General features: G+C 64.3%; 55 protein-coding genes and 2 pseudogenes (2 of these 57 only partly in view). 28 read left to right on the top strand and 29 right to left on the bottom strand.

Annotated features, from left to right (window positions below; translation table 11 throughout):
• Positions 1-1,291, bottom strand: partial view of a translation elongation factor 4 gene (gene lepA / locus ACM9ME_RS07445; RefSeq protein ID WP_415642820.1) — the 5' portion only. The gene continues 515 nt to the left of window position 1, outside the view; only the first 1,291 of its 1,806 coding nucleotides appear in the window; it begins with the start codon at positions 1,289-1,291; the stop codon falls past the left edge of the window.
• A gap of 578 nt (positions 1,292-1,869) precedes the next feature.
• On the opposite strand from lepA, the gene ACM9ME_RS07440 reads away from it, so the two are divergent.
• From ACM9ME_RS07440 to typA, 3 genes are all read left to right on the top strand, one after another.
• The gene (locus ACM9ME_RS07440; protein ID WP_415642819.1) at positions 1,870-2,769 is read left to right on the top strand and encodes a CsgG/HfaB family protein; all 900 of its coding nucleotides are present in this window, start codon (positions 1,870-1,872) and stop codon (positions 2,767-2,769) included.
• Positions 2,766-3,668 (top strand): hypothetical protein, encoded by a 903-nt coding sequence (locus ACM9ME_RS07435; RefSeq protein ID WP_415642818.1) that lies wholly within the window; start codon positions 2,766-2,768, stop codon positions 3,666-3,668. The genes ACM9ME_RS07440 and ACM9ME_RS07435 overlap by 4 nt, the downstream gene beginning before the upstream one ends.
• 136 nt (positions 3,669-3,804) lie before the next feature.
• The gene (typA, locus tag ACM9ME_RS07430) at positions 3,805-5,643 is read left to right on the top strand and encodes a translational GTPase TypA (protein ID WP_415642817.1); all 1,839 of its coding nucleotides are present in this window, start codon (positions 3,805-3,807) and stop codon (positions 5,641-5,643) included.
• A 51-nt stretch (positions 5,644-5,694) separates the two neighbouring features.
• On the opposite strand, the gene ACM9ME_RS07425 is transcribed toward typA, so the two are convergent.
• Complete coding sequence (locus ACM9ME_RS07425) at positions 5,695-8,286, bottom strand: TonB-dependent receptor (RefSeq protein WP_415642816.1); 2,592 nt, start codon at positions 8,284-8,286, stop codon at positions 5,695-5,697.
• A gap of 232 nt (positions 8,287-8,518) precedes the next feature.
• Between ACM9ME_RS07425 and ACM9ME_RS07420 the strand changes: the two genes are divergently transcribed.
• Both ACM9ME_RS07420 and ACM9ME_RS07415 read left to right on the top strand, forming a co-directional pair.
• Positions 8,519-10,321, top strand: coding sequence for a PEPxxWA-CTERM sorting domain-containing protein (locus ACM9ME_RS07420; RefSeq protein ID WP_415642815.1), 1,803 nt, complete (start codon positions 8,519-8,521; stop codon positions 10,319-10,321).
• A gap of 82 nt (positions 10,322-10,403) precedes the next feature.
• Positions 10,404-11,234 (top strand): AraC family transcriptional regulator, encoded by an 831-nt coding sequence (locus ACM9ME_RS07415; RefSeq protein WP_415642814.1) that lies wholly within the window; start codon positions 10,404-10,406, stop codon positions 11,232-11,234.
• Positions 11,235-11,247: 13 nt separating this feature from the next.
• Here the strand turns inward: ACM9ME_RS07415 and ACM9ME_RS07410 are convergent, their stop codons facing one another.
• Both ACM9ME_RS07410 and ACM9ME_RS07405 read right to left on the bottom strand, forming a co-directional pair.
• Positions 11,248-12,936: a DEAD/DEAH box helicase gene (locus tag ACM9ME_RS07410; protein ID WP_415642813.1), complete on the bottom strand. Its 1,689-nt coding sequence runs from the start codon at positions 12,934-12,936 to the stop codon at positions 11,248-11,250.
• A gap of 137 nt (positions 12,937-13,073) precedes the next feature.
• Positions 13,074-13,322: a hypothetical protein gene (locus tag ACM9ME_RS07405; RefSeq protein WP_415642812.1), complete on the bottom strand. Its 249-nt coding sequence runs from the start codon at positions 13,320-13,322 to the stop codon at positions 13,074-13,076.
• Between the two features lie 102 nt (positions 13,323-13,424).
• Here ACM9ME_RS07405 and tgt point away from each other — a divergent pair, with 102 nt between their 5' ends.
• Together tgt and ACM9ME_RS07395 are read left to right on the top strand one after the other, a co-directional pair.
• A complete protein-coding gene (gene tgt, locus ACM9ME_RS07400; protein WP_415642811.1) occupies positions 13,425-14,561 on the top strand; it encodes a tRNA guanosine(34) transglycosylase Tgt in 1,137 nt (378 codons plus the stop codon).
• Positions 14,558-14,770 (top strand): hypervirulence associated TUDOR domain-containing protein, encoded by a 213-nt coding sequence (locus tag ACM9ME_RS07395; protein WP_415642810.1) that lies wholly within the window; start codon positions 14,558-14,560, stop codon positions 14,768-14,770. Before tgt ends, ACM9ME_RS07395 begins: the two co-directional genes overlap by 4 nt.
• Here the strand turns inward: ACM9ME_RS07395 and ACM9ME_RS07390 are convergent.
• Both ACM9ME_RS07390 and ACM9ME_RS07385 read right to left on the bottom strand, forming a co-directional pair.
• Positions 14,767-15,681 (bottom strand): class I SAM-dependent methyltransferase, encoded by a 915-nt coding sequence (locus tag ACM9ME_RS07390; protein WP_415642809.1) that lies wholly within the window; start codon positions 15,679-15,681, stop codon positions 14,767-14,769. The genes ACM9ME_RS07395 and ACM9ME_RS07390 overlap by 4 nt on opposite strands.
• Positions 15,671-16,633 carry a fatty acid desaturase family protein gene (locus tag ACM9ME_RS07385; RefSeq protein WP_415642808.1) on the bottom strand — a complete coding sequence of 321 codons (963 nt, stop codon included), beginning with the start codon at positions 16,631-16,633 and terminating at the stop codon, positions 15,671-15,673. Before ACM9ME_RS07385 ends, ACM9ME_RS07390 begins: the two co-directional genes overlap by 11 nt.
• Before the next feature lie 220 nt (positions 16,634-16,853).
• On the opposite strand from ACM9ME_RS07385, the gene rpsM reads away from it, so the two are divergent.
• From rpsM to rplQ, 5 genes are all read left to right on the top strand, one after another.
• On the top strand, positions 16,854-17,222 hold the full coding sequence (rpsM, locus tag ACM9ME_RS07380) for a 30S ribosomal protein S13 (protein ID WP_415642807.1): 369 nt from the start codon (positions 16,854-16,856) through the stop codon (positions 17,220-17,222).
• Between the two features lie 54 nt (positions 17,223-17,276).
• Entirely contained in the window at positions 17,277-17,666 is a 390-nt protein-coding gene (gene rpsK, locus ACM9ME_RS07375) for a 30S ribosomal protein S11 (protein ID WP_415642806.1), read from the top strand.
• 90 nt (positions 17,667-17,756) lie between these two features.
• Positions 17,757-18,821 carry a DNA-directed RNA polymerase subunit alpha gene (locus ACM9ME_RS07370; RefSeq protein ID WP_415642805.1) on the top strand — a complete coding sequence of 355 codons (1,065 nt, stop codon included), beginning with the start codon at positions 17,757-17,759 and terminating at the stop codon, positions 18,819-18,821.
• A gap of 131 nt (positions 18,822-18,952) precedes the next feature.
• Positions 18,953-20,917, top strand: coding sequence for a hybrid sensor histidine kinase/response regulator (locus ACM9ME_RS07365; RefSeq protein WP_415642804.1), 1,965 nt, complete (start codon positions 18,953-18,955; stop codon positions 20,915-20,917).
• A 103-nt stretch (positions 20,918-21,020) separates the two neighbouring features.
• Positions 21,021-21,449, top strand: coding sequence for a 50S ribosomal protein L17 (rplQ, locus tag ACM9ME_RS07360; protein WP_415642803.1), 429 nt, complete (start codon positions 21,021-21,023; stop codon positions 21,447-21,449).
• Positions 21,450-21,516: 67 nt separating this feature from the next.
• Here rplQ and ACM9ME_RS07355 read toward each other — a convergent pair whose 3' ends face one another.
• Together ACM9ME_RS07355 and ACM9ME_RS07350 are read right to left on the bottom strand one after the other, a co-directional pair.
• Positions 21,517-22,629 carry an NAD(P) transhydrogenase subunit alpha gene (locus ACM9ME_RS07355; RefSeq protein WP_415642802.1) on the bottom strand — a complete coding sequence of 371 codons (1,113 nt, stop codon included), beginning with the start codon at positions 22,627-22,629 and terminating at the stop codon, positions 21,517-21,519.
• Positions 22,626-22,769, bottom strand: a complete 144-nt coding sequence (locus ACM9ME_RS07350; protein WP_415642801.1) for a hypothetical protein — start codon at positions 22,767-22,769, stop codon at positions 22,626-22,628. The genes ACM9ME_RS07355 and ACM9ME_RS07350 overlap by 4 nt, the downstream gene beginning before the upstream one ends.
• A gap of 151 nt (positions 22,770-22,920) precedes the next feature.
• On the opposite strand from ACM9ME_RS07350, the gene ACM9ME_RS07345 reads away from it, so the two are divergent.
• On the top strand, positions 22,921-24,330 hold the full coding sequence (locus ACM9ME_RS07345; RefSeq protein ID WP_415642800.1) for a sigma-54-dependent transcriptional regulator: 1,410 nt from the start codon (positions 22,921-22,923) through the stop codon (positions 24,328-24,330).
• 169 nt (positions 24,331-24,499) lie between these two features.
• Here the strand turns inward: ACM9ME_RS07345 and ACM9ME_RS07340 are convergent, their stop codons facing one another.
• The 4 genes from ACM9ME_RS07340 to ACM9ME_RS07325 all read right to left on the bottom strand — a co-directional run bounded on the left by ACM9ME_RS07340 (position 24,500) and on the right by ACM9ME_RS07325 (position 27,520).
• Positions 24,500-25,039 (bottom strand): fasciclin domain-containing protein, encoded by a 540-nt coding sequence (locus tag ACM9ME_RS07340; RefSeq protein WP_415642799.1) that lies wholly within the window; start codon positions 25,037-25,039, stop codon positions 24,500-24,502.
• A 62-nt stretch (positions 25,040-25,101) separates the two neighbouring features.
• Entirely contained in the window at positions 25,102-25,782 is a 681-nt protein-coding gene (locus ACM9ME_RS07335; protein ID WP_415642798.1) for an anti-sigma factor, read from the bottom strand.
• On the bottom strand, positions 25,779-26,318 hold the full coding sequence (locus tag ACM9ME_RS07330; protein ID WP_415642797.1) for a sigma-70 family RNA polymerase sigma factor: 540 nt from the start codon (positions 26,316-26,318) through the stop codon (positions 25,779-25,781). Before ACM9ME_RS07330 ends, ACM9ME_RS07335 begins: the two co-directional genes overlap by 4 nt.
• Before the next feature lie 17 nt (positions 26,319-26,335).
• Positions 26,336-27,520, bottom strand: a complete 1,185-nt coding sequence (locus tag ACM9ME_RS07325; protein ID WP_415642796.1) for a thiolase family protein — start codon at positions 27,518-27,520, stop codon at positions 26,336-26,338.
• 80 nt (positions 27,521-27,600) lie between these two features.
• Here ACM9ME_RS07325 and ACM9ME_RS07320 point away from each other — a divergent pair, with 80 nt between their 5' ends.
• Genes ACM9ME_RS07320 through ACM9ME_RS07305 form a run of 4 tightly spaced genes read left to right on the top strand, consistent with a single transcriptional unit; the run spans position 27,601 to position 30,115 of the window.
• Complete coding sequence (locus ACM9ME_RS07320) at positions 27,601-28,308, top strand: CoA transferase subunit A (protein WP_415642795.1); 708 nt, start codon at positions 27,601-27,603, stop codon at positions 28,306-28,308.
• On the top strand, positions 28,305-28,943 hold the full coding sequence (locus ACM9ME_RS07315) for a hypothetical protein (RefSeq protein WP_415642794.1): 639 nt from the start codon (positions 28,305-28,307) through the stop codon (positions 28,941-28,943). The genes ACM9ME_RS07320 and ACM9ME_RS07315 overlap by 4 nt, the downstream gene beginning before the upstream one ends.
• Complete coding sequence (locus tag ACM9ME_RS07310; protein ID WP_415642793.1) at positions 28,943-29,578, top strand: 3-oxoacid CoA-transferase subunit B; 636 nt, start codon at positions 28,943-28,945, stop codon at positions 29,576-29,578. The genes ACM9ME_RS07315 and ACM9ME_RS07310 overlap by 1 nt, the downstream gene beginning before the upstream one ends.
• 45 nt (positions 29,579-29,623) lie before the next feature.
• Positions 29,624-30,115, top strand: a complete 492-nt coding sequence (locus tag ACM9ME_RS07305) for a nucleoside-triphosphatase (protein WP_415642792.1) — start codon at positions 29,624-29,626, stop codon at positions 30,113-30,115.
• Here the strand turns inward: ACM9ME_RS07305 and ACM9ME_RS07300 are convergent.
• The 6 genes and pseudogenes from ACM9ME_RS07300 to ACM9ME_RS07275 form a co-directional block, all read right to left on the bottom strand.
• A complete protein-coding gene (locus tag ACM9ME_RS07300; protein WP_415642791.1) occupies positions 30,025-30,765 on the bottom strand; it encodes a metal ABC transporter ATP-binding protein in 741 nt (246 codons plus the stop codon). The genes ACM9ME_RS07305 and ACM9ME_RS07300 overlap by 91 nt on opposite strands.
• A complete protein-coding gene (locus ACM9ME_RS07295) occupies positions 30,762-31,730 on the bottom strand; it encodes a FecCD family ABC transporter permease (RefSeq protein ID WP_415642790.1) in 969 nt (322 codons plus the stop codon). Before ACM9ME_RS07295 ends, ACM9ME_RS07300 begins: the two co-directional genes overlap by 4 nt.
• Positions 31,727-32,653, bottom strand: coding sequence for a TroA family protein (locus tag ACM9ME_RS07290; RefSeq protein WP_415642789.1), 927 nt, complete (start codon positions 32,651-32,653; stop codon positions 31,727-31,729). The genes ACM9ME_RS07295 and ACM9ME_RS07290 overlap by 4 nt, the downstream gene beginning before the upstream one ends.
• 148 nt (positions 32,654-32,801) lie before the next feature.
• Entirely contained in the window at positions 32,802-33,509 is a 708-nt protein-coding gene (ctrA, locus tag ACM9ME_RS07285; protein WP_415642788.1) for a response regulator transcription factor CtrA, read from the bottom strand.
• Between the two features lie 88 nt (positions 33,510-33,597).
• Complete coding sequence (locus ACM9ME_RS07280; RefSeq protein ID WP_415642787.1) at positions 33,598-33,816, bottom strand: LysR substrate-binding domain-containing protein; 219 nt, start codon at positions 33,814-33,816, stop codon at positions 33,598-33,600.
• 124 nt (positions 33,817-33,940) lie between these two features.
• Positions 33,941-34,498, bottom strand: a pseudogene (locus tag ACM9ME_RS07275) (LysR family transcriptional regulator); the annotation flags it as partial.
• 83 nt (positions 34,499-34,581) lie between these two features.
• Between ACM9ME_RS07275 and ACM9ME_RS07270 the strand changes: the two are divergent.
• From ACM9ME_RS07270 to ACM9ME_RS07250, 5 genes are read left to right on the top strand one after another with little or no spacing between them, the layout of a single operon-like run.
• Entirely contained in the window at positions 34,582-35,271 is a 690-nt protein-coding gene (locus ACM9ME_RS07270) for a pirin family protein (RefSeq protein ID WP_462933485.1), read from the top strand.
• A gap of 10 nt (positions 35,272-35,281) precedes the next feature.
• A complete protein-coding gene (wrbA, locus tag ACM9ME_RS07265; RefSeq protein ID WP_415642786.1) occupies positions 35,282-35,860 on the top strand; it encodes an NAD(P)H:quinone oxidoreductase in 579 nt (192 codons plus the stop codon).
• 40 nt (positions 35,861-35,900) lie between these two features.
• The gene (locus ACM9ME_RS07260) at positions 35,901-36,560 is read left to right on the top strand and encodes an RluA family pseudouridine synthase (protein WP_415642785.1); all 660 of its coding nucleotides are present in this window, start codon (positions 35,901-35,903) and stop codon (positions 36,558-36,560) included.
• Positions 36,547-36,960, top strand: a complete 414-nt coding sequence (gene arfB, locus ACM9ME_RS07255; protein WP_415642784.1) for an alternative ribosome rescue aminoacyl-tRNA hydrolase ArfB — start codon at positions 36,547-36,549, stop codon at positions 36,958-36,960. The genes ACM9ME_RS07260 and arfB overlap by 14 nt, the downstream gene beginning before the upstream one ends.
• Positions 36,957-37,439 (top strand): GAF domain-containing protein, encoded by a 483-nt coding sequence (locus ACM9ME_RS07250; protein WP_415642783.1) that lies wholly within the window; start codon positions 36,957-36,959, stop codon positions 37,437-37,439. The genes arfB and ACM9ME_RS07250 overlap by 4 nt, the downstream gene beginning before the upstream one ends.
• 82 nt (positions 37,440-37,521) lie before the next feature.
• Here the strand turns inward: ACM9ME_RS07250 and ACM9ME_RS07245 are convergent.
• The 5 genes and pseudogenes from ACM9ME_RS07245 to ACM9ME_RS07225 all read right to left on the bottom strand — a co-directional run bounded on the left by ACM9ME_RS07245 (position 37,522) and on the right by ACM9ME_RS07225 (position 45,191).
• A pseudogene (locus tag ACM9ME_RS07245) lies at positions 37,522-38,829 on the bottom strand (M20/M25/M40 family metallo-hydrolase).
• A 123-nt stretch (positions 38,830-38,952) separates the two neighbouring features.
• A complete protein-coding gene (locus tag ACM9ME_RS07240) occupies positions 38,953-39,408 on the bottom strand; it encodes a universal stress protein (protein ID WP_415642782.1) in 456 nt (151 codons plus the stop codon).
• A 173-nt stretch (positions 39,409-39,581) separates the two neighbouring features.
• Positions 39,582-40,787 (bottom strand): DUF445 domain-containing protein, encoded by a 1,206-nt coding sequence (locus ACM9ME_RS07235; RefSeq protein WP_415642781.1) that lies wholly within the window; start codon positions 40,785-40,787, stop codon positions 39,582-39,584.
• Between the two features lie 34 nt (positions 40,788-40,821).
• Positions 40,822-43,971 (bottom strand): efflux RND transporter permease subunit, encoded by a 3,150-nt coding sequence (locus tag ACM9ME_RS07230; RefSeq protein WP_415642780.1) that lies wholly within the window; start codon positions 43,969-43,971, stop codon positions 40,822-40,824.
• A 47-nt stretch (positions 43,972-44,018) separates the two neighbouring features.
• The gene (locus tag ACM9ME_RS07225) at positions 44,019-45,191 is read right to left on the bottom strand and encodes an efflux RND transporter periplasmic adaptor subunit (protein WP_415642779.1); all 1,173 of its coding nucleotides are present in this window, start codon (positions 45,189-45,191) and stop codon (positions 44,019-44,021) included.
• Positions 45,192-45,396: 205 nt separating this feature from the next.
• On the opposite strand from ACM9ME_RS07225, the gene ACM9ME_RS07220 reads away from it, so the two are divergent.
• From ACM9ME_RS07220 to ACM9ME_RS07205, 4 genes are read left to right on the top strand one after another with little or no spacing between them, the layout of a single operon-like run.
• Positions 45,397-46,107: an SIMPL domain-containing protein gene (locus tag ACM9ME_RS07220; RefSeq protein ID WP_415642778.1), complete on the top strand. Its 711-nt coding sequence runs from the start codon at positions 45,397-45,399 to the stop codon at positions 46,105-46,107.
• Positions 46,108-46,146: 39 nt separating this feature from the next.
• Complete coding sequence (locus tag ACM9ME_RS07215; protein ID WP_415642777.1) at positions 46,147-47,301, top strand: N-acetyltransferase; 1,155 nt, start codon at positions 46,147-46,149, stop codon at positions 47,299-47,301.
• Between the two features lie 14 nt (positions 47,302-47,315).
• Positions 47,316-47,672, top strand: coding sequence for a hypothetical protein (locus tag ACM9ME_RS07210; RefSeq protein ID WP_415642776.1), 357 nt, complete (start codon positions 47,316-47,318; stop codon positions 47,670-47,672).
• A 47-nt stretch (positions 47,673-47,719) separates the two neighbouring features.
• The gene (locus ACM9ME_RS07205) at positions 47,720-49,960 is read left to right on the top strand and encodes a TonB-dependent receptor (RefSeq protein WP_415642775.1); all 2,241 of its coding nucleotides are present in this window, start codon (positions 47,720-47,722) and stop codon (positions 49,958-49,960) included.
• Here the strand turns inward: ACM9ME_RS07205 and xth are convergent.
• Entirely contained in the window at positions 49,957-50,727 is a 771-nt protein-coding gene (gene xth, locus ACM9ME_RS07200; protein WP_415642774.1) for an exodeoxyribonuclease III, read from the bottom strand. The genes ACM9ME_RS07205 and xth overlap by 4 nt on opposite strands.
• A gap of 37 nt (positions 50,728-50,764) precedes the next feature.
• Here xth and ACM9ME_RS07195 point away from each other — a divergent pair, with 37 nt between their 5' ends.
• Positions 50,765-51,631 carry a hypothetical protein gene (locus tag ACM9ME_RS07195; RefSeq protein WP_415642773.1) on the top strand — a complete coding sequence of 289 codons (867 nt, stop codon included), beginning with the start codon at positions 50,765-50,767 and terminating at the stop codon, positions 51,629-51,631.
• Between the two features lie 7 nt (positions 51,632-51,638).
• Here ACM9ME_RS07195 and erpA read toward each other — a convergent pair whose 3' ends face one another.
• The 4 genes from erpA to glnE form a co-directional block, all read right to left on the bottom strand.
• Positions 51,639-51,965: an iron-sulfur cluster insertion protein ErpA gene (erpA, locus tag ACM9ME_RS07190; protein ID WP_415642772.1), complete on the bottom strand. Its 327-nt coding sequence runs from the start codon at positions 51,963-51,965 to the stop codon at positions 51,639-51,641.
• Positions 51,966-52,011: 46 nt separating this feature from the next.
• The gene (locus ACM9ME_RS07185; RefSeq protein WP_415642771.1) at positions 52,012-52,680 is read right to left on the bottom strand and encodes a M23 family metallopeptidase; all 669 of its coding nucleotides are present in this window, start codon (positions 52,678-52,680) and stop codon (positions 52,012-52,014) included.
• A gap of 205 nt (positions 52,681-52,885) precedes the next feature.
• Positions 52,886-53,344, bottom strand: coding sequence for a peroxiredoxin (locus ACM9ME_RS07180; protein ID WP_415642770.1), 459 nt, complete (start codon positions 53,342-53,344; stop codon positions 52,886-52,888).
• A complete protein-coding gene (glnE, locus tag ACM9ME_RS07175) occupies positions 53,337-55,958 on the bottom strand; it encodes a bifunctional [glutamate--ammonia ligase]-adenylyl-L-tyrosine phosphorylase/[glutamate--ammonia-ligase] adenylyltransferase (protein ID WP_415642769.1) in 2,622 nt (873 codons plus the stop codon). The genes ACM9ME_RS07180 and glnE overlap by 8 nt, the downstream gene beginning before the upstream one ends.
• Before the next feature lie 51 nt (positions 55,959-56,009).
• Here glnE and ACM9ME_RS07170 point away from each other — a divergent pair, with 51 nt between their 5' ends.
• Complete coding sequence (locus ACM9ME_RS07170) at positions 56,010-56,174, top strand: hypothetical protein (protein WP_415642768.1); 165 nt, start codon at positions 56,010-56,012, stop codon at positions 56,172-56,174.
• 9 nt (positions 56,175-56,183) lie between these two features.
• On the opposite strand, the gene ACM9ME_RS07165 is transcribed toward ACM9ME_RS07170, so the two are convergent.
• Positions 56,184-56,243, bottom strand: partial view of a sigma-70 family RNA polymerase sigma factor gene (locus tag ACM9ME_RS07165; RefSeq protein WP_415642767.1) — the end only. It continues 588 nt past the right edge of the window; only the last 60 of its 648 coding nucleotides appear in the window; its start codon lies beyond the right edge, outside the window — the gene reads right to left on this strand; its stop codon occupies positions 56,184-56,186.

The raw sequence follows: 56,243 nt of genomic DNA, 5'->3' as shown, positions 1-56,243 counted from the left end.
TGCCGCGCCGGTCCTGGCACAGCTTCAGGATGGGGCCGAGATACTCGTCGGGGGCATAGATCGTCGCCTCGATCCACGGCTCCTCGATGCTCTGGATGCGGTTGATGTCGGGCATGTCGGCCGGATTGTGCAGCTCGATCGTCTTGGCGTCCTCATTCTTGGTGTGGGACAGCACCAATTTGTACACCACGCTCGGCGCGGTGGTGATCAGGTCGAGGTCGTATTCGCGGATCAGCCGTTCCTGGATGATTTCCAGATGCAGCAGGCCGAGGAAGCCGCAGCGGAAGCCGAAGCCGAGCGCCGCGCTGGACTCCATCTCGAACGAAAATGACGCATCGTTCAGCCGCAGCTTGCTGATGCTCTCGCGCAATTTGTCGAAGTCCGCGGCATCGACCGGGAACAGCCCGCAGAACACCACCGGCTGGACTTCCTTGAAGCCCGGCAGCGCTTCGGCGGTCGGCTTCTTGCTGTCGGTAATCGTGTCGCCGACGCGCGCCTGCGCCACGTCCTTGATCTGCGCGGTGATGAAGCCGATTTCGCCGGGGCCGAGGTCGGCCAGCGTTTCGATCTTGGGCGTGAACGCGCCAACGCGGTCGATGAGGTGCGTCGTGCCCGCGGCCATGAACTTGATCGACTGGCCCTTGACGATCTTGCCGTCGATCACGCGGACGAGGATGACGACGCCCAGATACGGGTCGTACCAGCTGTCGACCAGCATCGCCTTGAGCGGCGCGCCCAGATCGCCCTTCGGCGCGGGGATGCGCTCGATCACCGCGTCGAGCACTTCCTCGATGCCGATGCCGGATTTGGCGCTGGTCATCACCGCATTGCTCGCGTCGAGGCCGATGACGTCCTCGATTTCCTTCCGCACCATTTCGGGCTCGGCGGCGGGCAGGTCGATCTTGTTGATCACCGGGATGATCTCGTGATCGTGCTCGATCGATTGATAGACATTGGCGAGCGTCTGCGCCTCGACCCCCTGGGCGGCGTCGACCACCAGCAGCGCGCCTTCGCACGCGGCGAGGCTGCGGCTGACTTCGTAGGCGAAATCGACATGCCCCGGCGTGTCCATCAAATTGAGGACGTGGCCCTTCCAGTTCAGGCGCACCGTCTGCGCCTTGATGGTGATCCCGCGTTCCTTCTCAATGTCCATGTTATCAAGGACTTGGCTCGACATTTCGCGCTCGGTCAGCCCGCCGGTGGTCTGGATCAGCCGGTCGGCCAGCGTCGACTTGCCATGGTCGATATGCGCGATGATGGAGAAGTTACGGATCTTGTCGAGGGGCGTCATCGCCGCGCGCCTAGCCGAGGAGTCGCGCACGCTCAATCGCCCGTGCGTTGGCCAACTGTGATTCGCCCGCGCTGTCCACGCGCCGATAATTCACGTGCCACAGCGGCGGTCACCGCTCTTCACGAGTGCCACTCGGTCATCCGCAAAGATTCCGCGATATCGGAGGAAGTTGGCTAGCCGTGTTCCGGGTCGTTCGTTAGGAGGCAAGCCGGGATCGCGATCAGTGATTCGCGACGGCGAGGCGCCGCGCGATCTGCCGCATTGATGGGGGACGAAACCGTGAGAAACCGTGCAACGTTTATGCTGATCGCAATGGCGGTATCAGGCACTGCTTCGGCGCAATATAATAGCGTCAGCAATGCCAACGAACGGTGTGAGCTACGCTATCGGCAGACTATGGAACGACTTTCCTTATTGGGCGGCTCGGCTTCCTATCAACGCCGAAACGGCGATTATGCCGAGCACGAACGGCAGCGGTGCTTGATGGTCGTCCGGCAGAATGCCGAGCGGGCGGAGCAGTATCAGCGTCAGCGATCACGCTAGCCCTAGCCGGTAAACGCAATTCAGGGGGAATTACGATGAACTTCTCGCGGTTTTTTACGTTGCTGATGTTGCTCGCACCCGTTCAGGCATGGGCCCAAAAGGTGCCGGTGGTGACAGTGCGGCAAATGCAGGATCTGGCGAATACGGGCCAAGCCAAGGCATTTTCGCAAATGATCCAGTCGGCGATCGCAGCGACGGGCAAGTTCCGCGTGATTGAAAGCAATTTTGGTAATCTGCGCGATCAGCAGGAACTCGGCAACAGCGGCATGGTAACGACCAACCGGCCCGGCAAGCGTGGGGGGTTCGAGGGGTCGGACTTTATCATCGATGGCACCATCACATCGGGTTCTGCGGGCAAACAGTCCGATGAGGGCGCCAATGTGGGACGCAAGGTGTTTGGGCAGTTTCTTAAGGTGGACATGGGGGGCGGTAATTGTGCGAAGGTGATCGCGACGCTCGCAGTCGACGTGAAGGTCACTGATGCAGCCACCGGCGAAATCCGCTTTACCAAGAACATCAATCAGACGACCACGGGAAAGACGAGTTGCTCGGGTGACCCGCAGCTCGACCTGACCAACATGTTGCGCGGGGCCGCAAACCAGATTGCATCAGGCCTCCTGACTACGATCTATCCGATGAAGGTCGCGGCGGTGCAGTCCGACGGCTCGTTGCTGCTCAACTATGGGGAGGGTACTGTTGCGCCAGACACTCTGCTGGCTATCTTTGCCAAAGGGCAGGTGGTGATTGATCCCGACACGGGCCGGCCCCTGACCAGCGAAGGCGCGCAGATTGGTCTGGCACGGGTTACCGAGGTGCAGACGCGATTTTCAAAGGCGACCCCCGAGGGACCGTTTAGCCAACCACCGCAGGTCGGCTACATCGTCCGCGTTGCCCCGCCCACGCTGCTCAGGGGAAAGAAGGGCGGGCGCAAGTGAAGCCGCTCCTTATCGTGCTTGCGGCGGCGCTGACGTCGCCGGCCTTGGCGCAAGATCATCCCGTCATCGTTTCGATCGGCAGCGTGACCAGCGAAAAGACCTGCACGACCTACCAGCTCGCCTGGGGACGCGAAGCGATGGTCTCGAGCGGGCGCAGCGTCGGTGTTGCGGCTGGCGACTATGCCGTGGGGGCTTCGCGCAGTGCCACCGCTTATGCGGCCGCCTGGGGCACCGATCTGGTCAAGGATTGCGTGGCCAATTTTCCGCGGCTGCGCGCGTCAATGCGTGATGCGCTTGCATCATCCGGGAAAGTGCGGGTGGGCACCGGGGGCCTCGTCCTCAACGCGAGCCTGTCGGCGACGGGTGAAGCTGGCATGGCAATCGAACGTGACGGCATCAGCGACAATCGTCAGGATGCCCTTGTCAACGTACGTTGGTCGTTGAACGACCGCGCCGGACGGACGGTCGCCGGTGGCCTGCTGACAAAGCGGGTTTCCTTGTCCAGCGACCTGTCAACTGACAATGGGTCATTCTCGCAAAGCGAACAATCGGGCAGTGCCTATGGCCGATTGCAGAGCGACGCAGCACTCGCCGTGGCGCGGGCCATCAGCTTTCATTACGCACCGTTGCGCGTCACCGACGTCGATGATCGGCGCGTGCGGCTGAATTACGGCACACCCTTTTTGACGCAGGGCGCGACGGTGTTGATACCCAACCGACGCGGCATGGGCACGATCAAGGCGTATATCGAGACTGCGGCCGACGGTTATGCGCTGGCCGAAGTCGATGGCAGCGGCACCATGGATGACGTCGCGATCGGCACCACCGTCCAGTTCGTTGAAGCCGACGACCCCGCAGCGAACAAAAATCGGCACGAACGGGTCGATCTGCCCTTATAACCTCTCAGTCGCGGGAGCAGCGGTCGGGGATTTGGTGCATGGGGCGGGGCGATACAGTCGCTCCCCCCGCACTTGCTGCAACGCGGCATTTGCGCTATGGGCGCGGCCAACTCCTCACTGACAATTCGAGACCCCCATGCCCCTTCGTAATGTGGCCATCATCGCGCACGTCGATCATGGCAAGACGACCCTGGTCGATCAGCTGTTCCGCCAATCCGGCACCTTCCGCGACAACCAGCGCATCGAAGAACGTGCGATGGATTCGAACGATCTCGAAAAAGAACGCGGCATCACCATCCTCGCCAAGGCGACGTCGGTCGAATGGGACGATCATCAGGGGCACAAGACCCGCATCAACATCGTCGATACGCCCGGCCACGCCGATTTCGGCGGCGAGGTGGAGCGCATCCTGTCGATGGTCGACGGCGTCATCCTGCTGGTCGACGCCGCCGAAGGCGCGATGCCGCAGACCAAGTTCGTCACCGGCAAGGCGTTGAAACTCGGCCTCAAGCCCATCGTCGTCGTCAACAAGGTCGATCGCCCGGACGAGCGCATCCAGGAAGTTCTCGACGAAGTGTTCGACCTGTTCGTCAGCCTCGAGGCGAGCGACGAACAGCTCGACTTTCCCGTCCTCTACGCCTCGGGCCGCAACGGTTACGCCAACGAAAATCCGGACCTGCGCGAAGGCACGCTGGCGCCGTTGTTCGAAAAGATCATCAGCCACGTCCCCGAACCTTCGGCCGATCCCCACGGCCCGTTCAAGTTCCTCGTCACCCTGCTCGATCGCGACAATTTCGTCGGCCGCATCCTCACCGGCCTGGTGTTCTCGGGCTCGATCAAGACCAACGCACCGATCCACGCGCTCGATCCCGACGGCAAGATCGTCGAGACCGGCCGCGCGTCAAAGATCATGGCGTTTCGTGGGCTGGAGCGCGTCGCGGTGGACGAAGCCAATGCCGGCGACATCATCTCGATCGCCGGGCTGACCGTCGCGACCGTCGCCAACACCATCTGCGATCCCAGCGTCACCGAACCGCTCCACGCGCAACCGATCGACCCCCCGACGCTCTCCATGCGCTTCGCGGTCAACGACTCACCGATGGCCGGCCGCGAAGGCACCAAGGTAACCAGCCGCATGCTCCGCGACCGCCTCGAACGCGAATCCGAAAGCAACGTCGCGATCAAGATCACCGAAGCCGCCGACAAGGACAGTTTCGAAGTCGCCGGCCGTGGCGAGCTTCAGCTCGGCGTGCTGATCGAAACCATGCGCCGCGAAGGCTTCGAACTGGGCATCAGCCGCCCGCGCGTGCTGTTCGGCGAGGATGAGCACGGCAACAAAACCGAACCCTATGAAACCGTCATCATCGACGTCGACGAAGAGCATAGCGGCACCGTCGTCGAGAAGATGAACCTGCGCAAAGCCGAGATGACCGACATGCGCCCCAGCGGCGGCGGCAAGACGCGCATCACCTTCTCCGCGCCCAGCCGCGGCATGATCGGCTATCACGGCGAATTCCTGTCCGACACGCGCGGCACCGGCATCATGAACCGGCTGTTCGAACGCTATGGCCCGCACAAGGGCAAGATCGAAGGCCGCAAGAACGGCGTGCTGATCTCCAACGGCGCGGGCGAGGCGAACAATTACGCGCTCGGCCCGCTCGAGGATCGCGGCATCCTGTTCGTGGGGCATCAGGAAGTGCTGTACGAAGGCATGATCGTCGGCGAAAACGCCAAGCCGGACGACCTCGAAGTCAATCCGATGAAGGCCAAACAGCTCACCAACTTCCGTGCCTCGGGGGGCAAGGACGACGCCATCCGCCTGACCCCGCCGAAGCGCATGACGCTGGAACAGGCCATCGCGTACATCGACGACGACGAAATGGTCGAAGTCACGCCAAAGAGCATCCGGTTGCGCAAGCGCTATCTCGATCCTCATGAGCGGAAGAGGGCGAGTCGGGCGAAGGTCGCGGCCTGAAGCCAAGGCCGCTAGCTCGATAAGCTGGCGGCCCGGTATCGCTGACTGCGCTCAATACGCCGCCGACAGCGTCACGAAAAACTGCCGCGGCGGGATCGGGTAGGCGGAATAACCGTTGACCGCCGACCCGATCGACAGCGTCGATTTGCCGCGCTCCTGCGTCAGGTTCGTCACGTTGAGCGCCAGTTCCGCCTTGCGCAGCGGCGCGACGTCGTCGGTCAGCTTCACCGCCACGCGCAGCGACGTCAGGAAATAGGATTTGACGCTGACATCGTTGCTGAACGTCGCGAACCGCCGCCCGACATAATCGCCGATCAGCTGCGTCTCGAATGGGCCGACCGACACCGTCGCCACCGTCTTGTTCAACCATTTCGGAATGCCGGGCAACAACTTGCCGCACGTCGGCACGACCCCGCCGACGACCAGATAGCCGCCGATGCACGTCCCCGTCGCCGCGCCGATGCCGGTGGCGGTCGAGGTATAGTCGCTCTGATATTTGGAGAGGTTGTAAGACGCCGCATTGTACAGCGAGACATTGCGCCCCAACCGCAACGTCAGCGCCGCATCGACGCCATCGGTCTTCACGTTGCCGACATTGACCAGGATCGACGTGCCGCCGGTGATCCCGCCGCCGGCAATGCCGCCCGGGTTGGTCGATATGGCGAGCAGGCGGTTGCTGAAATCGACATGATAGTAATTGATCTGCGCGTTCAGCGACACGTCGCCGCCGAAATTGCGGTTGGTCCTGAAGCCCGCCTCATAAGTCCAACTGCTCTCCGGCTTGCCCTGCGTGGCGAACAGGTCGAACGCCGCCTGGCTGCCGGTGAACCATGGACCGCCACCGCCCGCCAGATACGCCTGATATTGCCGCAGGTTCTTCTGCACGTTGAAGTAAATCTGCTCGTGGCCGTTGAAGTCGTACTTGGCACCGACCGCGGGCAGGAACCACTTCTTGGTGTCGATCTTGCCCTGCGGCAGGCCACCGGTCAGGCCCGACAGCGAGCCCGCTTTGGGCTGAACCGGGAAGCGCCCGTCGGCCCATTGCGCGCTGGTCTTGAACCCGGCCTGGACCAACAATTTGTCGCTGGCCTGCCAGCTGTCCTGCAGGTGCAGTTGCAGCTGCTCGATGCGCGCCTCGCCCTGATATTGCGTGAACAGCGGCGCCATCACGTCGAGCGGACGGATATACGGCGTGCTGAGCCCGGCATTGCCGACCGGCACGGCATACCAGCGGCGCCACTGGGTCGTGCGGTTATGTTCGTACCACCCGCCGAACTCGATCTTGTGATTGCCCAGCGTGACGTCGAGCGCCGAGATCACCCCGACGCGGTCGATGCGATATTCGGTGGTGCGCGTGATCAGCCCCGACCCGCCGGTCGCCGCGACCAGCGCTTGCCCCGCCGCCGCCGCCTGCGCATCGGTCAGCGCGACGCACGCCGCCGGGCGGACGCCGTTGTTGTTGGCGGTAAAGCGGCAATTGGCGGGCAGCGCGGCATAACCCGGATCGAGATAGGGCTGCGCCGTGGTGATCGACTGGCCCAGCGGACCGGCGACGACCCCCACGCCGTCATTATGGTGAAGATAGCCGGTGTTGGACCAGCTGACATTGTCCGACAGACGCGCATCGTACCGCGCATAAGCCAGATAATCGGTGCGCTGCGCATCCGAATAATAGTTGCGGTAATTGCTGCCCTCGGCGGCCGGCGAATTGCCGAACGGGTTCAGATACGCGCTGCGATACGTGTTGAACGCCGGATAGAAAAACGGCTTGGTGTAGGGCGTGTAAAGCTGGTCCGGCCACGCGGTCTGGCCAGCTGCGGTGTTAGGGACGAAAAACACCGTCGCGTCTTCGTTCGGCTGGGTGAAATCATTATAGTCGAAATACAGCGTCAGCTTGTTCGGCCCGGCGTCGTGGACGAACTTGGCATTGGCTTGCCATCCGCCCTGCGTGCCGTTGAAATCCCACGCCCGCGCATGCTGGCGAGCACCGGAGATATACGCCGAATTGGCACCGTCGGGTCCGAACGCACCCGTGTCGAAGCGCCCATAAGTGCGTGAGGTATCGTAACTGCCGAGCGTCTGGGTGACTTGCACGCCGAGATGGTCGAGCGGCGCGGACGAATAGGTCTCGACCGTACCGCCCAGATTGCTGTTCGACGCGGTGGCCAGATCGCCCGCGCCGGTCGACACGACGACGCGCCCGACATTCTCCGAAATCACCGCGCGCTGCGGCGACAGGCCGTTGTAATTGCCATAGCTCTGATCGCCCAACGGGATGCCGTCCATCGTATAGCCGAGCTGGTTGGCCGCGAACCCGTGGATGAAGATCTGGGCGTTCTGCTCGTTATAACCCCACGGATCGGCGGTGATGTACAGCACGCCGGGCAACGTCTGGATCGCCTTCAACGGACTGATCCCGGGCAGGATCTTCTGGATTTCGGTGCCGGGCAGCTCGACCGAGGTGCGCGCCTGGGTGCCCGTCACGATGATCGTGCTGACGTCGTCGGCCACGTCCGCAGGGGCAGCCGCAGGCGCCGCTGCAGCCTCGCTCTCCGGTGCGGCACCCGCGTCGCGCGCCACTGCCAAGGCCGGAAAGGCCAGCGAGATCGCCAAAGCGGTAAGCGACGCCGAAATACGGATCATGTTCTGTCCCCCGTGCCGCCCGGATGATCGCGGCTTGAGGGGGCGGGTAGAGCCGTTTCTTACCGATTCCGTGACACTATGGCTGCAATTGCATGACAGTCGTATCCGGCTGTGGGCAATTGCCGGCCTGCGCGATGACCATATCGCTAAGCATCTGCGTCCGTGTCGATTTCATTCTATATCGTGCCAACCCAAAGCTTTACGCGCTCTTCATCTTTCCAGGGGGTCAGGCATGAAGACGACAATCTTGGTCGCGGCAGCGATGCTCGCGAGCACCGCCACTTCGGCGATCGCAGCGCAATTTATCGATACCACGACGGGCTATGCCACCACCGGCACGGCCAATCTGTATAACGGCGCCAGCTTCTCCTATTACGCCATCGATAAGACCAAAACCAAGACGTATGGCGCGATCACAGGCAGTTCGTGGACCGGCCATTACGGCGCGAAGGTTTCGGCAACGCTCAAGGCCAAGTTCGGTTTTTCGGCGAGCGCGTCGTTCGCGAACACCGTCAATACCGCGCTGACCGGCAATGTGCGCACGATCGCCGGTGGCCAGACCACCCAAGGCTCGACGTTCGTGCTCTCGACCGACTTCACCAACGCTCACACCACGTCGAACATCGGCAAGGGCCAGGTCGATGCAGCACTGACGGCGTCCGCTTATGCCGGCGCGAATTTGCACGCCAAGGCCTGCGTCGTGTTCTGCAAGGAGGGCGATCTCGTCAACGTCGGCGTCGGCGTGCCGAAGGACATCAACGTCCTCGGCTATCACTCGGCGACCAACAGCGTCACGTTCCTCGACAAGACCTACACCAATCAACTGCCGCAATATTTCTCGTCGGATACGCTGCCGCTGACCGCAAAGCTTGAAGCGATCGACGTGTCGGGCACGCGCAAGGGCCTGTCGTCAAACTATTACCATACCGAACAGCAATTTGCCGGCGCGTATGTCGATGTCGCAAAGGTGCTGGTCCAAGCGCTCGGCATCCCCAGCGAAGTCGTTTCGGGCAGCGCGCTCGGCTTCGACTATACGACGATCAGCGCGAAGGTCGGCATCGGCATCAACGCGATTTACGACGTCGCCACGACGGTGTTGACCAAGGTCACCAATTACGCATTTTCGGCGCCGGTGCAGGTGTTCAACAACACCACCAACAAATGGAACGCGCCGATTACTTCGCTGTCGGTCTCGGACGGAAAGGCTTTTGCCTTGCGCACCGCCACGCCGCTGAGTTCGCTAAGCGTCCTGCCGACGGTCTATACTTACGGGCAGTCCGAGGCGACGTTGAAGCTCAACGTGACGGCGGAGGATCACATCGCACTCCTGCAAATCTCCGGCTACGGGATCAGCGCGGGGCCATTGTACACGCATGACGACGTGGTCGAACTCGGCACGTTGGGGACGTTCACTGCAAAGAACACGTTCTTCTTCAAGGACACGACCCTCGCGCCGTTCTCGCTCGATTTCAGCGGCGCGGCCAAGGCGCTGGCGGGTGGCGACGAGAGCGCAGCAACGATGCTGTCGAACCTCTCGCGCGTGACCCGTGCCGGCGACATCGCCTTCGTCTTCGTCCCGACCCCCGGTGCCGCGGCGCCCGGCGACACGATCTCGGGAACGATCGAGAAAGTGACCAATTACAACACCGACAATTGCAATGCCGACACGCTCGACGGTTGCCAGTTCGACCGCAGCTTCACCGCCATCGGCACCCAGCAACGCCTGGTGCGTGGCGCGACCGGTGCGCCGAGCTTCAGCTATGCCGTCGATTTTGACACGGTAGACCGTCTGGAGGAACTGCCCGAGGGGACCAGCGGCGTACAGGCCACGCCCGAATCGCTCCGCGCGCTGCTCGCCAGCCTGCCGCCGCCGGGATCGAACGGCTATGATCTCGACCCCTATATCTCGGACAACAGCACGCCGTTCGCGGCGACGGTGCCCGAACCTGCCGAATGGACGATGTTGATCGGCGGCTTCGGTCTGCTCGGTTCGGTCGCACGCCGGCGCCGGGCGCAGGCAAAATTCGCCTATTGACCGACCCTATCGACCACCCGCCGCTTGACGCTTTCGAAAACCCAACCTTATGAACGGGATAGGGCGTTGAGCTGCGGGGGTCATGGCGTTTTCATATTCGTTCTGGCCGGTGGCGCCGCAATTGGCGCCGCTGATCGACCAGATTTACGTCTTTCGCTGCAACGAAGATCGCTTCGAGGCGCCGGCCGGAGCGCTTTTGCCCCAGCTGATGTGGCAGCTGAGCGGGCAACTTGGCTGGATCGCCGGCGACAAACGCGAGCAGCCGTGTTTTCCCGCGACGCTGCTCGGCCCCAGCAGGGGGGCACTGCGACTGACCAGTGAAGGCGTCACGACCATTGTCGGTGTCGGCCTGTTCCCGGAAGGCTGGCATGCCCTGATCGAACCCGATGCGGATACCCTGGTCGGGCAGCTGATCGACCTGACGACCTTATGGGGCGACGACGCACTCGAACCGCTGGCGGGGACGCCCGACGAGCCTGATCGGGCGCTTGCCGCGCGCCTCGAAGGCCATTTGCTCACGCGACTGCAGCATGCGCCGCCGCAAGACGCGCGGGTCGCCGCGATCAGCCGCTGGATCAACGGCCCGACCGGCGACATCGACCAACTGACGACCGAGCTGGCGGTGTCTCGACGACAGCTCGAACGGATCGCACGGCGCGCGCACGGCCTGCCCCCTCGCCTTCTCGCCAACAAGCACCGCACGTTGAAACTGGCGGCGATGCTGGCGGCGGGGATCGATCTCAAGACCGCGTGGCTCGACGACTTCGCCGACCAGTCGCATTTCACGCGCGAATTCCGCCGCTTCATGGGCGTAACGCCGACGGCATTCCTCCGCAGCGAAGGCGTCCTGGTCCGCGAAATCATGCGCGTCCGTCGCGAAATCGCCTCGCACCATCCGCTGGGTCTCGGGTGAGGCGTTCCCGCCCCTAACGCGTGCGGTGCTGCCGTGGCCCGCGCGGGGGTGCCGGGCGGTTGGCACCATTGCCTTGCGCGCTTTTGTGCTGCGCCGATGGCGGGTTGGGTGAGGCTTCGATCAGGACGTCGTCCTCGCCCGCGCCCGCCGTCCGGGCGATCGCCGCCTGAAACTTGGCGGCGAGCATGCGCGGGACCTGGAACGCGGTCTCATTGGCCTGGATGCGGATCGCGCCGACTTCGTTCTTGGTGATGTGCCCGCGACGACAGATCAGCGGCAGGATCCAGCGCGGATCGGCATTCTGCCGCCGTCCGATATTCATGCGGAACCACACGATGTCCTCGAAGCCGGGGCGGTGGCGTTCCTGCTGCGCGGCGCGGCGGGCTTCGGGGGTCGCCTCGATGATTTCCTCGGGTGCGGGCATCGACGCGCGGTGCGCACGAACCAAGGCAGCGGCGAGTTCGGCGGGGGTCTTCTTGGCGAGCAGTTCCTCGGCCACCGCCGCATCTTCCTCGTCCAGCTCGACCGGCTCGAGGAGTGCGGCGATCAGGCGTTCGCGGTCCTTGGCCCGAATCTCCTCCGCCGTCGGCGCGGCCATCAATTCTGCAGTAATCCGCGCCCCGCGCAGCATGTTCTCGACCTGCCGCTTACGCGTAAACGGGACGATTAATATCGCCGTCCCCTTATTCCCCGCACGCCCCGTCCGGCCCGAGCGGTGCTGCAGCGTCTCTGCGTCGCGCGGCAAATCGACATGGATGACCAGGCTGACGCTCGGCAGATCGAGTCCGCGTGCCGCCACATCGGTGGCTACGCACACGCGGGCACGTCCATCGCGCAACGCCTGCATCGCCGCGTTGCGTTCGTTCTGGCTATGCTCGCCCGAAAGCGCGACTGCGGAAAAGCCGCGCTCCACCAGGCTGGCATGAAGGCGGCGCACAGCATCGCGCGTGGCGCAGAACAGGATCGCCGTCTCTGCGTCGTGCAGGCGCAGCAGGTTGATGACGGCGTGCTCGATATCCGCGGGCGAAACAGCAACCGCTTGATAGCTGATATCGCCATGGCCGCGGTCTTCACCGACGGTCGAGATGCGCATCGCATCGCGCTGATACCGCTTGGCGAGCGCGACGATCGGCTTGGGCAGAGTCGCCGAGAACATGAGCGTACGGCGCTCAGCGGGCGAGGCGTCGAGGATTTCCTCGAGCTCTTCGCGGAAGCCCATGTCGAGCATCTCGTCGGCTTCGTCGAGCACGGCCACGCGGAGGTCGGACAGATCGAGCGCGCCGCGTTCGAGGTGATCGCGCAGGCGGCCCGGCGTCCCAACGACGATGTGCGCGCCGTGATTGAGCGCGCGCCGCTCCTTCATCGCGTCCATCCCGCCGACGCAAGTGATCACGCGCCCGCCGGTCTTGGCATAAAGCCATTCGAGCTCGCGACTGACCTGCAGCGCCAGTTCGCGCGTCGGCGCGATGACCAGCGCCAGCGGCGTGCGCGACGGGAAAATCATCCCCTCGGGCGTCAGCATCTGCTTGGCCATCGCCAGCCCGAACGCGACGGTCTTGCCCGACCCGGTCTGGGCCGAGACGAGCAAGTCGCGGCTCGCCGTTTCGGGCTCAAGCACCGCCGCCTGCACCGGCGTGGCGGTTTCATAGGAGCGCGCGGAGAGGGCTTCGGCGAGCAGCGCCGGGATATTCTGAAAGTGCATGGGCCTAACGGGGATGCGCGACCTCAGCCGCTGTAATCCCGCTATATAGCCGATTTTCCGACCGCGGTCGATGACCGCAAGTTGCGACGCAAAAACAGGTGGCGCGNCCGNCCGGTCGCGCCACCTGGTTACACGACTTAGCGATAACGCCAGCCGCCGTGATGACGGTAGCGATTCTGATACCAGCGATGGCCGTCCCAATAGCCGCGGCCGGTGTAGAAGCGTCCGACAACCCAAGCGTTGTTGCCCGCCCAGCGTCCGATGGCGTGACAATGCCCGCGCGGACCGCGCTCCATGCCACGGCCGCAGCCATCGCGCGCCATCGCCGGGCTCGATGCCAGCGCAGCGCCAGCGACAGAGATCAAAATTGCCAAGGGTAGTTTCATGACCAAATGTCCTCTCTCTTCCCCGAAGACGAACTAAACGCGTATTGGCGGCGTCGCGTTCCGCCGCTGGACGCCGCATCGCACGCACCATAAGCGCGCCACGTGACACGCTTCAGTTTCGACATTTCCGCCCGCGATGGTGCGGCGCGCACCGGCACTATCACGATGTCGCGGGGTGAGATTCGCACCCCGGCGTTCATGCCCGTGGGTACCGCCGCGACGGTCAAGGGAATGAAGCCCGCCGACGTCCGAACGACCGGCGCTGACATCATCCTCGGCAACACCTATCACCTCATGCTGCGTCCCGGTGCGGAGCGGATGGCCAAGCTCGGCGGACTGCACGCATTCATGGGCTGGGACCGCCCGATCCTGACCGACAGCGGCGGGTATCAGGTGATGAGCCTGTCCGACCTGACCAAGAAGACCGAGACTGGCGTGACATTTGCCAGCCACCTCGACGGCAGCCGCCATTTGATCACGCCCGAACGATCGATGGAGATTCAGGCGCTGCTCGGGTCGGACATCCACATGGCGTTCGACGAATGCACCGGCTTTCCCGCGACGCATGAAGCGGCGAAAGCGTCGATGGAGCGCTCGATGCGCTGGGCGCAACGCTCGCGCGATGCATTCAGCGGCACGGGCGCGCTGTTCGGAATTCAGCAGGGCTCGATGTTCGAGGATTTGCGCGCGCAGTCGTCGAAGGATCTGACGAGCATCGGGTTCGATGGCTATGCGGTCGGCGGCCTGGCGGTCGGCGAAGGCCAGGCGGAGATGTTCCGCGTGCTCGACTTCGCGGTGGACATGCTGCCCGCCGACCGCCCGCGTTACCTGATGGGCGTGGGCAAGCCCGACGATCTGGTCGGCGCGGTGATGCGCGGGATCGACATGTTCGATTGCGTCCTGCCGACGCGCAGCGGGCGCAACGGACAGGCGTTCACCTGGGACGGCGCGATCAACCTGCGCAATGCCAAATTCGCCGAGGATTTGACTCCGATTGATGAACAGTCACCGGTCGGGCAATGGTCGAAGGCGTATATCCACCACCTCGTCCGCTCGAACGAAATGCTCGGCGCGATGCTGCTGACCGAACATAATCTATGGTTCTACCAACAGGTCATGGCGGGGATGCGCGCGGCGATCGGCGCGGGCGCATTTGGAGACTGGGCCGACGCTTTTCTGACGCGCTACCGGAGCCGCTGCGCCGGTCGCTCGTTCTGCCGTCGAGGAGACGCGGAATGACGGAAAAGACGTTCAAAGCAGGCGATAAGGTCGGCTGGAATAGCTCGGGCGGGCATTCGACAGGGAAGATCGTCAAAAAAGTCACCAGCCCGACCAAGATCAAGGATCACAAGGTCGCGGCGTCAAAGGACAATCCCGAATATATCGTCAAGTCGGACAAGTCCGGCGGCATCGCTGCGCACAAGCCGGGCGCGCTGAAAAAAGCCTAAGCGGTCAGCGTCACGAACATCTGGCTGGTCCGCCCGAACGGTCGGCGCAGGATGTCGAGCGCGGCGAAGGCGGCGGTGAGCGGGCCGAATAGCGGGTGTGCGACCATCGGGCGCTGACGGCTGGTTTTCACCAGGCCCAGCCGCCCGAGGGCTTCGAGCGCGCTGACCGTCCAGAACGGTGCGCCTTGCGTGAGTTTGAGCGATGTGACGCGTAGGTCCGCTTTGGCGGCGGCCTTGCCGAAACTTTCGGGCGAAAAGATCACCCAGTGGCGCGGGGCGTGGAGCCCGCCCCAGCTGCGGTGACGAAACAGGCGCGCGTCGAGGCTGTCATGATTGGGCGTCTTGACGAAGATCACCCCGCCCGGCGCGAGGAGCCCACGCATCCGCGTCAGCACCGCCACCGGATCGGCGACATGTTCGATCAGGTTGAGCAGGAAAATCACGTCGAAGCGTTTTGCGGTTTCGTACGTCTCGACCGGTCCAAGGAAGAAGTCGTGTCCCGCCGCCTTGGCCAAGGTTTCTGCCGCCGGATCGAGATCGACCACAGTGGTGTCCATCAATCGCGGTTCGACCGCCTTGGCGGTGGTCAGCAACCACCCCGCCCCGCCGCCGACGTCGAGCGCCGACAGCCGGTCACCCTTTACCCCGGCAAAGATCTTGCGGAATTGTCGCCGGTCGAGCCACGCCTTGACGCGCTCGACGCGTGATGCGCCGGTTTCGCTGAACGAATAATAGGTGTCGGGATAAATCTCGCCGAGCCGATCGCGCGGCGGATCGACGATCGACAGCGTGCAGCAATCGCCGCAGCGGACATAATCGAAGCTTTCGGGCACAGCGGCATATTCGACGTCGCGCGCAGTCGCCCAGTGGCTGACGTGACGGCTGCCACAGGCGAGGCATTCAGCGGCCACGGTCGTTCGCCAATATGTCGCGGAACGCCTGCACATAGGTCGTGCGGCGCGCGTCGAGGATCGGAGCGAGGCTCGTCCGCGCCAGATAGGCGTCGAGCTCGGCGAGGCGAGTATAGCTCACTTGCGGTTCCCAGTGATGGAGGAGGTGGCGGCTGAACCCTGCACCACCGAAGATTTTGGCCAGCGGACCGTCAGCGAACAAGCGGGTTACTGCCCCGCTTTGGGCGGGTCGCAACGCATCGGCGCGAACCGGACGATGTTCGAGTAGCGGGCGCAGTGTCGCGAGAAACGGATAGACGATCGTCATGCCCCCACCCCAGGCGAGCACGGCGGGCCATGCACCGAACGCCAGCATCGTACCCAGGATCGCAACATGGATCGCCGCGCCACGGATCAGCGGCAATTTGGACCGCGCGGACCTGGGCTGCGGCGACTGTGCGCGACTGAGAAAGATACGGACCGCGTGAACACCCGTCAGCATCTCGACGATCAGGCGCGGGGTCAGCGGGTGAACGTACGACCGCTCGCCGTCGCGCGCGTGGCCCAAATGGCGGTGATGATCGAAATGCACCGCGCGATACGCGGCGATGCTCGTCCCCACCTGCCACGCGATAAAACTGTTGGCGATCCAGTCGCTGGTTCGGCGGCGTGGGGCAAGATTGGCGTGCGCGGCTTCGTGGATGAACAGCTGGAGGTACGCGATGGAGGTGCCGATGCCCACCGCGCCAAGCGTCGCCGCGACGAGGCTGGCCACGATGCCGCCGACGCTGCCAACCGCTACAACAATCGCTGCCAACACTGCGTAACCCAGCGCAATATCGCGCCATACGGTCTCGAATCGCGGAGTCAGTGTCTTGCGGTATTTGCTGTATCCGCCCAGCGTTTCGGCCTCCACACGTGTGCGCAATGGCGGCCAAGCGTCGGCATCGACCTCGAAGTCACGGGGGAACATCGGCTGCACACCAGCATTTGTGAACACTCTTGGTTGGCAACCCGTTAACGGGGGCGAGCCGGTTGACTCGTGCCAAAGCCGCGACTATCTGCAATCGCACTCCAGCAACACGCACACGGCGGGCGCTTTCGCGCGCGCCGCGTTTTTCGTATTGCCGGAATCAAAGCGTAGAGATGGGCCGTCTGCCATGACGGGCTGTGGAGCCGGGAGAAAGTTTTAGATGGCACGTATTGCGGGGGTCAATATCCCCACCAACAAGCGCGTTCAGATTGCGCTGACTTATATTCACGGGATTGGCCCGGCGAAAGCCAAGGAAATCACCACGAAGCTCGGCATCGCCGATGCGACGCGCGTGCAGGACCTGACCGATCAGGAAGTTTTGCAGATCCGCGAAACGATCGACGCCGACCATCAGGTCGAAGGCGATCTGCGCCGTCAGGTGTCGATGAACATCAAGCGTCTGATGGATCTGGCCTGCTATCGTGGTCTCCGCCATCGCAAGGGCCTGCCGGTCCGCGGCCAGCGCACTCATACCAATGCGCGCACTCGCAAGGGCAAGGCCAAGCCGATCGCCGGTAAGAAGAAATAAGCTCGACGGCTGCCCTGTGGCAGTCTCGCTTTATATTAAGTCAGGACGACAAAAATGGCTCGTGAACCGGGGCGCATCAAGCGCCGTGAACGCAAGAACATCACCAGCGGCGTCGCGCATGTGAACGCCAGCTTCAACAATACCATGATCACGATCACGGATGCCCAGGGCAACGCGATTTCGTGGTCGTCGGCCGGCACCATGGGCTTCAAGGGGTCGCGCAAATCGACTCCCTACGCCGCGCAGGTCGCCGCCGAAGACGCGGGCAAAAAGGCCGCCGAACACGGCGTCCGGACGCTCGAAGTCGAGGTCAAGGGCCCGGGTTCGGGTCGTGAATCGGCGCTTCGTGCGCTGCAGGCGGTTGGTTTCAACATCACGTCGATCCGCGACGTGACGTCGATCCCGCATAACGGGGTTCGCCCCGCCAAGCGCCGCCGCGTCTGACGCTCTGGCCGGGGGGTGCTCCGGTCGGATTAGAATATTCAAAAGCAGAGGGCAGGCGGGACGCCGTCGCCCCACGGGCAAGGAAGCAACATGGCTGTCAACGCAAAGAACTGGCAGGAACTCAAGAAGCCGACGGCGCTGGAGCGCAAGTCGGGTGACGGCAAGCGCAAGGCGACCTTCGTCGCCGAGCCGCTGGAGCGGGGCTTCGGCCTTACGCTCGGCAACGCGCTGCGTCGCGTGCTGCTGTCGAGCCTGCAGGGTGCAGCCGTCACCAGCATCAAGATCGAAAACGTGCTGCATGAATTCAGCAGCCTGGCGGGCGTCCGCGAAGACGTCACCGACATGGTGCTGAACGTGAAGCAGATCGCGCTGAAAATGCAGGGCGAAGGCCCGAAGCGTCTTCAGCTGTCGATGACCGGTCCGGCCGAAGTCAAGGCGGGCGACATCGCCGTCACCGGTGACATCGTGGTGATGAACCCCGAACTGGTGATCTGTCACCTCGATCAGGGTGCGACGCTCAACATGGAACTGACCGCTGACGTCGGTAAGGGCTATGTCGCCGCCGCCGCGAACCGGCCCGCCGACGCGCCGATCGGCCTGATCCCGGTCGATGCGCTTTACTCGCCGGTCAAGCAGGTCGCCTACAAGGTCGAGAACACCCGCGTCGGGCAGGAGCTCGATTACGACAAGTTGACCCTGACCATCGAGACCGACGGCACCGTGCTTCCTGACGAAGCGGTCGGCTATGCCGCGCGCATCCTGCAGGACCAACTCGCGTTGTTCGTCGGCTTCGAAGATGCCGGCGTGTCGCAGGCGTCGCCGATGATCGGCATGGCCGTGGCTCAGCCGCTGTCGGGCGTCGAAGCCGACACCAATCAGCTCAACCGCTACCTTCTCAAGAAGGTCGACGAACTGGAGCTATCGGTGCGTTCGGCCAATTGCCTCAAGAACGACAACATCATCTATATCGGCGATCTGGTTGGCAAGACCGAAGCCGAGATGCTGCGCACGCCGAACTTCGGTCGCAAGTCGCTCAACGAGATCAAGGAAGTCCTGTCGTCGATGGGTCTGCGCCTGGGGATGGACATCCCCAACTGGCCGCCGGAAAACATCGAAGACATGGCCAAGAAGCTCGAAGCAGAGTTGCTGGGCTGAACCTTTCGCAAGCGCCATTGGCACTTGTGAACCGTGTGAATCAAACCGGCGGCGCGCCTTGGCATGCTGCCGGTTTTTCATGTCGAACGGGCGTTCACATCGCCGCGATGACCCACTAAGCCACTAACCTCATGGAGAGGGATGCGACATCGGCGGGCGGCGCGCTGGATGCGACGGCACTGATCGACCGCATTGCCGAAGGCTTCGCGACCGTACGCATGATTGGCGACCCGCCGACGGATTTCTCCTGGGTCACGTGCAACCCTGCTTTTGCCGCCATGCTCAACCGCCCGCGCGCGCAGATCGTCGGCGCGAAGGGCAGCGATCTCGTCACTGGCAATCTCTTGCGGCTCGTCGGCAAATTCGCAGGCGTAGCGGCGAGTGGCAATCCGGCGCGGTTCGAGCATCGTTTCGGCACGCCCGAACATGCTTGGGCGGTACACGCCTTCCCGCTTGGCGACGGGACGCTGGGGGTGCTGCACACCGATGTGACCGACGAACGCCGCGCGCAGGCCGCGTTGCAGGACAGTGAAGCCGCACTGCGCGAAAGCGAGGCGCGATTTCGCGAGATCGCCGATCAGGCGCCGGTGCCGATGTGGGTCACCGCACTCGATCGCACCCGCGCCTTCGTCAACAAAGCCTATATGGCGTTTCTTGGAACCGGCGAGGATGAGGCTAGGCAATTCGACTGGCGCACCATCATCCACCCCGATGATGGTGCGCGGCTGCTCGCGGAATCGGCGGCGGGCGAAGCATCGCTCAAGCCGTTCACGCTCGAGGGCCGCTATCGCGGCGCGAACGGGCAGTGGACTTGGCTCCGCTCCGAATCCAATCCGCGTTTCGATGCGGCGGGCAATCTCGCCGGGTTCATCGGTGCGGCGTTCGACATCACCATCGCCAAGGAAGCCCAGTTACGGCTGGAGGAGCTGATCGCGGCGCGCACGGCCGAACTGGAAACCGCCCAGGCCGCTTTGCGCCAAAGCCAAAAACTCGAAAGCATGGGCCAACTGACCGGTGGTGTGGCACATGATTTCAACAATCTGCTGACCCCGATCGTCGGCGCGCTCGACCTGTTGCAGCGACGGGGGCTGGACGATGCGCGGATGGAGCGATTGGTCAGCGGCGCGCAGCAATCGGCGGAGCGCGCTCGGGTGCTGGTGCAACGGTTGCTGGCCTTTGCGCGGCGGCAACCGTTGAAACCCGTGCCGGTCGACCTGTCGGAACTGATGGCCGGGATGCACGAATTGATCGCCAGCACGGTCGGACCGCGGGTCAAGGTGGAAACGCGCGTGGCGTCCGACCTACCGCGGGTGCTCGTCGATCCCAATCAGCTGGAAATGGCGATCCTCAATCTGGGCGTGAATGCACGGGACGCGATGCCCGATGGCGGCACCATCGAACTGGTCGCGGCGCGGCCTGACGCCGAAGACTGCGCGAAAGTGGGCTTGACCGGGAGTTTCGTGCGCCTGTGTGTCAGCGATACCGGCTCCGGGATGGATGCCGAAACGCGCGCGCGCGCAGTGGAGCCGTTCTTTTCGACCAAGGGCGTCGGACGCGGTACCGGGCTGGGGTTGTCGATGGTTCATGGATTGGCCGCACAACAGGGCGGGCTGCTCGAAATCGAGAGCGCGCCTGGGGAAGGCACGACTATCCACCTTTACCTGCCCGCCACGGAAGAGCTGGCCGCTTCATCGCTTGCCGCGCCGGTGCGTGAGGCACGCGGTACGGCGCGCATTCTGCTGGTTGACGACGAGCCGCTGGTCCGCGCCGCGACGGCCGATATGCTTGTCGAGCTTGGATATGACGTTGTCGAAGCAGAGGATGCGGAGGCGGCTCTGACCATCCTCGAAGAGGGCACATCGGTCGATGCAGTGGTGACCGATCATCTGATGCCCGGCATGAGCGGGACCGAACTGGCACACACCATCGCGACGAGGCAGCCACCTTTGCCCGCGTTGATCATCTCGGGGTTCGCCGAGGTTGCCGGGGTCACACACGCGCTGCCCAGCCTCAACAAGCCGTTCCGTCGTGACGAATTGGCCGCGGCACTCGATGAGCTGGCGATCCACGGCGGTACGCGCTTGTTGGCCGATTGACTTTTTCGCTGCGCCGCCGCATTGGCGCGCTCGCACCGGGCGGTTCCTCCGCCTGGCCGTCGCTACCTGATACGGGTGACGGACGAACCCAAAAGGATTGACCATGCGTCATCGCAAAGCTCATCGTAAACTGCAGCGCACGTCCGCGCATCGTACCGCCCTGTTCCGCAACATGTCGGCCGCGCTGATCAAGCATGAGCAAATCACCACGACCCTCGCTAAGGCGAAGGAACTGCGCCCCTATACCGAAAAGCTGGTGACTCTGGCCAAGAAGGGCGGCTTGTCGAACCGTCGTCTGGCGCATTCGCGGCTGCTCGACGAAACGCAGCTAATCAAGCTGTTCGACGTTCTCGCCTCGCGTTACGCCGACCGTGAAGGCGGTTATTGCCGCGTCATTCGCGCCGGCATCCGCAAATCGGATTCGGCCGAAATGGCAATCATCGAATTCGTCGATCGCGATGTGTCGGCCAAGGGCCAGGATTCAGGTCCGGTCCAGACGTTCGACGACGCGGAATTCGACCAGGCCGCTTAAGCCTCAATTCTGAAATTCCGAGCCCCGGTGCAGGACCATCCTGCGCCGGGGCTTCGTGTATCTGGCCTCAGCCGAGCAAGCGGGGGTTCACGACCTTGCCAGCCTGAGTCAGCCGGATGGCGTCGCCGATCTCGGCGTCGAGCACCGGCTTGCCCAATTCCTTGTCCCAAAATGCGGTGACGAAATTGAGCAAATTGCGCGCGAACAGCGCCGACGTGTCCGCCGCAAGCCGGCTGGGCACATTCTTGTGCCCGACGATCTTCACGCCGTGCAGCTCGACAATCTCGCCCGCGACCGCACCTTCGACATTGCCGCCGCTTTCGACCGCGAGATCGACAATCACGCTGCCCGGTCGCATCGATGCGATCTGCACATCGCTGACCAGCCGCGGCGCGGGCCGGCCGGGGATCAGCGCGGTGGTGATAACGATATCCTGCTTGGCGATATGGCTGGAAACGAACGCGGCCTGCGCCGCTTTTTGTTCGTCGGTCAGCTCGGCGGCATAGCCACCCTGCCCCGACGCGGTCAGCCCTTCGGCGAACACCGCCTTGGCGCCGAGGCTTTCAATCTGTTCCTTGACCTCGGGCCGCACATCGGTGGCGGAGACCTGTGCACCCAGGCGGCGGGCGGTGGCGATCGCCTGAAGCCCGGCAACCCCGACACCCATCACGAAGACCCGCGCCGCGCTGACGGTGCCCGCCGCGGTCATCATCATCGGAAAGGCGCGGCCATATTCGCCGGCAGCATCCAAAACCGCTTTATAGCCTGACAAGTTCGATTGCGAGCTGAGAATGTCCATCGACTGGGCGCGCGTGATGCGCGGCATGAACTCCATCGCCAGCGCCTCGACACCGAGCGCCGCATAGGCATCGACGCGCGCGCGCTCGACAAACGGATTAAGCGCGGCGGCGATCCACGCGCCCGGCTTGATCCCCGTCAGGCTGGCCGGATCGGGACCCTGCACGCCAAAAATCGCATCCGCTTCGGATAGAGTTTTCGAACGGTCGCCAACGCTCGCGCCCGCATCGGCAAAAGCCTGGTCCGCGATCGACGCACCCTGCCCCGCGCCGGCTTCGACCGCGACACTCGCGCCGAGCGCGATCAATTTCTTGACCGTCTCCGGGGTTGCCGCGACGCGCCGTTCACCGGCGGTCGTTTCCTTGAGGACGGCGATCTTCACCGCGTGATGAGGAATATGACGAGCGCCGCGACCAGCGCCGAACCGATCGTCCCGAACTTCAGCCAGAACAGGAAGCGGCTATAGCCTGCGACATGCGCCGGAAAGTCTTCGCTGCCTGTGGTGACGTTATCGCCTGACATATTTCCACCCTATGTTGTCTGCCCCAGCACTAGCGAGGGTGCGGCCCGGCCTCAAGGGAACCATTTTTTTCGTTTCGCGGTTAAATCCAAATCAACCCTCCTTCCGTATCTAGGGAATAGAATTAGATTCAACACCGACCCCCGGAGAGCAATGACGCCAAACGGAGCCCAAATGCTGATGCTGGTCGACGGCGACCCGGCGCATCTGCGCCTGGTTTCCGCCTTGGCGCAGCGTGGCGGCTGGCGCACAGTGTCGGCGGCGGGTGAAGATATGGCGTTGGCGCGCCTCGCGTCGCGCGATGGGCAACAGCTTGACGCGGTGCTGATCGACCACAGTGGTGGCGATGTCACTGCGCTGATCGCGTCAATGCGCGCCAAGCGACCGGATTTGCCGATCGTTGCGCTGACTGCGTTCGGATCGGTCGAAAGCGCGGTCGCGGCGATGCGTGCCGGGGCCAGCGATTTCCTGGTCAAGCCGGTCGCGCCAGAGCGGCTGTTGGCGGCATTGGCTGCAGCCGTCGATAATGGCGTTCATGGCGGCGAACTGCGCCCGCTCACCGAAAAATTCTCGATGCCATTGGCGTTCGGCCAGATCGTCGGCAACGCGTCGAAATTCCGTGCCGCACTGGAGATCGCGGCCAAAGCAGCCAGCGTCGACGTTCCCGTCCTGATCGAGGGCGAGCCGGGCGTAGGCAAGGCGATGGTCGCCGACACGATTCATGCGGCATCACCGCGCGCGGATGGGCCGTTGATTCACGTCGATTGCGCGGCGCACCCCGCAAACGGCGTCGAGTCGCTGTTGTTCGGGCACGAAATGGGCGCATTTGCGGGAGCCTTTACCAAGGTCGTCGGCAAGATTTGCGATGCGCATGGCGGCACGTTGGTTCTCGACGAAGTGTGCAAGCTGCCAATCGACGCGCAGACCAAGCTGCTGCACCTGATCGATCATGGCGAAATCGTGCCGATCGGGGGACGCCCGATCGCCGTCGATGTGCGGGTCATCGCCGCAGCCAACTGTCCGCTGACCGCCGATGTCCAACAGGGCAAGTTCCGCGAGGACCTGTTCCTCCGCCTTGCCAAGGTTCAGTTGACGCTGCCGCCGCTGCGCGAGCGGCTCGCGGATTTGCCAGGACTCGTCGGCCATATGCTGACGCGTATCGCGCGCGAGCCCGGCCTTCGTGACCTAGAAATCAGCGATGGCGCATTGGCATTGCTGGTCAGCTATGGCTGGCCCGGCAATGCGCGCCAATTGTATAATGCATTGTTCCGTGCCGCAGTGTTCTGCGACGGCGCGACGCTCGACGTGGACGATTTCCCGCACATCGCCGGCGAACGTCCGGCGCTCCGTGCGCCGAAACCCATTGCTACGCAAGAAGGCGGTATGGCGCTGCTCGGCACCGATGGGCATTTCCGCTCACTCGAAGAAATCGAGGCGGACGTGATCCGCGCGGCGGTCGATCACTATCATGGGCGGATGACCGAAGTGGCACGCCGCCTACACATCGGTCGCTCGACGCTGTACCGCAAACTCGCCGAACTCGGAATTTCCGACGCAGCCTAAGCGTCGATTGTCGACCGCTGTTGAGCGTAGATCTCCGCATCTGCTCCAAACGAGAAAAAGGGGCAGGCGCGAGATGGGGAAAACACCTGCCCCTTCGCGATCGAGCAAGCCGATCGCTAGCCTTGAAAATTGTCCGGCCGGGCACCGCCCGACCGGACATCCAAATTGGTTACGGCATCAAGACGGTGTCGACGACGTGGATCACGCCGTTGGACTGCATCACATCCCCGATCGTCACATGGCTCATGCCACCCTTGGCGTCGGTAAGAACCAGCGTCTTGCCCATCATCGTGGCGGTCAGCGGCTCACCCTGAACGGTCGTCAGTACGGCCTTGCCGCCGCCGGCCTTGATCGCAGCGGCAATGTCCTTCGACGTCATGCGCCCGGCAACGACGTGATACGTCAGGATCGTGGTCAGCGTCGCCTTGTTTTCGGGTTTGACCAACGTCTCGACGGTGCCGGCCGGAAGCTTCGCAAACGCCTCATTGGTCGGAGCGAAAACGGTGAACGGACCCGCGCTGTTGAGCGTATCGACCAGCCCAGCCGCCTGAACCGCGGCGACCAGAGTCGTATGGTCCTTCGAGTTAACGGCATTGGCAACGATCGTCTTGGTTGGGTACATCGCAGCACCGCCGACCATCGGATTACCGGCCAGCGCAGGCGCGGCAACGCCCAGCGAGAGCGCAGCGAGTAGAGCTAATCTTTTCATCATCTTCTCCGTGAAGCCCCCGCTTCGAGAAGAGTTACGTCGCAATCACGGATGCGGATGCGTCAGGCGCGAATTAATTTTCCGGTGGCGACGACCGGGCCGGTCGGGCTGCCGGTCGGCGACCCGCCCTTGGGCTCGAGCGACACGGCAAAGGTCAGCCCTTCGGCCAGCATTGGGCGCATCGCGGGCGCCACGCCGTGCGCCGAACGGCCGTGCGCATCGAAAATGCCCATCGAACGCGGCTTGCCGTCGGCGGGGATGACCCACAATTCGGGATCGCCTTTGCCCGCGTCGAGCAACGCCGGTGTGGTCCGCATATGCCCCTCAGCGTCGACGACGAGGGCCACTTCGGTGCCGCCCTTACCGGTCAATAGTGCTACCATCGGCGCAGGCGCGTTGACGGTGCGGGTGATCACGGTCGGCTGCGGCGAAGGCGCCACGCCGATATACACGACCAATGCCGCCGCGATCGACATCGCCGCCAGCGCGGCGCTGCGCCAGCGATTGGCCGGTGTCGGCGGATTGTCGTTGGCGGCCAGGCTGCGCTGGATACCGTGCCACACGATCGCCGGCGGCTCGGTCGCGCCGCGTTCAGCGAGCGGGGTCAGCTGGTCGCGCCACCACGCGATCCTGAGCGACAGTGGCGCATCGTGGCGCGCGCGATCCTGCACCGCTTCGGCCTCTGCCGGGTTGAGCAGGCCGATCGCATATTCGGCCGCGAGGACGTCGTCATCGTTCGTCATTGCAGGCAATCGCGTAATTTGAGGAGCGCACGGCGCATCCGGCTCTTGATCGTACCGAGCGGAATGCCCGCACGTTCGGCGATGTCGGCATAGGTCGCGCCGTCGAAGAACGCGGTGCGAATCAGGCTCGCATCGCCCGTGGCCAGCGTTTCGACGCAGCCATGGATACGGGCATCGCCATCCGCCGCGATCAAGCACGCTTCGGCGTCGGGACGCTCGTCGGCGATATCGTGCGCGTCCTCGATCGGGGTCATGATGCGGCGCCCACGTTGCCGCAGCCGGTCGATCGCGCGGTTGCGAGTCAGCGTGACCAGCCAGGTGATCGGGCTGGCGCGCGCCGGATCGAACGTCGCGGCGCGTTGCCAAACATTGATGTACGCGTCCTGCAGCACGTCCTGCGCATCCTCGGGTTCGGGGAAGATACGGAGGCACACGCCATATAGTTTCGCCGAGGTGCGCCGATAGACTTCCTGCAATGCCGCCCGGTCGCCTTCGCCCACGCGCGCCAGCGCGGCGCTCAGCGCCGCCCGCTCCAACGAGGCGACGTCGCCGGTCAGGCGAGCTCGACCGCGAGCGCGGTGCCTTCACCGCCGCCGATGCACAGTGCAGCAATGCCGCGCTTCTTGCCCGTCGATTGCAGCGCCGCGATCAACGTCGCGATGATCCGCGCGCCCGACGCCCCGATCGGATGGCCCAGCGCCGTCGCGCCGCCATGGATGTTGAGCTTGTCGGCCGGGATACCAAGTTCCTGCATCGCGATCATCGGCACCATCGCAAAGGCTTCGTTGATTTCGAACAGGTCGGTGGTTTCGACCGTCCAGCCAGCCTTGTCCATTACTTCGCGGATTGCGGGAACAGGGGCGGAGGTAAACTTGGCCGGTTCCTGGCTATGCGTTGCCCAGGCGACGATGCGCGCCGCGATAGGCAAACCCTTGGCCTTGGCGACGCTTTCGCGCGCAACGACCAAGGCCGCCGCACCGTCCGAAATCGAACTGGCATTGGCGGCCGTGATCGTGCCGTCCTTGGCAAAGGCGGCGCGCAGACCGGGGATCTTTTCCGGATTTGATTTGCCGGGCTGTTCGTCGCGATCGACGACGGTCGTGCCCTTGCGATCTACGACTTCCACAGGGGTGATTTCGGCGTCGAACTTGCCGCCGTTGATCGCCGCATTGGCGCGGGTCAACGAACGGATGGCATATTCGTCCTGGGCTTCGCGGGTGAACTGATACTCCTTGCAAGTTTCCTCGGCAAAGCTGCCCATCGCACGGCCCGGATCGTAAGCGTCTTCGAGACCGTCGAGGAACATCGAATCCTTGATGCTGTCATGGCCGATGCGCGCGCCGCCGCGGTGCTTGGTCAGCATGTACGGGGCGTTCGTCATCGATTCCATGCCGCCCGCCACGACGATGTCCGACGTGCCGGCGAGAATCGCCTCGGCCGCCATCATCGTCGCCTTCATGCCCGACCCGCACACCTTGTTGATCGTTGTCGCGCCCGTTGAAATCGGCAGGCCCGCACCAATCGCCGCCTGCCGCGCGGGCGCCTGACCCAGCGCACCGGGCAGCACGCAACCCATGATCACCTGATCGACATCCGCCGGATCGACGCCCGAACGCTCGACCGCCGCCTTGATCGCAATGCTGCCCAGCTTGGTCGCGGGGACCGAGGACAAGGCGCCTTGCATCCCGCCCATGGGCGTGCGTGCAAAGCCGGTGATGACGATGGGTTCGTGAGTCATGCACGCCATCTAATGCCGCGCCGCAAAAACGCCAAGCCGGCCGGATTGCCGGTGACACCGACGCTGGTTAGGGACGGCACATGGACAAGCAATTCCCAGATGCCGCCGCCGCGCTCGACGGCCTGCTTCACGATGGCATGACGATCTGCGCCGGGGGATTCGGCCTGTGCGGTATTCCCGAACGGTTGATCGACGCGATCGTCGCGTCGGGGGTCAAGGATCTGACCATCGCCAGCAACAATGCCGGGATCGACGGCCAGGGCTTGGGCAAGCTGCTGCGCACAAAGCAGGTCAAGAAGATGATCTCGTCTTACGTCGGTGAAAACAAGGAGTTCGAGCGGCAATATCTCGCGGGCGAGCTCGAGGTCGAATTTTGCCCGCAAGGCACGCTCGCCGAACGCATGCGCGCGGGCGGCGCGGGCATCCCCGGTTTCTACACCAAGACCGGTGTCGGCACCCTCGTCGCCGAGGGCAAGGAAGTGAAAACCTTTGACGGTGAAGACTTCATCCTCGAACTGGGCATCCGTAGCGACCTGTCGATTATCAAGGGCTGGCGCGCCGACGCATCGGGCAATCTCCAGTTCCGCAAGACCGCGCGCAACTTCAACCAGCCGGCGGCAACCGCGGGCAAAGTCTGCGTCGCTGAGGTCGAGGAGATCGTGCCCGTGGGCAGCCTCGACCCCGACTGCATTCATTTGCCCGGCATTTATGTGAAGCGCCTGATCCTCGGCGCACCGTATGACAAGCAAATCGAATTCCGCACCGTGCGGCAACGGGAGATTGCATGATGAGGCGAGTTGTGGCGATGACGGCGCTGTTGCTGGCGAGCACGGCGCGGGCGGACGACAGCGCGGCACTGGCGGGCGCCGAGGCGCAGCAGGCGTATCACGCGATGGTGGCGTTTGTCGCCACGCGCGTTGCTGCACGGCCAAAGGACAGCGTGATCCTCGCCGCCGATGCGCCGCTGGTCAAAGGCGCGTTCGTTCCCTGTGAGTCCAAGCCGCTGGCCTTGGTCATCGCGCTCGATTCCGCAGTGCGTGGACAAGTGACTGCCACAGCGGACGTCGTTTCCGGTGCGCACCATGCAGTCGACGAGGCGCGCAAGGCCAGCGTGGCGGTGATCTTCACCACCGACCGTCCGGCGGCAGAGGGGCCAGGTATCGCGACAGCGCTCAATACGCTCAAGCTGGGGCCGGTCACGGCGGGTGATACCCTGCTGATGGGCGGCGGAGGCGATAGCCGCCGCGCCGCGATTGCCGCAAAATATTGCGTCGTTGCGGTGGCTGGCTCCAGGCTTTCGGACTTCAGCGACAAATTTGCCGCCGAAGCATCCGACGATGCGCGCCGCGCGGTGGCGGTGCACAGCCGCGCGGCGGGGCAATGGGGCAAGGGCTGGTTCGTCGTTCCGGACACCGCCAAATAATGCCCTGGACCCGTGACGAAATGGCGGCGCGTGCCGCGACCGAGCTGAAGGACGGTTATTACGTCAACCTGGGCATCGGCATCCCGACGCTGGTCGCGAACCATGTGCCGGCGGGGATGACGGTGACGCTCCAGTCCGAAAACGGCATGCTCGGTATCGGACCGTTTCCTTATGACGACGAGGTCGACGCGGATCTGATCAATGCGGGCAAACAGACGATTTCGGCACTGCCATCTTCGTCCTTTTTCGGGTCCGAACAATCGTTCGCGATGATCCGCGGGGGGCATATCGACCTGACCGTGCTCGGCGCGATGGAGATCAGCGAAACCGGTGACATCGCCAATTGGATGATTCCGGGCAAGATGATCAAGGGCATGGGCGGCGCGATGGACCTGGTCGCCGGCGTGAAAAAGATCATCGTGGTGATGGAACACACCGCCAAGGACGGCAGCCCCAAATTCATTCCCGAATGCACCCTGCCGCTGACCGGGCGTAACGTGGTCGACATGATCGTCACCGATCTGGCGGTGTTCCGTCGCGACGATCATGCCAGCCCGTTCCGACTGGTCGAATGCGCGCCGGACGTTAGCGAAGCGGACGTGGCGGCGAAGACGACGGCACACTATATCGGTTGACCCGTGCTCGCTCGCGCGGCAAGATCGGGTCAGGAGCGTAACGATATGCGACGCGTTATCCTGCTTTCCGGACCGACGCACAGCGGCAAGACCGGAGTGTTATCCAGCACGGTCCGCCGCCCCGGCGTAGCGGGCATCCTCGCGCCCGACCTCCACTATCGCCGCATTCTCGAAGACCTCAAAAGCGGGGAGTTCGAGCGATTTCAAATGCACGAGACCGACGATGAACCGGTCGTCACGATCGGCCCGTACCGCTTTCGCACCGCTGCGTTCGACTGGGCCAATGGCCGCCTGACCGCCGCCGCGAAAAGCGATTCGCCGATCATCGTCGTCGATGAGGTCGGCCCCCTCGAACTCCGCGGCGAGGGGCTGCGCCCCGCGCTCGATACCGTACTCGCTCGCGGACACGGCACGACGATCCTCGTCGTCCGCGACAGCCTGATCGGTCAGGTCGAAGCGTTGGCCGGGGGCGACGCCGAAGTCGCGACCGTCGCAACATGGCCGCAGGTCTGGCAGTCGATCATCGGCGTTTCATAAAGCCGCGACAGGCGTTCGCCCGCGAGCATCATCGGCGGCGAGCCACAATCGATCGTCGATCCGATGGCAATGACCTGATCGGCATGGCGCGCGAGATCGAGATCGTGCGTGGCGACGACCAGTGCACGGCCGCTTTCAGTAAGGTGACGCAAGGTGATCGCAACTTCCGCGACACCTTGCGGATCCAGCAGGGCGGTAGGCTCATCGAGAAGACATAACGCCGCATCCTGCGCGATCGTCCGCGCGAGCATGACGCGCCCCTGTTGCCCGCTGGACAACCGATCGAAGGGCCGCTTCGCCAGATCGGCGGCGCCGACCTGCGCCAATGCCCGGTGCGCCAGCGCCCAATCCTCGGCAGAGAAGATCGGGCTGAGCCCGCGTCGCGCGGCGCGGCCCATGACCACGACATAATCGGCGGCGAAGGGCAGCACGAAGCTGCCCGGCGGCGGAAGGTAGGCGACTTCGCCATCGGTGCGGAGCGTTCCCGCAACGGGCGGCAACAATCCGGCAAGGGTCTGCAATAACGTCGATTTGCCGGCACCATTGGGACCGATCAGCGCGGTCAGGGTGCCGGGCTGCAGCGCGAAATCGAACGGCTCGGCGCGGAAAGTGCCGCGTCCGACGATCAGTTCGCGCGCCTCGACGATCACCGGCTGCCGCCACGCGCGACGAACAGCGCGAGAAAAGCCGGCGCGCCCAATCCGGCGGCGAGCAGACCGACGGGGAGTTCGACCGGGCCAAAACTGGTCGCGGCGGTATCGAGCAAAACGCCGAACAACGCCCCGATCGCGATCGCGGCGGGGAGCAGCGCGCCGATGCGTTCGCCGACGATCAGTCGTGCGAGGTGCGGCGCGATCAAACCGATCCAGCCGACGATCCCGGCCACCGCGACCATCGCCGATGTCGCCAGCGTCGCAGCTCCGATTGCGGCAAAGCGCAACGGGCGCGGCGTTACGCCGAGTGAGTGCGCCTGATCGTCGCCCAGCGACAGCACATCGAGGCGAAAGCCCAGCCAGAGCAGGACGGTCAGCCCCGCGCTGGCGAGCGAGGTGGCGGTGACAGCCTCGGACAACGTTGCGCGGCCGAACGAGCCGAGCAGCCAAAAGGTTATCGCGGGCAATTGGCTATACGGGTCGGCGAGGAACAACATCGCGGCGAGCGCCGCGCTCATCAACGCGCCGGTGACGATACCGCACAAAACGAGCGCGAGGCGCGGCTCACTGCCCCGCGCCAGCCGCGCACAAGCAAGCGCGAGCGCCGCCGCGGCGATGCCGCCGCCAAACGCCGTAACCTGCGCCGCTATGGCGCTCAGCCCGAGTAATAATGCTCCCGCCGCACCGACCGCTGCACCCGAACTGACGCCCAGCAGGTCGGGCGCAACCAACGGATTGCGGAACATCGTTTGCAGGGCCGCTCCGGCACCCGCCAATGCTGCCCCCGCAGCCAGTGCGGTCAGTAAGCGTGGGGCACGGAGATCGAGCGCGAGGCGCGCGGCCCGGTTCGAGGAATCGAACAGATCGGCAAGCGGCACCGCCAGCGGCCCATGTGTCAGCCGCCACGCGGCAATCGCCAGCGCAAGCAGCGCCGCGGCGATCACCACTCGGCCCGGCCTCACGGGATCCATTGCGCCTTGGCCATGCCGAGCCTGGCCTGCGCGCCGTATAGCGCATGCGCGGTCGCATCGGCACGCGCATCGCCGCCGACCAGCCAGGCGCAACCGACCAGGCGATTGACCGAGGGCGGCCGGTCGATCCATCCGAACGGCAGATCGGGGAGCAGCAGCAAGCGCCGCTTGGCCCCGCCGCGGCGCTGCCGCCAAAACGGGTCGCTGGCCGCACTTTCGGCGAACTTGCGGTCGAGCGTGACGATGACTTCGGGGTCCCACGCCGCCACGGCTTCGCGCGACACGCGCTTGAGGCTTTCGCCCCCCGTCGCGACATTGGTCCAATGCGCGCCTTCGAGCACACCCGTAGCGAGCGATCCGGCAAACCCCGTCTCCAGCCCGTCGATCCCGCGCGCATAATAAAAGCTCGGTCCTCCGGGGAGCGCGCGCCACTGGCGGAGTAGCGGACGCACGGCATTGGCCAGCTCGATCCCGCGAGGCGCGCCGATCAGCTTTGCAACGTGCGCGAACGCGCTTGCACTCGCCTCCAGCTGCCCGTCGACCAGACGATACGGCACACCCAGTTTTGCCTCCGTGCGTTCGGCGATTTCCCGGAATTGCGGCGTGACATCACCGTAGTCCACGATCAGTTCGGGTTTGAGGGCCGCGATCGCCTCGAGGTTCGCGGCGCGGCCGCCCGATTGCGACACCGCGCCAATCTCGGGCAGGTCGGCCCCTGCACCCAACATTGCCAACACCTTAGGCGATGGCTTGCGCGGCCAACCCGCGAGTTTGTCGCGCGCCACGGTCCAGATCAAAATCGCCGCGGGGGGTCCCGCCGCGACGATCCGGCCTGTCACCGGTGAACCCGAACGCGAACAGGCGGCGAGCGCCACCGCGCCGCCGCCTGCAATCACTTGTCGTCGATCGAACATGCCCAACGTGTCGGCGCTGACGCGCCATCAGGCAAGCCCAAGTCAGCCAGTCGCGGCAAAGCCGCGCCGTCGGTCCTCAGCTTCACTTAGGCCGGCCGGCATTCGCGGTCTCGCCGATAGCTTTACTATCGGAGTGCCGCTCATGCTTTCAGGCCACCGCGAGGATCGGCTGAGCTACCTCTTCGGGATCGCGCAGGACATAACCGCGGCCCCACACGGTCTCGATATAATTGTCGCCCGCACAGGCCAGCGACAATTTCTTGCGCAGCTTGCAGATGAACACGTCGATGATCTTGAGTTCCGGCTCGTCCATCCCGCCATAAAGGTGGTTGAGGAACATTTCCTTGGTCAGGGTCGTACCCTTGCGGAGCGACAGCAGCTCCAGCATCGCATATTCCTTGCCGGTCAGGTGGACGCGGCTGCCATCGACTTCGACGGTCTTGGCATCGAGATTGACCGCCAGCTTGCCGGTGCGGATGACCGATTGCGAATGGCCCTTCGATCGGCGCACCACGGCGTGGATGCGGGCGACGAGTTCGTCGCGGTGGAACGGCTTGGTAACGTAGTCGTCGGCACCGAAGCCGAAGCTGCGCACCTTCGAATCCATCTCGCCGATACCCGACAGCACCATCACTGGTGTGGTCACGCGAGCGACACGCAGCTTCTTGAGCACGTCGAACCCGGTCATGTCGGGCAGGTTCAGGTCGAGCAGGATGATGTCGTAATCATACAGCTTGCCGAGGTCCAAACCCTCTTCGCCCAGATCGGTGGTGTAACAGTTGAAACCTTCATTGGAGAGCATCAACTCAATGGCCTTGGCCGTGGTCGGCTCATCCTCGATCAGCAAAACGCGCATGTGCAACCCCTTGTTCGTTGGCGCTCGGCCCTGGCTATGAAGCCCCGTTAACCAGATAACCTTTGCGCCAATAAAGGTTAACATGGTCCTAAACGGTTCGCACTGTTAAATTTTCAGTGAGGAAATCGAGCAACGCCGTGACGCGCCGCGGACGCAGGCGACCGGGTGGAGTGACCAGATACAGGGCTGCGGGCGGCGCGCGCCATTCGGTCAGAATGCGCACGAACCGCCCATCGTCCAAACCGGGTTTGGCGATGAAATCCGGAACCAGCGCGACGCCGATCCCTGCGGCAAGACTGGCCAGCATAACATCGGCATTGTTGGCGCGGAGCCGTCCGTCGAGACGCAGCGCCGCCTCTCCCCCCGGCCCGGTCAGCCGCACAACCGGTTGATCGCGGCCATTGTCGTAAGAAAAAGGCCTGTCGCGGATCGAGATCGCCCGGATTACGCGGTTCGCCGTGCGCGGCGATCCACGAAGTGCCGGCCACGATCAGCAACTCGACGTCGCACAGCTTGCGCGCGATCAGCGATGAATCCGTCAGTTGGCCGATGCGCAGCGCGGCATCAAAGCCGTCGGCGACAAGATCGACCCGCGCATCGGACAGGCACAGATCGACCGTGACTTGCGGATAAGCGGCGAGAAACCGTGCCAGCGGCTCGCCGAGATGCGCGATGCCGAAACTCATCGGCGCCGCCAGCCGCACAGTGCCGGTCGGGGCCAGCGCGCCCTCACGCCCGCACTCCTCGGCCTGCCGCCCGCTGGCGAGGATGGCGCGCGCCTGTTCGATCAGGCCTGCGCCGCTGCCGGTCAGCGCCAAGCGTCGCGACGTGCGGTGGAACAGGCTGACGCCGAGGCCGCCCTCCAGCCGCGTGATCGCCTTGGATACCGTCGCCTTGGACAGGCCAAGCTCGATCGCCGCTCCGCTGAACGATCCGGCATCCGCGACGCTCGCAAAAACCGCCCAGCCCTCGAAATTCGGAAGCGACATTTTTGGAAACGATCCTTTTCCAACGTTGCTATTTATGTGCACCACTGGCGGTCTTATGTCCACTACAGACAAGGAGACCGATCATGGACATCCGCCAATTCGAGACGTTGGGCCACGCCGATCACGGCTGGCTCGATGCCCGCCACCATTTCTCATTTTCGAGCTATCACGACCCCAAGCGTATGGGCTGGGGCGCGATCCGCGTGTGGAACGATGACACCATCGCCCCGAACACCGGCTTTCCGCCACACCCGCACAAGGACATGGAGATCATCACCTATGTCCGCAGCGGCGCGATTACGCACAAGGATTCGATGGGCAATGTCGGCCGCACGGGCGCCGGCGACGTGCAGGTGATGAGCGCGGGCACCGGCGTTACGCATTCGGAATATAATCTCGAAAGCGAACCGACGACCCTGTTCCAGATCTGGATCGAGGCGCGAAACAAGAATGCCAAGCCAGGCTGGGGCGCCAAGCAGTTCCCCAAATCGTCGCGCAGCGGCCAGCTGGAAGTGCTGGCGAGTGGCTTGGGAGACGAAGGCGCGCTGACCATCCAGGCCGACGCCCGCGTGCTGGCGGCGACGCTGGAGGCCGGACAATCGGTCGAACATGTCGTCGGCGAAGGGCGTCACGCTTATCTCGTCCCCGCCACTGGCGCGATCGAGGTCGACGGCATTGCGATCAATGCGCGTGACGGCGTCGCACTCGACGCGGGCAATCACACCATCAAGGCGGTCGAAGAGAGCGAAATCGTTCTCGTCGACGCCGAATAAGGAGGCGAACATGGCAAAAGTATTGGTGCTTTATTATTCCACTTACGGTCACGTCGCGCAGATGGCCGACGCAATTGCCGAGGGCGCGCGTTCGGCGGGCGCGACGGCGGATGTGAAGCGTATTCCGGACATGGACGGCGTCGCCGTAGCCCGCGCGGACGATCCGCAGGCAACGATTGACGAACTCGCCGACTATGACGCGATCGTCATCGGCACGGGCACGCGCTTCGGGCGGATTTCGGGACCGATGGCGTCGTTCCTCGACACCGGTGGCGGATTGTGGATGCGTGGCGCGCTCAACGGCAAGGTCGGCGGTGCGTTCACCTCGACCGCGACGCAGCATGGCGGGCAGGAAGTGACCCTGTTCTCGATCATCACCAATTTGCTGCACTTCGGGCTGACCATCGTCGGGCTCGATTACGGGCATCAATCGCAGATGAGCCTCGATGAAGTCGTCGGCGGTTCGCCTTATGGCTCTACCACGGTCGCGGGCGGTCAGGGCCAACGCCAGCCGAGCCAGATCGACCTGGACGGCGCGCGCTATCAGGGCAAGCGCATCGCCGAGGTTGCGAACAAGCTGTTCGGTTGATCCGCTGTTCGATTAAGCCGGGGTGCGCTAGGCGGGGAGCATGCTCCTCGCCGACCGCATCCTGTTCATCGACGCCGAAGCCCTGGTGATCGACAAGCCCGCGGGCCTGCCGGTTGATCAACCCAAGGACGGCAGCCTTAGCGTAGACGCGCATCTCGAATCCCTGCGCTTCAGTTTCAAGCGACGGCCATCGACGGTTCACCGCCTCGACCGCGACACCAGCGGTTGCCTGTTGCTCGCACGCAGCGACCGGTCGCATAAGCGGTACCAGCAGGCGTTTGAGGCTGGCGAGATTTCCAAGACTTACCTCGCGGTGCTCGACGGCGTGACCGAAGGCGACAGCGGCACCATCGAACTGGCGCTGAGCAAGATCAGCAGCAAGGCCGATGGCTGGCGCATGATTCCCGCGCGGGCGGGCAAAGCGGCCGTGACCGACTGGACATTGCTCACCACGCATAACGGCCTCTCGCTGATCAAGTTCGAGCCGCGCACCGGGCGGACGCATCAACTCCGCGTCCACGCCGCGAGCGGCCTCGGCGCACCCGTCGCGGGTGATCCGGTCTACGGGCGGCCCGGCGGCAAGCACATGCTGCTCCACGCGGCGCGGTTGATCGTGCCGCGCGAGGGCAAGGACGCGATCGACGTGTCCTCACCCCTGCCGCCGCACTTCCCCGACTGGGCGCGCGATGCCATCGGCTGAGACGCCGCCGCTGCCCGAAGACGCGCTGGAGGAACGCTTCCTCGCCGGGACCGGGCCGGGCGGGCAGAACGTCAACAAGGTCGCGACCGCAGTGCAGATGCGCCTCGATGTCTTCGCGCTGCGCCTCCACCCCGATGTCTATGCGCGGCTGCGGACGCTGGCGGGGAGCCGCTGGACCAATGACGGCGAGATCGTAATCACCGCGCGCGAATATCGTTCGCGTGAGGCCAATCGCGAGGAAGCGCGCGCGCGGTTGGGCGAGATGGTGGCGAAGGCCCACATCCGCCCGGTGCGGCGGGTCAAGACCAAACCGAGCAAGTCCGCCAAGGCCAAGCGCCTGGACGGCAAGTCCGTGCGCGCCGATGTGAAGCGCGGGCGTGGCAAGGTGAGTATGGAATGAGTTTCGACTTCAAACCCGCAGGCAGCGACAAGGCAGGATTGTACCGCGACCTGCTGTCGGCGATCGATGCGGTGACAGCGGGGGAGCCTGACCCCGTCGCCAACATGGCCAATGCGGCGGCGTTGCTGTTCGACTGGTTACCCAAGGTGAACTGGGCGGGGTTCTACCGCCTGCTTGAGGACGAGCTCGTCCTCGGGCCGTTTCAGGGCAAGGCGGCGTGCATCCGCATCGAACTGGGCAAGGGTGTGTGCGGCACCGCCGCGGCGACGCGCGAGACGCAGCTGGTGGCGGACGTCCATGCGTTTCCGGGGCACATCGCCTGTGATGCGGCGTCGGCGAGCGAGATCGTCGTGCCGTTGGTGGCGGACGGGCGTCTGATCGGGGTGCTCGACATCGACTCGCCGATAGTGGCGCGGTTCGACGAAGAGGACCGCACGGGCTGTGAAGCGATCGCCCGGCTGCTGGAATCTCGCCTGTAGCGCGTCGCTCCGGCGAAGGCCGGGGCCGCTGGCGTTGGAGCACTACCGCGCGCAGCGGTCCCGGCCTTCGTCGGGACGACGGTCATTTCAATCCACCGAACGTCACCAAGCTTTCCGCCCCGCCCTTCCCCAGCGCCGACACGCCGATGAAATTGTCATCGACGACGAGGGGCAGTGTTGCCGAGGTAACGGCAGCAGGAAGATCGCGCTGGCCGGTCAAGCCCTGCCGATCGACGACATCAATTCAGTTCTGCTGATCGGCACGACGCCAGCGCAGGCGATAGCCCGTCGCGCCGTCGACGGCAGTCCATTGCACCTTGGTTTCTGCAGACAGCGCGCCATCAAGGCTCACCTTGTCGGGAGCACGTGGCGCATTGGCGAGCCCGCGCAGGGTTGCAACGTTCAATGCCGTCACATTGGCCAGATAGAAAAAGTCCATTCGCCCCGCCGTATCGCCATATACCCGCCCGCTTTCAGTGCGCAGATTTTGATGCTGCGCATCGTAATTCTCGACGCCCGAAGTGAAGCGGACGGCGGGGAAGCCGGCTTCAAGCATTGGCGTGTGATCGCCGCCGCGACCGAACCTGTCCGGTCGGCGGACGAGCAAAGCGTGTATGCCGCAACCTCCATAATAACGGCAGCTGGCGTTCCAGGGAAAAGCAAGCGTTGCGACGCGCTTCGCCAGCGCACGGCTGGGGCTGTCGTCCTCGCCGCCGATCTGCCGCGTCATCTTCAGACTCGCCAAATCCTGTGGCGCGCCGATGCCCTCGCTGAACACGCGGACGCGGTCGGCGACGATGCGCCCGTCCGTCCCCACACTGTTCCCGACGATGTCGTTGTTGAGCATCGCCGCGATTTTCCAGCCGCGCGCCTTCGCCGTTTCGGCGAGAAGCGTGCCGCCCCACAGGCCCTGTTCCTCGCCCGACAGCGCGGCGAAGACGATGGTCGCGCGGTGGTGTTCCTTGGCCATCAGCCGCGCGGCTTCCATCACCAGTGCGACGCCCGAGCCGTCGTCATTGGCGCCCGGCGCATCGCTGGTGGCGTCCATGACGTCGGTCACGCGGCTGTCGATATGGCCGGCGACGATCAGCACTTCGTCGCTGCGTTCGCCGGGGAGGATGCCGAGGACATCCTCGATCATCACCCCATTGGGCGCGCGCGAGCCGGTAAAGATGCGCGCTGGCCGCTCGACGGTCAGGCCGCGTTTCTTGAACTCCGCCGCCACCCAGCTTCGCGCCGCGCCGATGCCCCGTTTGGGATCGGTCGCAGACGACATCGTATGACGCGTGCCAAAGGAGACGAGGTGATCGACCGTGGCGCGCAATTTAGCCGGATCGGGCGTGGCTTGAGCCGCCGCGGGAATGGCGCAAAATAAGCAAATCAGTGCCAAACTTTCGTCAAACTTTAGTCCAAAACGGCGTGCGTTCAGGGAGCGGATTTTGGCGGCGGGCTCTGCGGATTGGATCATGCGGCCGACAAGATCACCGCATCTCCTATTTTCATAGTGAAATCGTCAGCTCAGCCGATCGAGCGCCTCGGCGTCGAGATTGCCGGGCACAATCATGATCGGGCACGACATGCGCCCGGCGTCGGCGCCCGCGAAATGCGCGACCAGCGGACCCGCCGCGCCCGTCGCCGCCGCGCCGAGCACCAAGGCGTCGATTTCGGGATCGTCGGAAAGCGCCGCACAGATCGCCGCAACCGGATCGCCCGAGCGGATTTCGATCGACGGACGCACGCCCGACTCCTCGACGATCGCGCCCGCAGCGCTTCTCACGAGCGCTTCGGCATGGCGTCGCGCCTCATCCTCGATGGTGGCCTGGACGCCGCCGAATGCGAGAAATTCGGCCGGTGCGGCGAGTGCGAGGATCTTGACCGCGCCGCCCGTCTTCGCCGCGCGCCGGGCGGCAAAGCGCAACGCGACACCCGCTTCCGGCGTGTCGTCGGCGATTACGAGATATGTCCTCATCCTGTGGTGGATGGTGCTTCAGGTGGGCACTTTACGCAAGGTGCAGAGACTCTGCCCACCCTGGCGCTTCGCGCCTGTCCCTTCCGCAAGCGGGAGTGACGTCTAGTATTGTGCTAACCCAGACGTCACTCCCTTTAGGGAGGGACAGACGCAAAGCGCCAGGGTGGGAAGAGTCAAAGCCACACATCCACCGCATGCAGGATCACCCCCACCAACCCACCGACCAGTGTTCCATTGACGCGAATATATTGCAGGTCGCGCCCCACGGCATTCTCCAGCCGCCCGGTAATCGTGTCGGCATCCCAGCCGCGCACCGTATCGCTGACCAGCCGCACGATGCCGTCGCCATAGCTCGCCGTCGCGCCCACGGCAGTGCGCCGGGCAAAGCGGTTTATCGCGACCTTGAGCGCGTTGTCGCCTTCGAGCGTCGTCGCCAGCTGGCGCAGCGTATCGCCGAGCTTCCCCGCGAGGATCGCATCGGGGTCGCGCGCCGCCTTGAGCAGTCCGGCGCGCGCCGATTCCCACAGCCCCTCGATCCAGTCGCGCATCGCCGGATTGTCGAGCAATTCGTCGCGGATGTTGTTCACCCGCGCCTGCATCGCCGGATCGTCTTGCAGCCCGATGGCGAGGTGCGCGAGACCTTCCTCGGCCTTGGCGCGCAAGGGGTGGTCGGGTTGTTCGGCCATCTCGGCGAGCATTTTCTTGAGTCCGTCGACGATCTTGTCACTCAGCGTTTCGTCCAGCCCGGTCCAGCGCAGGATCGACCCCGCGCGGTCGTGAACCATGGCGCGCAAGACCTCTTCATTGCCGTCGAGCGTCTTGCCCGCCCATTTGATGATCCCGTCGAGCAGCGGCAGGTGTCGCCCGTCGGTGATCGCCGCCGCCAGTGCGCGACCGAGCAGGGGCGAAATGTCGAGCTCGCGCAGGCGTTTGTCGATCGCCGCCTTGACCATCCCGCCCATTTCCTGCGGATCGAGCGCGCCGAGCAGATCGGCGATCATGCGTGACGCGCCTTTTTTGAGGCGGCCGTCGGCGGACCCTTGGGTGGCCAGAAAACGTGCCGCCGCGCCCGCGACGTCGAGCCGCGCCATGCGCCGCGCGACGACGGCGGGGGTCAGAAAATTATCCTTGAGGAACACCGCCAGCGTATCGCCGATGCGATCCTTGTTGCGCGGGATGATCGCGGTGTGCGGGATCGGCAGGCCGAGCGGGTGGCGAAACAAGGCGGTCACCGCGAACCAGTCCGCGAGGCCGCCGACCATCGCCGCCTCGGCAAAGGCGCGGACGAACCCGGCGGAGATATACGCAGATTCGAACTGGCGGGCGACGAAATAGGTCGCGGCCATGAGCACCAACAGGCCGGTGGCGACGAGCTTCATGCCCGCCGCGCCGGATTGGGTCAGGCGTGGCGGTCTATTCGGCAGGCGCGGCCACCGGCTTGGCGGCACCCTCGCCGCCATTGGTCAGCCAGCGCGACAGGCGTGGGCCGAGCCACGTCTCGATGCCGACCGCCAGGCTGAACGTCGCGGGGACGATCAGCAGCGTGAGGATCGTCGAGACGATCAGCCCGCCGATCACGACGATGCCCATCGGCGCGCGCCAGCTGCCGTCGCCCGACAGCGAAAAAGCGACGGGAACCATGCCCGCGACCATCGCGACGGTGGTCATGACGATCGGCTGCGCGCGCTTGTGCCCGGCATCCATGATCGCGGTGTGCAGGTCGATGCCCTTGTTCAATTCCTCGAGCGCGAAATCGACGAGCAGGATCGAATTCTTGGCCACGATGCCCAGCAGCATCAGCAAGCCGATGAACACCGGCATCGACAAGGCGGTACCGGTCAGCCGCAGCGCCATTGCCCCGCCCAATGGCGCGAGCAGCAGCGAGCCCATGTTCACGAATGGCGGCAGGACGCGCTTGTACAGCAGTACCAGCACCGCAAAGACCAGGAACACGCCTGCAATCACCGCCACCACGAAGTTGACCAGCAATTCCGCCTGCCATTTGGCGGCGCCGAGGTTGAGCTTGGTAATCCCCTGCGGCAGGTTCTTCATTGCGGGCAGATTGTTGATCTTGGGCAGGACGTCGCCGTCCACCAGGCCGGGCGCGAGATCGACGCCGATCGACAGGCGACGGACCTGATTGGTGCGCTGAATCGAAACCGGACCGGAGCCGAACGACACGTCGGCGACGACCTTCAATGGCACCGAGCCGCCGGTCGCGGTCGGCACCGGCAAATTCTGGATCGTCGCCAAACTGCGGCGCGATTCCTCGCTCAACTGGACGCGGATCGGGATCTGGCGATCGCTCAACGAGAATTTGGCGCTGTTCTGATCGATGTCGCCCAGGGTCGCGATGCGGATCGTCTGGCTGAGCGCCTGCGTCGTCACGCCGAGGTCCGCGGCCAGGTCCATCTTGGGTTTGATCGTGACTTCGGGGCGCACCAGATCGGCGCTGGTCCGCGGCGCGCGCAATTCGGGCAGCCCGTGCATCTGATCGACGATGGCGTTCGCGGTGGCGAGCAGTTTGACCGGGTCGTCACCACCCAGCGTGATCGTGATGTCGCGTCCCGATGACCCGGGGCCGCCATTATTCTGGCTCTGGAACGTCACGCGCGCATCGGCAATGTCGTTCAGGCGCGCCGCCCAGCTCCGCTCGAATTCGACCGAAGTCATTGGCCGGTCCTTTTTGAGCGTCAGATAGATGTTGGCGCTGCCGACCTGGATATTACTGTAGGCCTTTTCGACCTCGGGCGCTTTGCCCAGCATTTCACGCGTCCTGTCCGCCACAGCCTCGGTCTGGCTTAGCGTGGTGCCGGGCGGCATTTCGATGCGCACGGTCGAATAATCGGTGTTGGTCGCCGGCTGGAACGTCAGCGGCACACCCATGAACAAAACGATCGTCAGCGCGAAGGACAGCGCACCGAGTCCGACGATCCAGATGCGGTGGTCGCGAATACGCGACATAAACCGCCCGCTGCCGCGCGCCCGCGCCGTACGCATCTTGCGCTCATCCAAACTCCAGCCGAGGATCGCCATATATTTGTCCATCAGCCAGCTTTCGCCATGCGCTGCGGTGCCGTGCGACTTGAGAAAATAAGCGGCGATGAGCGGGGTGATGAGGCGCGCGACGGCGAGGCTCATTAGCACCGAGACGACGACGGTCAGGCCGAAATTCTTGAAAAACTGCCCGGAAATGCCCGGCATCAGGCCGACCGGCAGGAACACCGCGACGATCGACATGGTCGTCGCCAACACCGCCAGGCCGATTTCGTCCGCCGCGTCGATCGACGCCTGAAAAGCGGTCTTGCCCATGCGCATATGCCTGACGATATTCTCGATCTCGACGATCGCGTCATCGACGAGGACACCAGCGACGAGGCTCAATGCAAGCAACACCAAGCCGTTGAGATCGAAGCCAAGCAGGCTGATGAACCAGAAGCTGGGGATCGCCGACAGCGGAATGGCGATCGCCGAAATCAGCGTCGCGCGCCAATCGCGCAGGAACAGGAATACGACGATGACCGCGAGAACCGCGCCCTCGACCATCGCTTCCATCGCCGATTTATACTGATCCTTGGTATAATCGACGGTGGTGAACAGCTGCGTGAAATGGACTTTGGGATTGTCCTTTTCGAGCTTTTTCAGTTCCTTGATCGCATTGTCATAGACGGTGACATCGGACGATCCCTTGGCCTTGGCGAAGGAGAAGCTGAGGACCTGACGCCCGTCCATTTTCGCCAGGGCGCGCTGTTCGGCAAAGGCGTCGCTGATCTGCGCCAGATCGGCGAGCTTGACCGTACGGCCGCCGCCGACGGCGATATTGGTCTGACCCAGATCGAAGGCGTTGCGGGCATTGCCGAGAACGCGGACCGACTGTTCGGAACCGGCAATCTCTGCGCGCCCACCCGCGGCGTTGGTGTTGATCAGGCGTAGCTGCTGATTGACCGCGCTGGCGGTGATGCCCTGTGCCTGCAGCTTCGCAGGATCGAGCACCACGCGGATTTCACGATCGACCCCCCCGGTGCGCGACACTTGCGACATGCCCTCGATCGACAGCAGCCGCTTGGAAACATTGTTGTCGACATACCAGCTGAGGTCCTCCAGCGTCATGTCGGTCGATTGCGCGGCGAAATAGGCCAGCGGCCCATTGCTCGCGACATCGATGCGCTGGACCTGCGGCTCAAGGATGCCCTCGGGCAGGTCGCTGCGGATATTCGACACGGCGTCGCGCACGTCGTTGACGACGCGGTCGATCGGCGTTCCGATGGCGAATTGCACGAAGGTTCGCGACGATCCCTCGCTAACCGTCGAATTGATTTCGTCGACACCGGAAATGCCGCGCACCGCCGCCTCGACCTTTTGCGCGACCTGCGTCTCGAGCTCGCTCGGCGCGGCGCCCGGCTGGCTGATGATGACGAACGCGGCGGGGAATTCGACGTCGGGCTGATCGTTGACCTGCAACCGCATGAAGCTGACGATCCCCGCCAGCGTCAAGGCGATGAACAGCACGATCGGCGCAACCGGATTGCGGATCGCCCAGGCGGAGATGTTACGGAACGACATACCGTCCGCTCTAACGCGCCACCGCGCCGAACGCTACCTAAGCAGACTTACAGCTTGGTGCGTTGCGGGACCACGGTTTCGCCGGGGTTGAGGAAGGCACCGGCGCTGAGCACGACGCGTTCCTGGCCGGTCAGGCCGGACATGATCGTCACGCCGTTATCGCCGACATCGCCGACCTTCACATCGCGACGGACGACCTTGTTGTTGCCGTCGATGATGTAGACGTAATTGCCCTTGTCGTCCGACTGCACCGCCGATTGCGGGAGCAGCGGCACATCCGCGACACCGCCGACGATCTTTGCCTCGGCAAAACCGCCCGGACGGATCAGCGCCGAATAGGGTACGGCGACGCGGACGATGCCCTGACGCGACGCCGGGTCGATCACCGGCGAGACTTGCCACACTTGCCCAACGACGCTCTGCGTCGAACCGATCGGCGTCACAGTAGCGCGCAGCCCGGCATGCATCCGCGCGAGATCGGCTTCGCCGAGACGCGCGAGCATTTCCATTTCGCCGCCCTTGGCCATGCGGAACAACATGCCCGAGCCCGAACTGACGATCTGGCCCGGCTCGACCCGGCGTTCCAGCACCAGTCCGGCGGCGGGCGCACGAATGTCGAGGCGCGAATTGCTCGCCAAGGACTGCTGATAATTGGCCGACGCGACGCGGGCGCGTGCATTGGCCGAATCGCGCGTCGCGGTCAGTTGATCGATCTGCGCCTTGGAAATGAAGCCGTTTTTGACCAGCGCCTGCGAGCGATCGAGGTTGGCTTGCGCCAGCCGCGCATCGGCCTGCGCAACCGCGATCTGCGACTGAAGCGACGCCGCTGCCTGAACCTGCACGCGGCGGTCGATCGTCGCGAGAACCTGGCCTGCGCCGACCCATTGACCAGGCTCGACCAGGACCGCGCTGACCATGCCGCCTTCACCCGGAACACCCACGGGCATTTCGCGGCGCGCGGCGAGGTTGCCGGTGGCGGAGACGACGCTGTCGACGGTCTGGCGGCCAGGCACGACCACAGTGACCGAAGGCGCCTGCTTCTTGCCGGCGTCGGCCGTGGCGGCGGGCTTCGAACGACCGAAGATCATGACTGCCGCGATGAGCAAAACCAGCACGACGGCACCGATGATGATCCAGCGGCGGCGCTTCGAGCGACGCTCACCAGCTTCGTAATCGAGCATTGCATCATCGTCACGGATCACACCGGATTCGTAATTCATCGATTTATCCATCGCCCTGATCGCCGCTTATCCTGCAAGTGTATTAGCGGACTAACTCACCCCTGCCAAGCGCAAATCGCTTACCGCGTCATGAGTTACTTTGAAAGCTGTACCGCCACCAGATGAACGACAGGCTAAATCCGTGTTAAGCCGTGATGCAGCGCGGGTCGGCAAATGGCCGCGTCGAATTGATGGAGATGCCCAAATGCGTTCGTTTCTGCCCGCCGCCGCCCTGTTGATGCTGATTCCTGCCGGCGCGCAGGCCCAGTCGGTGGCGACCGCCCCAATCGCCGGCACGCGACTCGAAATTTCCGCGCGCGGCGAGGTCAAGCGCGTGCCCGACATTGCGACGATTTCCGCCGGCGTCGTGACGCAAGCCGTGGACGCGCGCACCGCTCTGTCGGACAATTCCGCGCGGATGACGCGGGTCGTCGCCGCCCTGCGCAAGGCGGGCGTTGCCGAACGTGATCTGTCGACCGCGCAGATCTCGCTGTCGCCGCAATATCGCTATGCCGACAACCAGCCGCCGGTGATCACCGGGTATCAAGCATCGAACAGCGTTTCGGTCCGTTTTCGCGACATCTCCGCATCGGGCGCGATCCTCGACGCGTTGGTCGCGCAGGGTGCGAACCAGATCAACGGCCCGGCATTGAGCATCGACAAGCCTGAAGCCGCGCTCGACGAAGCGCGTCTGTCGGCAATGGCCGCGGCCCGGTCGCGCGCCGCGCTTTACGCGCGCGCCGCTGGCCTGACCGTCCGCCGCATCGTGGCGATCAGCGAAAGCGCGGATGAACAATCCCGGCCCTATCCGGTGATGATGCGCGCGATGTCGGCCGATGCGGCTGCCAAGACCGAAGTCCTGCCCGGCGAGCAATCGGTCGGCGTGACCGTCGCCGTCACGTTCGAACTCGGCTGACCCTTTCGCGGCGGGCTGGGCGACGCTAACGCAGCGCCCATGCCCGCCGCCCTCACGCTTCGCCCCGTCCAGACCAAGGCCGACCGCAAGGCTTTCGTCGACCTGCCGTTCCGCCTTTACGCAAACGATCCGAACTGGGTCCCGCCGCTGAAAGGTGAAGCGCTCGGCCTGATCACCCCCGAAAAGAACGGCTGGTACAGCCATGCCAAGGCGCAGTTATTCCTCGCCGAACGCGATGGCCGCGTCGTCGGGCGGATTTCGGCGCATATCGACACGCTGGCGCTGACCATGCCCGCCGCACAGGGTTTTGGCCCCGGCGCCGGGCAATGGGGCCTGATGGAGGCTGAGGACGAGGGCGTCTTTACTGCGCTGCTCGCCAAAGCCGAGGACTGGCTGCGGGGAGAAGGCACGACACGTGCGCTGGGGCCGATCTCGCAATCGATCTGGGAAGAACCCGGGCTGCTGGTGCAGGGGTTCGATCATCCGCCGACGGTGATGATGGGTCACGCCAAGCCCGAATATCAGGGCTGGATCGAACGTGCGGGCTATACCGTCGTCAAGACGCTCTACACCTACGACCTCGACATCCGCGTGCCGTTTCCCAAGATCGTCCAGCGGATCATCAAATCGGGCGAGGCCAACCCCAGCATTCGCATCCGCGAGGTCGACAAGACCAAATTTCAGGAAGAGGCCGCGATCATCCTCGCGATCCTCAACGACGCCTGGGCCGACAATTGGGGCTTCGTGCCCCTGACCCAGCCCGAGATCGACGATATTGGCGTTAAGCTGAAGCCGATCGTTTATAATGACTTGATCCGCGTCGCTGAACTGGATGGTCGGCCTGTCGCGTTCATGATCACCCTGCCCGATCTCAACGAAGCCATCGCGCCGTTAAAGGGCAATTTGCTGCCGTTCGGCTGGGCCAAATTGCTGCTGTGGTTGCGGCGTCCAAAGGTGCGGACAATGCGCGTGCCGTTAATGGGCGTGGTCAAGGAATTGCAGGCATCGCGCATGGCGGGGCAACTCGCCTTCATGATGATCGAGTATATCCGCCGCGACGCGATCGCGCGTTACGGCGCGACGCGTGGCGAGATCGGCTGGGTGCTCGACGACAATCAGGGCATGAACGCCATCGCCGAGACGCTCGATAGCAAGGTCAACAAAATCTACCTGGTGTACGAGAAGACGTTCTGACCCGACTGCGTGCCTTGCTGCGACCTGCCTTATGGCTGCTGCTGTTCGCGGCGCTGACCGGGCGTGTCGCGGCGATGCCCGGCTGGATGCCGATAGCGGGCGCGCACGGGATCGAGATCATGCTGTGCAACGGCGGCACGATGACCATGGAAATGCCGATGCATGGCAAGCATGGCATGCCGGAAAAGCATTCGACGAATGACTGTCCCTATGCCGCCGCCGCGCATGCGGGGGGTGGATTGGGCGAGGTCACTTTGGTGACAGCACCGGGCATCGTGCCCCGGATCGCGCCGATCGCCAGCTTGGCATCGATCATTGCCGGGCGCGCACTCGCATTACCGCCGGCGACGGGACCGCCTGCCTTCGATTGAACCACGCGTCGCGTCCGCGCGGCATTCGTTCAATCGGGGATTATTAAATGACCATCATCAAGATGGCGCACCTGTCGTGCGCCACGCTCGCACTCGTGAGCAGTATTTTACATGCCGAAGACTCTAGCCGCACCATCATTGTCACCGGACAGCGCGCCGAAGATGCACCCGACACGCCAGCCAGCGCCGCGTCGATCAACGCCGTCACGATCCGCACGACCATCAACGCGGTCAATGTCGAGGACAGCCTCAAATATCTGCCCAGCCTGCTCGTCCGCAAACGCCATATCGGCGACACCCAGGCACCGTTGGCCACGCGAACTTCGGGGGTCGGCGCCTCGGCGCGCAGCTTGATCTATGCCGACGGTGCGCTGCTATCGGCGCTGATGGGCAACAACAACAGCTTTGCCTCCCCCCGCTGGGGACTGGTCAGCCCGCAGGAAGTGGCGCGGATCGACGTCCTCTACGGCCCGTTTTCGGCGGCGTATCCGGGCAATTCGATCGGTGCGGTGGTCAACATCACCACCCGCCTCCCCGACACGTTGGAGGCGACAGCGGACGCCGGCGTCAGCGTGCAGCGCTTCAGCCAATATTCGAGCGACCAGACCTTGCCGAGCTATCAGACTGGCGCGACGTTGGGCGACCGCATCGGCCGCTTCGGCTTTTTCCTCAGCGCCAATCACGTCGACAGCCGTGGACAGCCGCTCGCATTTGCCACCGCCGCGCGTCCCGCCGCAACCAGTGCAGCCGGAACACCGGTGACCGGCGCATTCGCGGACCTCAACCGGCTGGGCCAACCCATCGCAGTGCTCGGTGCGACCGGAATCGAGCAGGATCGCCAGACGATGCTCAAGGCCAAGCTGGCGCTCGATCTCGGTACTGTCCGGCTGGCCTATGTCGGCGGGCTGTTCCTCAACCATGTCGACGCGACGGCCGAAACCTATCTCGGCGGCGGCACTGTCTATGCCGGGACACTCAACATTGGCGGCTATGCTTATACCGTCCCGGCGAGTGCGTTTTCGAACAATGTCTATCGCTTCGACGAGCGGCATTGGTCGCACAGCCTAACCGCCGAGGGCAACGGCGCGGCGTTCGACTGGCGCGTGATCGGAACGCTGTACCGCTACGGCAATGACGAACAGCGCACGCCGACGGGGGCGCTGCCTGCCGCATCGGCAGGCGGTGCGGGCAATCTGGTGCGGCTCGACGGCACCGGCTGGGCAACCTTCGATGCGCGCGGGGCGTGGAAGACGGGCGACAACACCCTGTCATTCGGTGGCCATGCCGACCGGTTCACGCTCAACAATCAGCGTTATGCGCTGACCGATTGGCGCAATGGCCAGCCGGGCGCGCGCAATCTGGCCTCGAAGGGGCGAACGCGCACGCTGGCATTATGGGCCGAGGATGCATGGACGATTGCAGCGCCGCTGACCCTCACGATCGGCGCGCGCCAGGAATATTGGCGGGCCTATAACGGTTACAATTATTCCGCGATGCCCGTGCTCGCGACCAATCAACCCGAGCGACGCGACAACCGTTTTTCGCCCAAGGCGACGGCGGCTTGGGCCTTCGCACCCGCATGGACCGCGCGCGCCTCGTTCGGGCAAGCGTGGCGCTTCCCGACGGTCAGCGAACTCTACCAAGTGGTCACCACCGGGCCGAGCCTGACCGTGCCCGATCCGAATTTGCGCGCCGAACGCGCGCGATCGGCGAAACTGGCGGTCGAGGGACACGGCCTGCGCGTCTCGCTGTTCGACGAACATATCCGCGACGCTCTGGTATCGCAGACCGCGCCGTTGCTGCCGGGATCGACGCAGTTGTTCAGTTTCGTCCAGAATATCGGGCTGACGCATGCCCGCGGCGTCGAGGCGGCATTCGATCGCCGCGACCTGTTGCCGGGGTTCGACCTCGCCACCAGCCTGACCTATGCCGACGGCACCACCGTGCGCGATCCCGCATTTCCGGCGGCGGAGGGCAAGCGTCTGCCGCAGGTGCCGCGCTGGAAAGCGAGCGTGGTGGCGACATGGCGGCCAGTCCCGCCCGTCTCACTGACCGGCGCGTTACGCTATGCCAGCCGCCAGTTCGCGACGATCGATAACAGCGACAGCATCGGCCACACCTATCAGGGGTTCGAGGATTATCTGGTCGCCGACCTGCGCGCGACGTTCAGGGCGAGCGCGCATTGGACGCTGGGGCTCGGCGTCGACAATGGCGGCAACGACAAATATTTCCTGTTCCACCCGTTCCCCCAACGCACGTTCGCGTTGGATGTGCACTGGCAGCTTTAACGCAGCGTGATCCAGGTGGGCGCGTGATCGCTGGCTTTCTCGCGCCCACGATGGTCCTTGTCGACGCCGGCATCGACCAGCCGGTCGGCGGCGGCGGGGCTGAGCATCAGATGGTCGATGCGAAACCCCGCATCGCGCGCGAAACTGTTCATGGTGTAATCCCAGAACGTCCATAGCGGATTGTTGGGATGGCGGCTGTGCAGCGCGTCGGTCCAGCCCTGCGCCGCCAGCCGCCGGAACGCCGCGCGGCTTTCGGGCTGCATCAGCGCATCGCTAGCCATCGCCGCGGGCTTCCACACATCGGCATCGGTCGGGATGACATTATAGTCGCCCGCCAGGCACACTTGCCGCTCGGTCGCCAGCAAGCCGGCGGCATGGACGTGAAGCCGCTCCATCCAGGTTAATTTATATTCGAATTTGGGTCCCGGCACCGGATTACCGTTGGGGAGGTAGATCGAGGCGACGATCAGCCCGTCGATTTCGGCTTCGAGATAGCGGCTGAGCACATCCTCGTCATCGCCGGGCAGGCGACGCTGGCGCTCTACCGGATCGGCGCCTTTGGCCAGCACGGCGACACCATTAAAGCCCTTTTGCCCATGCCAGATCGCACCATAGCCCGCGTCGCGGATCTCGGCCTCCGGAAACGTCTCGTCGCTGGTCTTGATTTCCTGCAGGCAGGCCACATCGGGCTGCGTCTCGGTCAACCATTCAACCAAGCGCGGCAACCGCGCCTTGATCCCGTTGACGTTGTATGTGGCGATCTTCACAATTCGGTCTTGCCAATCCTAACGGGGTGCGTCGAGGATGAATGCTGCAACGCCCCCGAAAAGCGGCATGTTCGTTATTTTGCTGGCAACGGCCATCACGGCAGGGGCGAACGGCGCATCGGCGCGATCACCGGCTCCCGGAGATCGGTACGAAATTGTCCGGGAAACCAGCAGCGCGGAACAAAGCAGTCGCGACAATTCCGGCGCTACTCATGATCGAGACAGCTATCTGCTGCGCATACTCGCCTCGCGTGAAAATGGTTTTGAGCTGGAATATGATCTCCCCGCAAAAACGAGCGCGGAAGATCGAGCGCGCACTTGGCAATTTCCGGTGCGCGTTTTCCAACCTCGAAATGGTCCGTTGCAGCTCCTTAATGCATCGGAACTCAACGACCGCATCACCAAATGGCTGGCGGCAGGCAAACTTCCGCGCTCGGCGTGCGGGCATTGGGTGTTCACGTGGAACGCGTTCAAAGTCGAGTGCGATCCGCAATCGGTGCTGGGCGCGCTTGAAGCATTGCGACTGCCACTGACGCCGGTCGCCGTCGGCGACACGTATATATTGCCGGGCACCGGCTCGTCAGGAGTCATCAAAAATAAGGACGGAACGCTGGCGACGTCCATGCAGGTCAATCCCGACGCAATCCGGCGCGAAGCCGCCGAGAGCGACTTGGTCGTTGGCGAGATCATGCAAAAGCCGGTAACATTCACCGCAGCACTATTGGCGCGATCGAACGACCAGATTTCGGGTACCATGACGATTATGCTTAGTGTCGACGGCGGCGGCATCGTGACGCATCAAGCCATCCATTCCCGCATCAAGACGCGAAAGCCGAATGGGGAGATAACGATCCGCACCGTCGACGATGAGATTGATCGCCGCCTGCTGGCGGACGATCGTTAGTCAAGCCTTAGACCGAAAAGCTCGACCCGCAGCCGCAGCCGCTGGCGGCGTTGGGATTAGTCACCTTGAACGCCGCACCGCCGAGGTTTTCGACATAATCGACCGCCGATCCGTCGAGCAGGTCGAAGCTGACCGGATCGACCAGCAAGCGCACGCCATCACGTTCGGTGATCAGATCGTCGCCCTCGGGCGCGTCGGCCAGACCGAATTTATACTGGAAACCCGAACAGCCACCGCCTTCGACCGATAGCCGCAGGATGGCGGGTTTCGCCTGACGCACCGCGATCGCGGCCACGCGCGCCGCAGCGGCTGGGGTCAGGTCGACGTTGTTCATGAGGCTGGAAATAGACGCGCCGCGACCATGCGGCAAGACGGGAGGCTTATTCGCCGCCCAGGTCTTCCTTGTACGCGACCGGCTTTTCCTTCGCCGCGTCCATGATCGTCAGGTAATTGGCGGCCTGGAGGAACGGCACGGGGTTGACCGCATGCCCTTCGAGCCGGACTTCGTAATGCAGATGGCACCCGGTCGAACGGCCGGTCGAGCCCATGCGCGCGATCAGCTGGCCGCGCGCGACGCGCTGGCCCGGCTGAACGAGGATGGCGGACAGGTGACCGTAACGGGTCGAGATGCCCTGACCATGCTGCAGTTCGACGAGATTGCCGTAACCCGAAGCCCAGCCGGCGCGACCGACGATACCGTCGGCGGTGGCATAAATCGCGGTACCCATCGGCCCCGGCATATCGACACCGGCGTGGAACGCCGCGGTGCCGCGGAACGGGTCGCTGCGCACGCCATAGCCCGAAGACGTGGTGGTGATATCGACCGGACGCTGCGACGGGATGGCGACACCGGCGGCGGGGCCGTCGAGACGCTTCCACGACTGGAACAGCGAACGGAACTGGCCGTCCTGCTGCGTCGCGGATTGTGAAGACATGGTGACAACGCCGGCGGCCTCGTACGGGCCACCCTGCCCGCCGGCGATCGCCGGTGCAGTGATTGCGAGCGCGACAATCGTCAGCACGCGCGAAACAAGCTTCGTCAAGATCATGCGATCCCCACCCTTAAACCGCCAGTCCGGCCTGCCCGCCCGAACCGCGTATGTCCTTCGCCTTCCGCCGGATTTGCCCGCCCGGTGGTTGCGACACGCATGGGGTGCCGAAGCCGATTAAGCTTTACAACTAACCATAAGTTAATGTGGGACGAGTTGCGGCGAACGCGCGACGAACCGTTTTATCGACGGGGAACGAAGCGCTTTAGAGCGCTTTGGCGGCCGCCAGCACGGCGTCGGCATGCCCCGCAACCTTCACTTTGCGCCAGATCTGCGCGATCCGGCCGTCCGCGCCGATCAGAAACGTGGCGCGCGCGATCCCCATATACTGGCGTCCGTACAAGGACTTCTCGACCCACACGCCGAATGCTTCGCACACCGCGCCGCTTTCATCGGCGGCGAGATCGACCGCCAGTTCGTACTTATCGGCGAACTTGGCGTGGCGTTTCGCACTGTCCTTGGACACCCCGATGATGCGCACGCCAGCCTTGGCAAATTCGGGTGCCAGCCCGGTGAAATCCTGCGCCTCACGCGTGCAACCCGGCGTGTCGTCCTTGGGATAAAAGTATAGGACAAGCGGTTTGCCCGTGAGCGCGCTCAGCCGTTCGGTGCCGCCCGCCAGCAGCAATGCCACGTCCGGCGCCTGTTCCCCAACCTCAACCATTCCCAGCCTCCTCGACCACGTGTTGCCATGCCGCCGACACGCCCGCGCGCGCCGCCGCCAATTCACTCTCCAGCGACGCCCAATCCGCGAAGCGGCAGGCGCGCGCAACCAACGGACGCACGGGTTCGGGCAGCGCACCGGTATCCGCCGCGACCAGCCGCAGGATGACCAGCAATCGCGTCATCAGCGCATTGGCGGCGACCAATTGCGGCGCGACCGCCGCTGCTGCCTCCCCCAGATCGGGATAAAAGCCGCGCGCTTCGGCGAGCTGGTGAAAATGCACCGCGAATTCGAGATCGACCAGACCGCCATCGCCCAGCTTGACGTCGAGCGGCCCTGAAGCGGGTTTGTGCGCCGCCATGTCGCGCCGCATCTTGACGACGTCGCGCGCCAGAGCGGCGCGATCGCGCGGCCGATCGAGCGCCGCGTCGAGGATCGCCTGCGCCGCCGCGCGGGCCTGCGCCGAGCCGTAGACGGGACGGGCGCGGGTCATCGCCATCAGTTCCCAGGCCCAGGCGTCCGCCATCAAATAACGCTGGAACCCGTCGAGCGACACCGCCAGCGGACCCTGCGCACCCGATGGCCGCAACCGCGTATCGATTTCGTACAGCGCCCCCGCGCTGGTCGCGGCGCTAAGCGCGGTGGACAAACGCGCGCCGAGACGGTTGTAGTAATGCACCGCGCCCAGCGGCTTTTCGCCGTCGGACTCGGCGGCAAAATCGCCGGTGAACAGGTAGATCAAATCCAGGTCCGACGCGTCGGTCAGCGCGCCGCCGCCAAAGCGTCCCAAGGCCAGCACGACGAATTCCGAACCGGGCACGCGGCCATGACGCGCGGCAAAATCGGCAATCGTTGCTTCGGCCGCGGTCGTCAGCGCCGCCTCGGCAAGGCGCGAATAGCCATGCGCGGCGTCGAGCGGATCGGTGTCGCCCTCGATCAACCGCACGCCGAGCGCAAAGCGGCGTTCGCCGACGACTTGCCGCACGCGATCCAGTTGATCCTCCAGCGGCGGTTTGCCGCGCATTTCGGTGCGGATCGCATCGAGCGGTGCGGCCATGTCGTACGCGCCGCCGTCGATCAGGCAGTCGAGCAACGCCGGCCGTCGCGCCACGGCCTCCGACAGGCGTGGTGCCACCGTTAAAATCGCTGCCAGCGTCTCGATCATCGCCGGGCGCGCGCCGAGCAGGCGGAACAGATTCACCCCGCTGGGCAACGCCTCGATCAGCCGTTCGAAGGCGAGCAATGCCGCTTGCGGATCGGCAGCGGCGGCCAAGGCGGCCAGCATCGGCTCGGCAACCGCATCGAACGCCTCGAGCCCGGCGGGAGAGCGCAGCGCCCGGATCTTGCCGCCACGCCAGGCTTCGATCCGCGCGTCACTATCCTCGCCAAAGGCCGCGAGATTAACGGCGACGGGTGTGGCCTCGCCGTCACCATCGAGCGCGTCGTAGAGAGACGCGACCGCCGCAACATGCGGTTCGAGGAGGGCGATCAGCTCGCGGCCCTCGGTCAGCCCATGAAGCTGCGCGACATTGTCGAGTTCCGCGCTGTCTTCGGGCAGCATATGCGTCTGGCGATCGTCGACCATCTGCAGGCGGTGTTCGATCGTGCGATACACGCGATAGGCCTGGCTCAGCGTCCGTGCCTCGCTGTCGGCGACGATCCCCGCCTTGGTCAGTGCCGCCAGCGCGTCGAGCGTGCCGCGCGACCGTAACGCCGGATCGCGCCCGCCGTGGATCAGCTGGTGGATCTGAACGAAGAATTCGATCTCGCGGATACCGCCGCGTCCGCGCTTGAGGTCGAAGCCCGGGCCGAATTCCTGGCCCGAAGCATAGTGGCTGCGGATACGATGAGTCAGTGCGCGCAATTCGGCGACCGCGCCGAAATCGAGACTGCGCCGCCACACGAACGGCTTGATCGCGGTAAGGAAGCTCTCGCCCAGCGCGATGTCCCCCGCCGCCGCACGCGCCTTGATGAACGCCGCGCGCTCCCACGCCAGCGCCGAGGACTCGTAATGCCCGATCGCCGCCTCGACCGGCAGCGCCAGCGGCGTCGCTTCGGGCGACGGGCGCAGGCGCAGATCGACGCGCAGAACATAACCGTCCGCATCGCGCGTCTGCAGCAGATCGACGACGTTGCGCGCCATGCGCGCTGCGGCCTCGACCGGCTCGTCACGCGCGCGGCGGGGTACCAGCGCGGGGTCGAACAACAGGATCGGGTCGATGTCCGAACTGTAATTGAGCTCGTGTCCCCCCTGCTTGCCCAAAGCCAGTGCCGTGAACCCGCGCGATCCCGCGCCGGGTTCTAGCGCGCTCCCTGCGGCAGCGATGGCGGCATCGAGCGCATCGTCGGCAAAGTCGCTCAGCGCGCCAACCACCCGTTCCAGTGGAAAGGCGCCGGCCAGGTCGCCGAGCGCCACGGCGAGCGCCACGCGCTCCCGCCGGACGCGCAAAGAATGCCGAACCTCGCCCTCCACCGGCAAAAATGCAGCGGCCAGCGCGGCGTCGTGGCCATCGGTCGACGCCACCGAAACAATCGAGCTTTGCCGCGCCATTGCGCCGCGCAAATAGGGCGAATTAGCCTCCGCAAGCGCGCAAATTTCGCGGAAATCCAACATTAATGACAGGTTAAGCGGAACATCGGAGGCACGCGACACGTTTCTTTACACATGTCAACCGATCGCGCCTTTCCTGCCCGCCCCGATGAGGAGGCGACACGCCGCTCGTCGATGGCGTTACAGGGCATGGCGCTCAACGCGCTGTTCCCGCCGCCGCCGCGCGTTCCCGACGACATGCTCGCCGCGCTTGCACGGATTGATCGCCGCCCGCGTTAGGCGTGTATATCAAACGTCGGCTTCGCGCCCAGACAGATCGCGCACCTGCCCGATGATCGATTCCAGCGC

The organism is Sphingomonas antarctica, from assembly GCF_965137005.1.
GTDB classification, from domain to species: domain Bacteria; phylum Pseudomonadota; class Alphaproteobacteria; order Sphingomonadales; family Sphingomonadaceae; genus Sphingomonas_O; species Sphingomonas_O antarctica.
The sequence above is the reverse complement of the archived record's forward strand: the minus strand, read 5'-3'. Positions and strand labels throughout refer to the sequence as shown.

Coding starts and splice junctions, on each gene's coding strand:
- ACM9ME_RS07225 (WP_415642779.1), bottom strand. CDS start 45,191: ATGAATTACGAATCCGGTGTGATCCGTGACGATGATGCAATGCTCGAT.
- ACM9ME_RS07405 (WP_415642812.1), bottom strand. CDS start 13,322: ATGAAACTACCCTTGGCAATTTTGATCTCTGTCGCTGGCGCTGCGCTG.
- ACM9ME_RS07230 (WP_415642780.1), bottom strand. CDS start 43,971: ATGTCGTTCCGTAACATCTCCGCCTGGGCGATCCGCAATCCGGTTGCG.
- ACM9ME_RS07215 (WP_415642777.1), top strand. CDS start 46,147: ATGCCCGCCGCCCTCACGCTTCGCCCCGTCCAGACCAAGGCCGACCGC.
- ACM9ME_RS07440 (WP_415642819.1), top strand. CDS start 1,870: ATGAACTTCTCGCGGTTTTTTACGTTGCTGATGTTGCTCGCACCCGTT.
- ACM9ME_RS07185 (WP_415642771.1), bottom strand. CDS start 52,680: ATGATCTTGACGAAGCTTGTTTCGCGCGTGCTGACGATTGTCGCGCTC.
- ACM9ME_RS07325 (WP_415642796.1), bottom strand. CDS start 27,520: ATGACTCACGAACCCATCGTCATCACCGGCTTTGCACGCACGCCCATG.
- rpsM (WP_415642807.1), top strand. CDS start 16,854: ATGGCACGTATTGCGGGGGTCAATATCCCCACCAACAAGCGCGTTCAG.
- ACM9ME_RS07220 (WP_415642778.1), top strand. CDS start 45,397: ATGCGTTCGTTTCTGCCCGCCGCCGCCCTGTTGATGCTGATTCCTGCC.
- ACM9ME_RS07315 (WP_415642794.1), top strand. CDS start 28,305: ATGATGAGGCGAGTTGTGGCGATGACGGCGCTGTTGCTGGCGAGCACG.
- ACM9ME_RS07425 (WP_415642816.1), bottom strand. CDS start 8,286: ATGATCCGTATTTCGGCGTCGCTTACCGCTTTGGCGATCTCGCTGGCC.
- rpsK (WP_415642806.1), top strand. CDS start 17,277: ATGGCTCGTGAACCGGGGCGCATCAAGCGCCGTGAACGCAAGAACATC.
- ACM9ME_RS07205 (WP_415642775.1), top strand. CDS start 47,720: ATGACCATCATCAAGATGGCGCACCTGTCGTGCGCCACGCTCGCACTC.
- ACM9ME_RS07250 (WP_415642783.1), top strand. CDS start 36,957: ATGAGTTTCGACTTCAAACCCGCAGGCAGCGACAAGGCAGGATTGTAC.
- erpA (WP_415642772.1), bottom strand. CDS start 51,965: ATGAACAACGTCGACCTGACCCCAGCCGCTGCGGCGCGCGTGGCCGCG.
- ACM9ME_RS07395 (WP_415642810.1), top strand. CDS start 14,558: ATGACGGAAAAGACGTTCAAAGCAGGCGATAAGGTCGGCTGGAATAGC.
- ACM9ME_RS07345 (WP_415642800.1), top strand. CDS start 22,921: ATGACGCCAAACGGAGCCCAAATGCTGATGCTGGTCGACGGCGACCCG.
- ACM9ME_RS07260 (WP_415642785.1), top strand. CDS start 35,901: ATGCTCCTCGCCGACCGCATCCTGTTCATCGACGCCGAAGCCCTGGTG.
- typA (WP_415642817.1), top strand. CDS start 3,805: ATGCCCCTTCGTAATGTGGCCATCATCGCGCACGTCGATCATGGCAAG.
- ACM9ME_RS07195 (WP_415642773.1), top strand. CDS start 50,765: ATGAATGCTGCAACGCCCCCGAAAAGCGGCATGTTCGTTATTTTGCTG.
- ACM9ME_RS07385 (WP_415642808.1), bottom strand. CDS start 16,633: ATGTTCCCCCGTGACTTCGAGGTCGATGCCGACGCTTGGCCGCCATTG.
- ACM9ME_RS07365 (WP_415642804.1), top strand. CDS start 18,953: ATGGAGAGGGATGCGACATCGGCGGGCGGCGCGCTGGATGCGACGGCA.
- rplQ (WP_415642803.1), top strand. CDS start 21,021: ATGCGTCATCGCAAAGCTCATCGTAAACTGCAGCGCACGTCCGCGCAT.
- ACM9ME_RS07340 (WP_415642799.1), bottom strand. CDS start 25,039: ATGAAAAGATTAGCTCTACTCGCTGCGCTCTCGCTGGGCGTTGCCGCG.
- ACM9ME_RS07310 (WP_415642793.1), top strand. CDS start 28,943: ATGCCCTGGACCCGTGACGAAATGGCGGCGCGTGCCGCGACCGAGCTG.
- ACM9ME_RS07235 (WP_415642781.1), bottom strand. CDS start 40,787: ATGAAGCTCGTCGCCACCGGCCTGTTGGTGCTCATGGCCGCGACCTAT.
- ctrA (WP_415642788.1), bottom strand. CDS start 33,509: ATGCGCGTTTTGCTGATCGAGGATGAGCCGACCACGGCCAAGGCCATT.
- ACM9ME_RS07290 (WP_415642789.1), bottom strand. CDS start 32,653: ATGTTCGATCGACGACAAGTGATTGCAGGCGGCGGCGCGGTGGCGCTC.
- ACM9ME_RS07420 (WP_415642815.1), top strand. CDS start 8,519: ATGAAGACGACAATCTTGGTCGCGGCAGCGATGCTCGCGAGCACCGCC.
- arfB (WP_415642784.1), top strand. CDS start 36,547: ATGCCATCGGCTGAGACGCCGCCGCTGCCCGAAGACGCGCTGGAGGAA.
- ACM9ME_RS07240 (WP_415642782.1), bottom strand. CDS start 39,408: ATGAGGACATATCTCGTAATCGCCGACGACACGCCGGAAGCGGGTGTC.
- ACM9ME_RS07320 (WP_415642795.1), top strand. CDS start 27,601: ATGGACAAGCAATTCCCAGATGCCGCCGCCGCGCTCGACGGCCTGCTT.
- ACM9ME_RS07350 (WP_415642801.1), bottom strand. CDS start 22,769: ATGTCAGGCGATAACGTCACCACAGGCAGCGAAGACTTTCCGGCGCAT.
- ACM9ME_RS07180 (WP_415642770.1), bottom strand. CDS start 53,344: ATGGTTGAGGTTGGGGAACAGGCGCCGGACGTGGCATTGCTGCTGGCG.
- glnE (WP_415642769.1), bottom strand. CDS start 55,958: ATGTTGGATTTCCGCGAAATTTGCGCGCTTGCGGAGGCTAATTCGCCC.
- ACM9ME_RS07280 (WP_415642787.1), bottom strand. CDS start 33,816: ATGCTGGCCAGTCTTGCCGCAGGGATCGGCGTCGCGCTGGTTCCGGAT.
- ACM9ME_RS07410 (WP_415642813.1), bottom strand. CDS start 12,936: ATGCACTTTCAGAATATCCCGGCGCTGCTCGCCGAAGCCCTCTCCGCG.
- ACM9ME_RS07170 (WP_415642768.1), top strand. CDS start 56,010: ATGTCAACCGATCGCGCCTTTCCTGCCCGCCCCGATGAGGAGGCGACA.
- ACM9ME_RS07415 (WP_415642814.1), top strand. CDS start 10,404: ATGGCGTTTTCATATTCGTTCTGGCCGGTGGCGCCGCAATTGGCGCCG.
- ACM9ME_RS07305 (WP_415642792.1), top strand. CDS start 29,624: ATGCGACGCGTTATCCTGCTTTCCGGACCGACGCACAGCGGCAAGACC.
- ACM9ME_RS07270 (WP_462933485.1), top strand. CDS start 34,582: ATGGACATCCGCCAATTCGAGACGTTGGGCCACGCCGATCACGGCTGG.
- ACM9ME_RS07370 (WP_415642805.1), top strand. CDS start 17,757: ATGGCTGTCAACGCAAAGAACTGGCAGGAACTCAAGAAGCCGACGGCG.
- ACM9ME_RS07335 (WP_415642798.1), bottom strand. CDS start 25,782: ATGACGAACGATGACGACGTCCTCGCGGCCGAATATGCGATCGGCCTG.
- wrbA (WP_415642786.1), top strand. CDS start 35,282: ATGGCAAAAGTATTGGTGCTTTATTATTCCACTTACGGTCACGTCGCG.